Annotated in this window: 58 protein-coding genes (2 of these 58 only partly in view); 40 read left to right on the forward strand and 18 right to left on the reverse strand. The window is 61.3% G+C overall.

What is annotated here, in order from left to right; all coding sequences use genetic code 11:
• Positions 1-88: the beginning of an L-threonylcarbamoyladenylate synthase gene (locus tag PH603_RS08765; RefSeq protein WP_289501922.1), read on the reverse strand. It extends 875 nt beyond the left edge of the window; only the first 88 of its 963 coding nucleotides appear in the window; it begins with the start codon at positions 86-88; its stop codon lies beyond the left edge, outside the window.
• Positions 89-207: 119 nt separating this feature from the next.
• Here PH603_RS08765 and PH603_RS08770 point away from each other — a divergent pair, with 119 nt between their 5' ends.
• The 7 genes from PH603_RS08770 (at position 208) to rlmD (ending at position 8471) form a co-directional block, all read left to right on the forward strand.
• Complete coding sequence (locus tag PH603_RS08770) at positions 208-2001, forward strand: acyl-CoA dehydrogenase (protein ID WP_289501924.1); 1794 nt, start codon at positions 208-210, stop codon at positions 1999-2001.
• A 3-nt stretch (positions 2002-2004) separates the two neighbouring features.
• Complete coding sequence (locus PH603_RS08775; protein ID WP_289501926.1) at positions 2005-3186, forward strand: MBL fold metallo-hydrolase; 1182 nt, start codon at positions 2005-2007, stop codon at positions 3184-3186.
• A 96-nt stretch (positions 3187-3282) separates the two neighbouring features.
• Positions 3283-3537 (forward strand): exodeoxyribonuclease VII small subunit, encoded by a 255-nt coding sequence (locus tag PH603_RS08780; RefSeq protein WP_289501928.1) that lies wholly within the window; start codon positions 3283-3285, stop codon positions 3535-3537.
• Positions 3538-3546: 9 nt separating this feature from the next.
• A complete protein-coding gene (locus tag PH603_RS08785) occupies positions 3547-4440 on the forward strand; it encodes a polyprenyl synthetase family protein (RefSeq protein ID WP_289501930.1) in 894 nt (297 codons plus the stop codon).
• Positions 4441-4531: 91 nt separating this feature from the next.
• A complete protein-coding gene (gene dxs / locus PH603_RS08790) occupies positions 4532-6463 on the forward strand; it encodes a 1-deoxy-D-xylulose-5-phosphate synthase (RefSeq protein ID WP_353507346.1) in 1932 nt (643 codons plus the stop codon).
• A gap of 3 nt (positions 6464-6466) precedes the next feature.
• Complete coding sequence (locus tag PH603_RS08795; RefSeq protein WP_289501932.1) at positions 6467-7210, forward strand: TlyA family RNA methyltransferase; 744 nt, start codon at positions 6467-6469, stop codon at positions 7208-7210.
• Positions 7203-8471, forward strand: a complete 1269-nt coding sequence (rlmD, locus tag PH603_RS08800) for a 23S rRNA (uracil(1939)-C(5))-methyltransferase RlmD (RefSeq protein WP_289501934.1) — start codon at positions 7203-7205, stop codon at positions 8469-8471. Before PH603_RS08795 ends, rlmD begins: the two co-directional genes overlap by 8 nt.
• Here the strand turns inward: rlmD and PH603_RS08805 are convergent.
• Entirely contained in the window at positions 8424-9440 is a 1017-nt protein-coding gene (locus PH603_RS08805; protein WP_289501936.1) for an alpha/beta fold hydrolase, read from the reverse strand. The genes rlmD and PH603_RS08805 overlap by 48 nt on opposite strands.
• A gap of 130 nt (positions 9441-9570) precedes the next feature.
• Here PH603_RS08805 and PH603_RS08810 point away from each other — a divergent pair, with 130 nt between their 5' ends.
• Together PH603_RS08810 and PH603_RS08815 are read left to right on the forward strand one after the other, a co-directional pair.
• Entirely contained in the window at positions 9571-10500 is a 930-nt protein-coding gene (locus PH603_RS08810) for an aldo/keto reductase (RefSeq protein WP_289501937.1), read from the forward strand.
• Positions 10500-11132, forward strand: a complete 633-nt coding sequence (locus tag PH603_RS08815) for a DUF6064 family protein (protein ID WP_289501939.1) — start codon at positions 10500-10502, stop codon at positions 11130-11132. Before PH603_RS08810 ends, PH603_RS08815 begins: the two co-directional genes overlap by 1 nt.
• Here the strand turns inward: PH603_RS08815 and aroC are convergent, their stop codons facing one another.
• The 4 genes from aroC to PH603_RS08835 form a co-directional block, all read right to left on the reverse strand.
• Entirely contained in the window at positions 11133-12206 is a 1074-nt protein-coding gene (aroC, locus tag PH603_RS08820; protein WP_289501941.1) for a chorismate synthase, read from the reverse strand.
• 21 nt (positions 12207-12227) lie between these two features.
• Complete coding sequence (locus PH603_RS08825) at positions 12228-13034, reverse strand: enoyl-ACP reductase FabI (protein WP_289501943.1); 807 nt, start codon at positions 13032-13034, stop codon at positions 12228-12230.
• A 79-nt stretch (positions 13035-13113) separates the two neighbouring features.
• Complete coding sequence (locus tag PH603_RS08830) at positions 13114-13971, reverse strand: YihY/virulence factor BrkB family protein (RefSeq protein WP_289501944.1); 858 nt, start codon at positions 13969-13971, stop codon at positions 13114-13116.
• 4 nt (positions 13972-13975) lie between these two features.
• Positions 13976-14944 (reverse strand): DnaJ C-terminal domain-containing protein, encoded by a 969-nt coding sequence (locus tag PH603_RS08835; RefSeq protein ID WP_289501946.1) that lies wholly within the window; start codon positions 14942-14944, stop codon positions 13976-13978.
• A 110-nt stretch (positions 14945-15054) separates the two neighbouring features.
• On the opposite strand from PH603_RS08835, the gene pdxH reads away from it, so the two are divergent.
• The 8 genes from pdxH to PH603_RS08875 all read left to right on the forward strand — a co-directional run bounded on the left by pdxH (position 15055) and on the right by PH603_RS08875 (position 23758).
• Positions 15055-15657 carry a pyridoxamine 5'-phosphate oxidase gene (gene pdxH / locus PH603_RS08840; protein WP_289501947.1) on the forward strand — a complete coding sequence of 201 codons (603 nt, stop codon included), beginning with the start codon at positions 15055-15057 and terminating at the stop codon, positions 15655-15657.
• A gap of 155 nt (positions 15658-15812) precedes the next feature.
• Complete coding sequence (locus PH603_RS08845; protein ID WP_289501949.1) at positions 15813-17903, forward strand: methyl-accepting chemotaxis protein; 2091 nt, start codon at positions 15813-15815, stop codon at positions 17901-17903.
• 83 nt (positions 17904-17986) lie between these two features.
• Positions 17987-19438: a coniferyl aldehyde dehydrogenase gene (locus PH603_RS08850; protein ID WP_289501951.1), complete on the forward strand. Its 1452-nt coding sequence runs from the start codon at positions 17987-17989 to the stop codon at positions 19436-19438.
• A 10-nt stretch (positions 19439-19448) separates the two neighbouring features.
• Positions 19449-20606 carry an iron-containing alcohol dehydrogenase gene (locus PH603_RS08855; RefSeq protein WP_289501953.1) on the forward strand — a complete coding sequence of 386 codons (1158 nt, stop codon included), beginning with the start codon at positions 19449-19451 and terminating at the stop codon, positions 20604-20606.
• On the forward strand, positions 20603-21043 hold the full coding sequence (locus tag PH603_RS08860) for an acyl-CoA thioesterase (RefSeq protein WP_289501954.1): 441 nt from the start codon (positions 20603-20605) through the stop codon (positions 21041-21043). Before PH603_RS08855 ends, PH603_RS08860 begins: the two co-directional genes overlap by 4 nt.
• Positions 21044-21064: 21 nt before the next feature.
• Entirely contained in the window at positions 21065-21868 is an 804-nt protein-coding gene (locus PH603_RS08865) for an SDR family oxidoreductase (RefSeq protein WP_289501956.1), read from the forward strand.
• A 37-nt stretch (positions 21869-21905) separates the two neighbouring features.
• Positions 21906-22685 carry a glucose 1-dehydrogenase gene (locus PH603_RS08870; RefSeq protein ID WP_289501958.1) on the forward strand — a complete coding sequence of 260 codons (780 nt, stop codon included), beginning with the start codon at positions 21906-21908 and terminating at the stop codon, positions 22683-22685.
• Positions 22682-23758: a phosphotransferase family protein gene (locus tag PH603_RS08875; protein WP_289501959.1), complete on the forward strand. Its 1077-nt coding sequence runs from the start codon at positions 22682-22684 to the stop codon at positions 23756-23758. Before PH603_RS08870 ends, PH603_RS08875 begins: the two co-directional genes overlap by 4 nt.
• A 6-nt stretch (positions 23759-23764) precedes the next feature.
• On the opposite strand, the gene PH603_RS08880 is transcribed toward PH603_RS08875, so the two are convergent.
• Together PH603_RS08880 and PH603_RS08885 are read right to left on the reverse strand one after the other, a co-directional pair.
• Entirely contained in the window at positions 23765-24640 is an 876-nt protein-coding gene (locus PH603_RS08880) for an acyl-CoA thioesterase (RefSeq protein WP_289501960.1), read from the reverse strand.
• A 6-nt stretch (positions 24641-24646) separates the two neighbouring features.
• On the reverse strand, positions 24647-25426 hold the full coding sequence (locus PH603_RS08885; RefSeq protein WP_289501961.1) for a class II aldolase/adducin family protein: 780 nt from the start codon (positions 25424-25426) through the stop codon (positions 24647-24649).
• A gap of 185 nt (positions 25427-25611) precedes the next feature.
• On the opposite strand from PH603_RS08885, the gene PH603_RS08890 reads away from it, so the two are divergent.
• From PH603_RS08890 to bla, 12 genes are all read left to right on the forward strand, one after another.
• Positions 25612-27363, forward strand: coding sequence for a class I adenylate-forming enzyme family protein (locus tag PH603_RS08890; protein WP_289501962.1), 1752 nt, complete (start codon positions 25612-25614; stop codon positions 27361-27363).
• A gap of 6 nt (positions 27364-27369) precedes the next feature.
• A complete protein-coding gene (locus PH603_RS08895; protein ID WP_353507394.1) occupies positions 27370-28599 on the forward strand; it encodes an acyl-CoA dehydrogenase family protein in 1230 nt (409 codons plus the stop codon).
• Between the two features lie 19 nt (positions 28600-28618).
• A complete protein-coding gene (locus tag PH603_RS08900; RefSeq protein ID WP_289501964.1) occupies positions 28619-29083 on the forward strand; it encodes a MaoC family dehydratase in 465 nt (154 codons plus the stop codon).
• 35 nt (positions 29084-29118) lie between these two features.
• Entirely contained in the window at positions 29119-30027 is a 909-nt protein-coding gene (locus tag PH603_RS08905; RefSeq protein WP_289501966.1) for an SDR family oxidoreductase, read from the forward strand.
• 80 nt (positions 30028-30107) lie between these two features.
• Positions 30108-31289 (forward strand): acetyl-CoA C-acyltransferase, encoded by a 1182-nt coding sequence (locus PH603_RS08910; protein WP_289501967.1) that lies wholly within the window; start codon positions 30108-30110, stop codon positions 31287-31289.
• Between the two features lie 21 nt (positions 31290-31310).
• On the forward strand, positions 31311-32285 hold the full coding sequence (locus tag PH603_RS08915) for an NADPH:quinone oxidoreductase family protein (RefSeq protein WP_289501968.1): 975 nt from the start codon (positions 31311-31313) through the stop codon (positions 32283-32285).
• A complete protein-coding gene (locus PH603_RS08920; protein ID WP_289501969.1) occupies positions 32282-33394 on the forward strand; it encodes a glycosyltransferase family 2 protein in 1113 nt (370 codons plus the stop codon). The genes PH603_RS08915 and PH603_RS08920 overlap by 4 nt, the downstream gene beginning before the upstream one ends.
• Positions 33395-33416: 22 nt before the next feature.
• Positions 33417-34703, forward strand: a complete 1287-nt coding sequence (locus PH603_RS08925; RefSeq protein ID WP_289505647.1) for an NDP-hexose 2,3-dehydratase family protein — start codon at positions 33417-33419, stop codon at positions 34701-34703.
• Positions 34703-35773, forward strand: coding sequence for a patatin-like phospholipase family protein (locus PH603_RS08930; protein ID WP_289501970.1), 1071 nt, complete (start codon positions 34703-34705; stop codon positions 35771-35773). Before PH603_RS08925 ends, PH603_RS08930 begins: the two co-directional genes overlap by 1 nt.
• A 36-nt stretch (positions 35774-35809) precedes the next feature.
• Positions 35810-37507 carry an AMP-binding protein gene (locus PH603_RS08935; protein WP_289501972.1) on the forward strand — a complete coding sequence of 566 codons (1698 nt, stop codon included), beginning with the start codon at positions 35810-35812 and terminating at the stop codon, positions 37505-37507.
• 3 nt (positions 37508-37510) lie between these two features.
• Entirely contained in the window at positions 37511-38269 is a 759-nt protein-coding gene (locus PH603_RS08940) for an SDR family NAD(P)-dependent oxidoreductase (protein ID WP_289501974.1), read from the forward strand.
• Between the two features lie 70 nt (positions 38270-38339).
• On the forward strand, positions 38340-39209 hold the full coding sequence (gene bla, locus PH603_RS08945) for a class A beta-lactamase (RefSeq protein WP_289501977.1): 870 nt from the start codon (positions 38340-38342) through the stop codon (positions 39207-39209).
• A 2-nt stretch (positions 39210-39211) separates the two neighbouring features.
• Here bla and PH603_RS08950 read toward each other — a convergent pair whose 3' ends face one another.
• Positions 39212-40168, reverse strand: a complete 957-nt coding sequence (locus PH603_RS08950; protein WP_289501979.1) for an isoaspartyl peptidase/L-asparaginase family protein — start codon at positions 40166-40168, stop codon at positions 39212-39214.
• Between the two features lie 133 nt (positions 40169-40301).
• Between PH603_RS08950 and PH603_RS08955 the strand changes: the two genes are divergently transcribed.
• Entirely contained in the window at positions 40302-42056 is a 1755-nt protein-coding gene (locus tag PH603_RS08955) for a DUF885 domain-containing protein (protein WP_289501981.1), read from the forward strand.
• 89 nt (positions 42057-42145) lie between these two features.
• On the forward strand, positions 42146-43153 hold the full coding sequence (locus PH603_RS08960; protein WP_289501983.1) for a cysteine synthase A: 1008 nt from the start codon (positions 42146-42148) through the stop codon (positions 43151-43153).
• Here the strand turns inward: PH603_RS08960 and PH603_RS08965 are convergent.
• Complete coding sequence (locus PH603_RS08965; protein ID WP_289501985.1) at positions 43150-43638, reverse strand: Lrp/AsnC family transcriptional regulator; 489 nt, start codon at positions 43636-43638, stop codon at positions 43150-43152. The two genes, PH603_RS08960 and PH603_RS08965, sit on opposite strands and share 4 nt — an antisense overlap.
• Positions 43639-43798: 160 nt before the next feature.
• On the opposite strand from PH603_RS08965, the gene ald reads away from it, so the two are divergent.
• The 3 genes from ald to PH603_RS08980 are packed head-to-tail and all read left to right on the forward strand — an operon-like array spanning position 43799 to position 46365.
• Complete coding sequence (ald, locus tag PH603_RS08970) at positions 43799-44917, forward strand: alanine dehydrogenase (protein WP_289501987.1); 1119 nt, start codon at positions 43799-43801, stop codon at positions 44915-44917.
• A 25-nt stretch (positions 44918-44942) separates the two neighbouring features.
• The gene (locus tag PH603_RS08975; RefSeq protein ID WP_289501988.1) at positions 44943-45929 is read left to right on the forward strand and encodes an asparaginase; all 987 of its coding nucleotides are present in this window, start codon (positions 44943-44945) and stop codon (positions 45927-45929) included.
• A gap of 4 nt (positions 45930-45933) precedes the next feature.
• Positions 45934-46365, forward strand: a complete 432-nt coding sequence (locus PH603_RS08980) for a GNAT family N-acetyltransferase (protein ID WP_289501990.1) — start codon at positions 45934-45936, stop codon at positions 46363-46365.
• Here PH603_RS08980 and PH603_RS08985 read toward each other — a convergent pair.
• Positions 46362-46820, reverse strand: a complete 459-nt coding sequence (locus tag PH603_RS08985) for a MarR family winged helix-turn-helix transcriptional regulator (protein ID WP_353507395.1) — start codon at positions 46818-46820, stop codon at positions 46362-46364. The two genes, PH603_RS08980 and PH603_RS08985, sit on opposite strands and share 4 nt — an antisense overlap.
• A gap of 163 nt (positions 46821-46983) precedes the next feature.
• Between PH603_RS08985 and hppD the strand changes: the two genes are divergently transcribed.
• The 6 genes from hppD to PH603_RS09015 all read left to right on the forward strand — a co-directional run bounded on the left by hppD (position 46984) and on the right by PH603_RS09015 (position 52223).
• On the forward strand, positions 46984-48048 hold the full coding sequence (hppD, locus tag PH603_RS08990; protein ID WP_289501994.1) for a 4-hydroxyphenylpyruvate dioxygenase: 1065 nt from the start codon (positions 46984-46986) through the stop codon (positions 48046-48048).
• Positions 48049-48059: 11 nt separating this feature from the next.
• Positions 48060-48608: a VOC family protein gene (locus tag PH603_RS08995; protein WP_289501996.1), complete on the forward strand. Its 549-nt coding sequence runs from the start codon at positions 48060-48062 to the stop codon at positions 48606-48608.
• Positions 48609-48642: 34 nt separating this feature from the next.
• Complete coding sequence (locus tag PH603_RS09000) at positions 48643-49650, forward strand: fumarylacetoacetate hydrolase family protein (RefSeq protein ID WP_289501998.1); 1008 nt, start codon at positions 48643-48645, stop codon at positions 49648-49650.
• A gap of 22 nt (positions 49651-49672) precedes the next feature.
• Positions 49673-50323 carry a maleylacetoacetate isomerase gene (gene maiA, locus PH603_RS09005; RefSeq protein ID WP_289502000.1) on the forward strand — a complete coding sequence of 217 codons (651 nt, stop codon included), beginning with the start codon at positions 49673-49675 and terminating at the stop codon, positions 50321-50323.
• A gap of 33 nt (positions 50324-50356) precedes the next feature.
• Entirely contained in the window at positions 50357-51235 is an 879-nt protein-coding gene (gene phhA / locus PH603_RS09010) for a phenylalanine 4-monooxygenase (protein ID WP_289502002.1), read from the forward strand.
• A 172-nt stretch (positions 51236-51407) separates the two neighbouring features.
• Positions 51408-52223: a substrate-binding periplasmic protein gene (locus tag PH603_RS09015; RefSeq protein WP_289502003.1), complete on the forward strand. Its 816-nt coding sequence runs from the start codon at positions 51408-51410 to the stop codon at positions 52221-52223.
• 6 nt (positions 52224-52229) lie between these two features.
• Here the strand turns inward: PH603_RS09015 and PH603_RS09020 are convergent, their stop codons facing one another.
• The 7 genes from PH603_RS09020 to PH603_RS09050 all read right to left on the reverse strand — a co-directional run.
• The gene (locus PH603_RS09020) at positions 52230-52679 is read right to left on the reverse strand and encodes a YybH family protein (protein ID WP_289502004.1); all 450 of its coding nucleotides are present in this window, start codon (positions 52677-52679) and stop codon (positions 52230-52232) included.
• Positions 52680-52769: 90 nt separating this feature from the next.
• Complete coding sequence (locus PH603_RS09025; protein ID WP_353507396.1) at positions 52770-53420, reverse strand: glutathione S-transferase family protein; 651 nt, start codon at positions 53418-53420, stop codon at positions 52770-52772.
• Positions 53421-53427: 7 nt separating this feature from the next.
• Positions 53428-53907 carry a VOC family protein gene (locus tag PH603_RS09030; protein WP_289502008.1) on the reverse strand — a complete coding sequence of 160 codons (480 nt, stop codon included), beginning with the start codon at positions 53905-53907 and terminating at the stop codon, positions 53428-53430.
• 28 nt (positions 53908-53935) lie between these two features.
• Entirely contained in the window at positions 53936-54382 is a 447-nt protein-coding gene (locus PH603_RS09035; RefSeq protein WP_289502010.1) for an SRPBCC family protein, read from the reverse strand.
• Between the two features lie 35 nt (positions 54383-54417).
• Positions 54418-55032 (reverse strand): TetR/AcrR family transcriptional regulator, encoded by a 615-nt coding sequence (locus PH603_RS09040; protein WP_289502012.1) that lies wholly within the window; start codon positions 55030-55032, stop codon positions 54418-54420.
• A 132-nt stretch (positions 55033-55164) separates the two neighbouring features.
• Complete coding sequence (locus PH603_RS09045) at positions 55165-56283, reverse strand: Glu/Leu/Phe/Val family dehydrogenase (protein WP_289502014.1); 1119 nt, start codon at positions 56281-56283, stop codon at positions 55165-55167.
• Positions 56284-56315: 32 nt separating this feature from the next.
• On the reverse strand, positions 56316-56533 hold the final stretch of the coding sequence (locus tag PH603_RS09050; RefSeq protein ID WP_289502017.1) for an indolepyruvate ferredoxin oxidoreductase family protein. Its footprint extends 3271 nt past the window's final position; 218 of the gene's 3489 nt are visible here — the last part of the coding sequence; its start codon lies beyond the right edge, outside the window; its stop codon occupies positions 56316-56318.

A 56533-nucleotide genomic window follows, 5' to 3' on the forward strand; every position in this document is an offset into this window, starting at 1 on the left:
CAAGACCACCGGCACGCAGGATTTTCACCGCGCGCGCCCGGGCGCCAGCGTCATCAATCGTTTCGATATCGGCTATTGTGTTGCCCATGCCCAATACCTATCCTGTCCACCGCAAATAACAAAGAACTTCCAAGGGACATACCAGAAACCGGCGGCTTAGCGGCCAGTCGGCTGATTGTACAGATCAATTTTGAGGAACGGACTATCATGAGCGACTATCGCGCCCCTTTGGAAGAAATCACCTTTGCCCTTGAAACCGTCGGCGGCCTCCGCGACTGGGATAGCCTGCCGGGCTTCGAGGAGGCGGGTGAGGATATCGCCCTCGCCGTGCTTGAGGAATGCGGCAAGATGGCGGGCGAAGTGATCGCCCCCACCAACCGCACCGGCGATATCGAAGGCGCGAAACTGACGGACGACGGCGTCGTCACGCCTGCTGCATTCAAAGCGGTGTTTGATGCCTACCGCGAAGGCGGCTGGAACACGCTGGCAAGCGATCCGGCTTTCGGCGGACAGGGCCTGCCGGCCACACTGGCGATTGCTGTTACCGAAATGATCACGTCGGCCAACATGGCCTTTTCTCTGTGTCCTCTGCTCACCGCCGGTGCCATTGAGGCCATCGCTGCGCACGGCAGCGAAGAGATCAAGGCGAAATATCTGCCGAAGATGGTCTCTTTCGAATGGACCGGCGCCATGAACCTGACCGAGCCCTCGGCGGGGTCGGACGTGGGCGCGCTGAAGGCCAAGGCCGAGAAACAGGCGGATGGCACCTACCTCATCAAGGGCCAGAAGATTTTCATCACCTGGGGTGACCATGACCAGGCCGAGAATGTGGTGCATCTGGTGCTCGCCCGCCTGCCGGGTGCGCCTGAAGGCACGCGCGGCATCAGCATGTTCCTCGTGCCCAAATATATGGTGGGTGAGGATGGCTCGCTGGGGGCGCGCAACGATGTGCGGGTGGTCAGCCTTGAGCATAAGCTCGGTATTCATTCCAGCCCTACCTGCGTGATGTCCTTCGGTGATAACGATGCCTGCATCGGCTATATCGTTGGCGAGGAAAACAAGGGGATGCGCAACATGTTCACGATGATGAACCATGCGCGCATCGGGGTTGGGCTTGAAGGTGTTTCGGTGGCCGAACGTGCCTACCAGCATGCCGTGGCCTACGCGCGGGACCGTGTCCAGTCGGCGGCAATCGGCGCCAAGTCGCGCGACAGTGTGACGATCATCCATCATCCGGACGTGCGCCGGCTGCTGCTTACCTCCCGTGCGCTCACGGAAGCCGCTCGTGCGATCATCTACCGGAACGTCTGGGCGCTGGACCGTGCCCATCATTCCGGGGATGTGGAGGTACGGCGGCTGGCGCAGGGCGAAGCTGACCTCCTGACGCCCATTTCCAAGGCATGGTCCACCGATATCGGCGTCGAGGTTTCGTCGCTTGCCTTGCAGGTGTTCGGTGGCATGGGCTTCATCGAGGAAACGGGGGCCGCGCAATTCTACCGCGACAGCCGGATCGCCCCGATTTACGAAGGCACCAACGGCATTCAGGCGCTTGACCTTGTCGGTCGCAAGCTCAATGCCGATGGCGGCGAGCACTGGCATGCGTTGATCGCCGAAATGCGTACGTTCGTCGGCGGACTGGACCGCGCCATGGCGGGTTCCAAAACCACGCTTGGCGAAGGCGTTGATGCGCTGGCGAACGCGGCCGAAACCCTGTTCGCGAACGGCTTTGAAGGCATTGTCGATACCGCCGGTGCGGCGACCCCGTACCTGAAACTTTTCGGGACCGTGCTTGGCGGGTATCTCCTTGCCCGGCAGGCCGTGGCGGCGGAACGCCGGCTGGCGTCGGGTGACGGCAATCCTGGCTTCCTGCAAGCCAAGATCACCACGGCCACTTTCTTCATCGAGCAGCTTCTGCCGCCCGCCATCGCGCTCCTCGGCCCCATCAAGGCCGGTGCAACGCAACTGATGGCGATGGACGAAGCCGATTTCGCGCGGGGCTGACCAGTGAGCACACAGAAGAACGATGTGGAATCGGCGGACGTCGCCGACCACCAGAAAGAACGGCTCGAGACCCACGCCGGGCTCGTTTATCCGCATGGCGACGCGGTGCCGGAAGGCGCCAGTGTGATCGAAGTGGCGAAAGGTGTCCTCTGGGCGCGTATCCCGCTGCCGTGGTCGCTTGATCATATCAATGTCTATCTTTTCGACGAGGGCGACCATTGGGCGCTTGTCGATACCGGATCGAACGGCAAGCGCGGCATTGCGGCGTGGGAAGCGATCGAGGCCGAGGTGCTGGGTGACAAGCCCCTGAAGCGCATTATCGCGACCCATATGCACCCGGATCATCTGGGCCTTGCCGGCTGGCTGGTGGAGCGTCACGGCGCCAGCTTCGAAATGACGATGAGCGAATATCTGATGGCTTCTGCCCTGTGGCTTGGCGGATATGAGCCGATCAGTGATTGGGACGTTGAATATCTGTTCCGCATGGGGGTCAGTCGCCAGTTCGAGCCGATGATCCGCGGCGCGGGTAACGACAATTTCAAAAAGGGCGTGGCAGCCCTGCCGCGCGCCTACAAACGCCTGCAGGAAGGCATGCTGATCACCCTCGGCGGCCGGCGCTGGCAGGTGGTGATCGGCCGTGGCCATTCGCCCGAGCATGCCTGCCTGTACTGCCTTGACGAGCCGCTTTTCATCTCGGGCGATCAGGTGCTCGCCAACATCACCTCGAACGTTTCGGTCTATCCGCGCGAGCCCGAAGGCAACCCGCTTGCCCTGTGGTTGACAAGCCTGGACCGGATGAAGGGCCTGCCGGGCAATCCGCTGGTGCTGCCGTCGCATGGCCGTGTTTTCTATGGCCTCACTGCCCGGCTCGGGGAATTGATCGACAGCCATATGGGCAAGCTCGACCGGCTGATGGCCGGTATGGATGGCAGTGTGAAGGCGGTCGAGATCTTGCCGCTCTTGTTCCGCCGCCAGCTCACGGGTGTGGATTTCTTCATGGCGCTTGGCGAGGCGGTCGCGCACCTCAATCTGATGGTGGAAGCGGGCTTCATCAAACGCTCGTTCGACGGGCGGCATAACCGCTATGAAGTGGTAAAACCCTTCGATCCTGCCGCACTCAATGACTGGATGGTCGCCGAGCCGGGTGTGGCCCTGCCGCCACTCCTTGTCGAAACCGGGGCTTGATTAACGCTTTAGCCTTTGCATGCCCCCGCCGCGATTGCCTATATAGGGCAAAAGGCGGGCAAGCATGACCCGCAAGCCGATCTGGAGGGAGGGTTCATGAGCGACACCGACAAGACAGCCGAGATTGCAGCCCTTTCGTTCGAGGAGGCGATGGCCGCACTTGAACAGGTGGTGGCGCGGCTGGAATCGGGCCAGGTGTCGCTTGAAGACTCGATCGACCTTTACACCCGCGGAACCGCCCTGAAGGCGCACTGCGAAGCCAAGCTGAAGGGCGCGCAGGCCCGGATCGAAAAGATCACGCTCGATGAAAACGGCCGTGCGGCGGGGACAGCCCCGTTCGACGCCGACTGAGGCAAAGCGATGCAAGCTGCCTTGCAGGAAGCCCTGACCGCCACCTCGCATGCGGTGGAACGCGTGCTGGAGCCCATTCTCGCTGTTCCGCCGGGGAGCGAGGCGCGGGTCGTGGAAGCCATGCGCTATGCGGTCTTCTCGGGCGGCAAGCGGCTGAGGCCTTTCCTCGTGCTTGCCAGTGCCAATCTCTTTGATGTCGACCGCAAGCAGGCCCTGCGCGTGGCCGCGGCTATCGAATGTGTGCATTGCTACAGCCTTGTGCATGATGACCTGCCGGCGATGGATGATGACGACCTGCGCCGTGGCAAGCCGACGCTTCACAAGGCCTTTGATGAAGCAACAGCAATCCTTGCCGGCGATGCGCTTCTGACGCTTGCCTTTGAAATTCTGGCGTCCGAAGAAACCCACGGCGACCCGATGATCCGGCTGGAGCTTATCAAGTCGCTCGCCCATGCGTCTGGCCATCAGGGCATGGTTGGCGGCCAGATGATCGATATTCGTGCGGGCGAGGGCGGCAGCATGGATGAAGCCGCCGTTTGCCGCCTGCAACAGATGAAAACCGGGGCGCTGATCAGCTTCTCGGCTGAGGCCGGCGCCATCATGGGGCATGCCGGCAAGAAGGCCCGTCACAGCCTGCAGGGCTATGCCCGCGATCTGGGGCTCGCCTTCCAGATTGCCGACGACCTTCTGGACGTGGAAGGCACACCCGAAGAAACCGGCAAGGCAACCGGCAAGGATGCAGATGCGGGCAAGGCCACGCTCGTCAGCCTGATGGGGGTGGAACGTGCGCGGCGGCAGGCCGGGCTGCTGGCCGACCAAGCAATTGCCCACCTTGCGGAATTTGACGAACGCGCCTCGCTTTTGCGTGCCGTTGCACATTTTGCTATAAACCGGCGTACATAGGGCTTGCCCTGTCCGGTACCATTTTGGCCGTGACATTGCCGCAAAGCTCAGGCAAACCGTTGCCGCCTGACCAATATTGTAGGAACCCGACTTGACCGTGCGACCTGAAACACCGCTCCTCGACCGGATCAACACGCCCAAGGATCTTCGCGATGTGAAACGCGATGACCTGCAGCGCGTGGCCGATGAACTCCGGGCCGAGATGATCAGCGCTGTATCGGTTACGGGCGGCCATTTTGGCGCGGGGCTTGGCGTTGTCGAGCTGACCGTGGCCTTGCATTATGTGTTCAACACGCCCGAAGACCGACTGATCTGGGATGTGGGCCATCAGGCCTATCCGCACAAGATCCTGACCGGGCGGCGGGACCGTATCCGGTCAATCCGCCAGGGCGGCGGCCTGTCGCCGTTCACCAAGCGGTCTGAAAGCGAATATGACCCGTTCGGCGCGGGGCACAGCTCCACCTCGATCAGTGCGGCCCTCGGCATGGCGGTCGCCAACAAGCTGGCGGACAAGCCGGGCAAAGCCATTGCGGTGATCGGCGACGGTGCCATGAGCGCGGGCATGGCATACGAAGCCATGAACAATGCCTATGAAGCCGGCAACCGGCTGATCGTGATCCTGAACGACAATGACATGTCGATTGCGCCGGCGGTGGGCTCCATGAGCGCCTATCTCGCCCGTATCCTGTCGTCCCGTTCGTTCCTGTCGTTCCGCGAGTTTGGCAAGAAGCTGATTGCGAAGCTGCCGAAGCCGCTTGCGGTGACAGCACGCCGGGCCGAGGAATATGCGCGTGGCATCGCCACCGGCGGCACGCTTTTCGATGAGCTGGGCTTCTATTATGTCGGCCCTATCGACGGTCATAATATGGAGCATCTGCTGCCGGTTCTGGAAAACGTGCGCGACGCGGATGAAGGCCCGATCCTTGTTCATGTGGTCACCGAAAAGGGCCGGGGTCACCCGTTTGAAGCCGCGCATGTCGAGAAATATCACGCTGTGCCGCAGTTCGATGTGGTGACGGGCGAACAGAAGAAATCCGCGCCCAAGGCGCCGAGTTATACGAATGTGTTTGCCAAGGCGCTGATCGCGGCTGCCGAAAAGGACGACAAGATCGTTGCCATCACGGCAGCGATGCCTTCGGGCACTGGCCTCGACAAATTTGCGGCGCAGTTCCCGGACCGCTCCTTCGATGTCGGGATTGCCGAACAGCATGCCGTGACGTTCGCGGCAGGCCTTGCAACGGAAGGCTACAAGCCTTTCTGCGCCATCTATTCGACCTTCCTGCAGCGCGCCTATGATCAGGTCGTGCATGATGCGGCTGTCCAGAAGCTGCCGGTACGTTTCATGATCGACCGTGCCGGGCTTGTGGGCGCTGACGGCCCCACCCACGCAGGCAGCTTCGACGTTGGCTTCCTGACGAACCTGCCGGGCATGGTGGTGATGGCGGCAGCCGACGAAGCCGAGCTTGTGAATATGGTGGCAACCGCCGCAACTATCGACGACCGCCCCTCGGCCGTGCGCTATCCGCGCGGCGAAGGTGTTGGTGTGGCGCTGCCCGAAGTACCGGAAATCCTCGAGATCGGCAAAGGCCGCATTGTGCGGGAGGGGTCGAAGATTGCGATCCTGTCGCTTGGCACCCGCCTTGCCGAAGCGCTGAAGGCCGCTGACGAGCTTGAAGCGCGCGGCCTTTCCACAACGGTCGCCGACGCCCGCTTTGCCAAGCCGCTTGACCATGCGCTGATCCGCGATCTGGCGGCGAGCCATGACCTCCTGATCACCATCGAGGAAGGCTCCATCGGCGGCTTCGGTGCGCATGTGATGGATTTCCTCGCGGAAGAAGGCATTCTCGACGGCAACCTGAAGGTCCGCGCCATGAAGCTGCCGGACACCTTCCAGGATCATGACAAGCCCGAGACCATGTATGCCGACGCCGGCCTTGATGCCGCCGGTATCGTCTCGACCGTCCTGAAGGCCATGGGGCGCAACGATCTCGGCCAGTCTGCCGCCGAGGCGGCTTCGGCCTGAGCCATGGCGAAAGAACGGGCTGACGTTGCGCTCGTCAACCGCGGCCTCGTCGAAAGCAGGGCGCGGGCGCAGGCGCTGATCATGGCGGGCGTCGTTTTTTCCGGCGAAGTGAAAATCCAGAAAGCCGGCCAGCCGATTGCCGAAGACCAGCCCTTGGAGGTTCGCGGGCGCGACCATGAATGGGTCAGCCGCGGCGGGCTGAAGCTTGAAAAAGGCCTGTCGCATTTCGGTGTCGACCCGACCGGCTGGACCGTGATCGATGTGGGTTCGTCAACCGGCGGCTTTACCGATGTGGCGCTATCGAAGGGCGCTGCCAAGGTTTACGCGGTGGATGTAGGCCGCGGGCAGCTGGCGTGGAAGCTGCGCACCGACGACCGTGTCGTCGTGATGGAACAGACCAACGCCCGTTACCTGACGGACGAGCATATCCCTGAACCTGTTGACATGGTGGTGTGTGACGCCAGCTTCATCAGCCTGAAAACCGTGCTGCCGGCAGCCCTCGGTTTTGTGCGCGAGGGCGGCGCCCTGATAGCACTCATCAAGCCGCAATTCGAGGTCGGCAAGGATAACGTCGGCAAGGGCGGCGTGGTGCGCGACCCGGCCCTGCATCAGGCCGTGTGCGAGGATATCGCCGCGTGGCTTGGCGACCTGCCGGGCTGGCGCGTTGTCGGCATCACCGAGAGCCCGATCAAGGGGCCGGAAGGCAATGTGGAATTCCTGATCCACGGGATCAAAGACAATGGCTGACGATCTTCTCACCTTGACGATTCGGGAGGTTGGCGCACAGGGCGACGGGATCGCCGACGGGCCGGACGGCCTTGTCTATATCCCCTATGCCGCTGCCGGTGACGTGCTGAAGGCGCGGATTACCGAACGGCAAAAGTCCGGCGCTTTCGCCGAGATCGCCGAGATGATCACGCCGTCGCCCGCCCGCATGGCGCCGCCATGCCAGCATTTCACCAAATGCGGTGGCTGCCAGCTGCAATTCATGAGCGGCGAGGATTACCGCGCCTGGGTGAAAAACCGGGTGGCCTCCGCCATGGGGCATCACGGCTTCGATCCCGGTGTCGTGCGCGATCCGGTCATCACACCGCCTGCCAGCCGCCGCCGGGTGGCGCTGAAGGCCCGCCGTACCGTGCAGGGTGTGGTGCTGGGCTTCAACGAGCGGCAGAGCCATACGATTGTCGATCTGAAAGCCTGCCCGGTAACGCGGGCCGAGCTGACCATTCTTTTCGAGCCGCTCCGGCATCTGCTCGGCAACCTGCTGCCGCAAGGCATGCACGCCGTGCTGCACCTGACCCTGACGGCAAGCGGGGTCGATCTCGTGATCGAGGCGACGAAGGAACTGAGCCTTGCCGACCGCGAGGCGCTGGTCAGCTTTGCCGATACCTATGATCTTGCCGCCGTTCACTGGCAGGATGGCGGTTTCCTTGATCCCGTTGCGATCCGCCGCGAACCGGTGATGCAGCTGGGTGCGGCACGCGTTGCCTTGCCGCCGGCGGCGTTCATTCAGGCGTCGGACGAAGGCGAGGCAGCCCTTGTGGCGGCTGTGAAAGAAGGTGTGGCTGGTGCGAAGCGCGTGGCCGACCTTTTCTGCGGTATCGGCACCTTCAGCTTCCCGCTCGCTGAAAGCGCGCAGGTGCTGGCGGTGGAAGGGGCCAAGGGGGCGCTTGACGCGCTGTCTGCCGCCGCCACACAGGCAACCGGCCTGAAACAGATTGTCACCCGCCACCGCGACCTTTACCGGCGCCCGATCACAGGGGCGGAGCTCAAGGGCTTCGACGCCGTAGTGTTCGATCCGCCGCGCGCCGGTGCCAAGGAGCAGGCGGCAGCCCTCGTGGCATCCGACATTCCGGTGATTGTCGGGGTTTCGTGCAACCCCAACACCTTCGCGCGGGATGCGCGGCTTTTGGTGGATGGGGGCTACAGCCTGACAAGCGTCCTGCCGGTTGACCAGTTCCTATGGTCGTCCCATGTCGAGATCGTGGCGACTTTCCGCAAGGGCTGAGGTGACCTGATCCAGAAACACACCGGTGGCAGACGCGGTTTCATCGGCGCGTTCTTCCATCGGCAAATGGCCGGTTTCGGGGTAGATGATCACCCCGCTGCCGCTGATCTTCTCGTTCAGCAGCGTGGCGGTCTCAACCGGGATCAGATTGTCTTCTTCCCCCCACAGGATCAGCGTCGGCATCTCCAGCCGCTCCACAGGCAGGCTTTTGCCCATGTTGGCAGCATACCAGGCGAAGCGCAGGCCTGTGGCTTCCCGGTTGCCGGGATAGCGCGCGAGATCCCAGTAGCGCTCCACCATTTCGGTCGTCACAAACCCGGGGTCGTAGACCGATTTGAGAAGCCCTTCACGCACCAGCGATTTGGGCGTCAGATTCTGCATCACCACCTGCGCCCATGGCTTGGCGGCGAGTTCAAACGCAAGCGGCCGGTCGGTCTTCCGCGCGCCGGGCGGCGGGGCGACACCGGCGCTGTCGACCAGCACAAGGGCGCTGACCTTTTCCGGATGCTGCAGGGCATAGGTGATGGCGACGGCGCCGCCCATGCTGTTGCCGGCGATGGCGGCCTTGTTGACGCCAAGCCGCACGAGCAGCGCATCCACCGCGTCCGCCATGCCGCTGTAGGTATAATCCCGGGTGAGGGTAGCGCCAGTCAGGCCATGCCCCGGCAGGTCAAGTGTGATGATCCGGTAGCGGTCCTTCAGGCGCGCGACCCATGGCTCCCACGTGTGCAGGGAGCTGTTGGAGCCGTGCAGCAGCACGAGGGCCGGCGCCTCATACGATCCCTGATCGCGGTAATGCATGCGGATACCGCCATCCAGCGATACGAACTGCGAGGGCGGGGCGCCGTACCGGGTTGTCATTTCGGCGGGGTCGCTATTCGGTGCCCATGCCCATGCGAGGAACCAGACGATGGCACCGGCAAGTGCAATCAGGATCAGGCTGCCTGTGAATTTCAGAAACTTTCCCATACCGCTCCCCCTGCCTTTTCGCCACCAAGTCTAGCCGCAAAGCGGCTTTTTGGAAAGATCATGCATCACAGACTGTTACGGGCTGGGTAAACCAATTTGCGGCTGGCACGGGCGGCATCCGCGAGTCATCATGAACGCTCAATGGGAGGAAGCCATGCCGAAGCCGTGCCCGACCCTTGTTGACCGCCGCCGCCTGCTGATGGGGCTTGCGGCCCTGCCGGTCGCATTTTCAGCGGTTCCCTATGCGCTGGCCGCTACTGGCAATGCGATTGTGCCGCCCGTGGGGCTTGGCACCTGGATCACCTTCAATGTGGGTAACGATCCGGTGGGCATTGCGCAGTCTGAAGCCGTGGTCCGGGCCTTTTTCGAAGCCGGCGGGCGGCTGATCGACAGCTCGCCCATGTATGGCTCATCGCAGGCTACGGTCGGCCGCGTGCTGCGCAACATAGGCCCGACACCTGACCTCTTTGCCGCCGACAAGATATGGACCCCCGGCTTTGCCGCCGCGAAGGCACAGCTTGAGGAAACCCGCAAGGCGTGGGGCGTCGAGCGCTTTTCCCTGTTGCAGGTGCATAACCTGACCGACTGGGAAGAACACTTGCCGTGGCTGCGCGACATGAAGGCAGCGGGGGAGCTTGGCTATGTCGGCGTCACCACATCCCACGGGCGGCGGCATGGCGACCTTGAGCGCATCCTCAAAACCGAGGCAATCGACTTTGTGCAGATGACTTACAATGCTGCAACCCGCGATGTGGAAGCGCGGCTGTTGCCGCTGGCACGCGAACGCGGGGTGGCGGTGATCGTCAACCGGCCTTACGAGGGCGGTCGCCTGATCCGTCAGTTGAAACGCGATCCATTGCCCGGTTGGGCGGGGGAGGCCGGCCTCACCACCTGGGCGGATGTGGCACTTGGTTTCATCCTGTCGCACCCGGCTGTCACCTGCGCCATCCCGGCGACCACGCGCGTGGATCATGTGCAGGAAAATATGGCGGCTGGCCGGTGGACCGCGCTTGATGAAATGCTCCGCCGCCGCATCGCGGCCTATGTGGATGATCTTTGATGGGGGACTGGCTCAGTTACAGTATTCAGGATTTCCTGATGTATGGGCCCGATACCTATTACCGGCTTTACGGGCTTTATTCGGCGGAACTGTTTCCCTTCGGTATTGCGGCAATTCTCGCGACGCTCGGTGTCGTTTACCTGCTGTTCCGCCCAGTTCACTGGTATGCACGCGCCATAGCCGTCCTGATGGCGGCGGGCTGGGCGGCAACCGGTATCGGCTTTTTTCACCGGCACTATGCCACCATCAACTGGGCGGGTGACTGGTTTGCGGCGGCCTTCTTGGGGCAGGCCATCTTGTTCCTGTGGCTTGTGGTGCGGCCACTGCCGGAGGAACGGAGCCGGGCAGGGGCGCTGACGGTGCTCACAGCCCTCGTTGTCGGCATCTATCTGCCGATGGCGATGGGGCGCCCGCTTGATCAGGCGGAAGTGCCGTTGCTGGCGCCGGACCCGACCGTATTGATGACCTTCGGCGTTCTGATGGCGTATGGGCGGCGCACATGGCCGCTCGCGGTCATCCCCTTGCTGTGGGCGATCGTTGGTGGTGCTTTCCTCTGGGCGCTCGGGTCGCCTGTCTGGTGGCTGATGCCAGCAGGAGCAGTAGGGCTGTTTATCAGTTGGTGGCGGCGCTGATCAGCCGCACTGGGCGCGGTGCAGCATCATATGATCGGCCAGCACCACGGCCATCATGGCCTCGGCCACCGGAACGGCGCGGATGCCTACACACGGGTCATGACGGCCCTTGGTGACGACCTCCACGGCCTCACCGTGTTCGTTCACCGATTTGCGCGGCGTGAGGATGGAGCTTGTGGGCTTCACGGCGAAACGCACAACGACCGGTTGGCCGGTCGAGATGCCGCCCAGAATGCCACCGGCCTTGTTGGACTGGAATTCGGGCTTGCCGTCCTTGCCCGGCAGCATTTCATCGGCATTTTCCTCGCCCGTCAGGCAGGCGGCTTCCATGCCGGCGCCGATTTCAACGGCTTTCACGGCATTGATGCTCATCATCGCGGTGGCGAGATCGGCATCGAGCTTGCCATAAACCGGGGCGCCCCAGCCGGCGGGTACGCCTTCGGCCACCACTTCGATCACCGCACCGATGGAGGAGCCATTCTTGCGGATCGCATCCAGTTCATCCGCCCACATGCCGGCAGTGACCGCATCGGGGCAGAAGAAGGGATTATTGTTGACCTCATTCCAGTCGAACCGGGACCGATCGATGGCATGGCGGCCCATCTGCACCATGGCGGCGCGGATGGTGATGCCACCGCCCAGCACCTTGCGCGCCACGGCACCTGCCGCCACACGGGCTGCGGTTTCGCGGGCAGACGAACGCCCGCCGCCGCGATAGTCGCGGATGCCATACTTGGCGATATAGGTATAGTCGGCGTGGCCGGGCCGGAAGGACTGGGCGATATTGCCGTAATCCTTGGAGCGCTGGTCGGTGTTTTCGATCATCAGCTGGATGGGCGTGCCGGTCGTCTTGCCCTCGAACACGCCGGACATGATCTTTACGAGATCAGGCTCGCGGCGCTGGGTCGTATATTTCGACTGACCGGGTTTGCGCTTGTCCAGAAAGCCCTGAATGTCGCCTTCAGCAAGGTCCAGAAGCGGGGGCACGCCATCGATCGTGCAGCCGAGCGCCGGCCCGTGGCTTTCGCCCCAGGTGGTGAAACGGAACAGACGACCGAAGGTGTTGAACGACATAAAGCCCCCGCTTGGCTGGTTTTACTGGCAGATGATCCGCATGGATTCTTCATCAAGCGGCATGCCGGTGATGTTGAAGCCTGCGTCCACATAATGGATTTCGCCCGTCACGCCGCTTGAAAGGCCCGACAGGAGATAGAGCCCCGCACCGGCCACATCCTCAAGCGTGATGTTGCGCTTCAGCGGTGCGTTCTTCTCGTTATATTTCAGGAGCATGCGGAAATCGCCAACGCCCGAGGCGGCAAGCGTCTTCATGGGGCCGGCCGAGATGGCGTTGACGCGGATATCCTTCTCGCCCAGATCGCGCGCCATATAGCGCGTGCAGGCCTCGAGGGCGGCTTTCGCCACACCCATCACATTGTAATGGGGGACGACCTTTTCGGCGCCGTAATAAGTCAGCGTCAGCATGCTGCCGCCGTCTGTCATCATCTTTTCCAGCCGCTGCGCGACCGAAACGAAGCTGAAGGCGGAGATATTCATGGTCATCAGGAAGTTATCGAGGCTGGTGTCCACGAAACGGCCGCGAAGCTCGCTTTTGTCCGAATAGCCGACAGCGTGCAGGAAGAAATCGATCTTGCCCCAGCGCTTTTCAATCTCGGCCGCCAGATTGTCGATCGAGGCATTGTCGGATACGTCGCATTCGATGAGGAAATCGGAGCCGACTTCGGCAGCCAGCGGGCGCACGCGCTTTTCAAGGGCTTCGCCCTGGTAGCTGAAAGCGAGCTCGGCGCCTTGCTCGGCGCAGGCCTTGGCGATGCCCCAAGCCATCGAGCGGTCATTGGCGACCCCCATGATGAGGCCGCGTTTGCCTTCGAGGAGTTTGCTCATGATGTCTGCCCCTTATTCTATTCTATGGTGGGTTACTGGACGTTACGGTTGGCGCATCCTACACATTCGGACCCGCCGGTCAATTGGCGGTCTTTTCCTTGTATAAACGGTCAAGCGTATAGGCCGCGTTGAGCTCTGCCCCGGCAACAAAACCAAGGCTGACAAGAAAACAGAATAGCTGGGTAACAACGACCCCGGCAAGCGAACCGTATGTGACGTCGTAATTGCCCGCATACCGCAGATAAAGCGACAGGCCCTTCGCCGTGGCGATCAGGATGACAAGGGCGAGCAGGGTGCCGGGCAGCCGGTAAGGGCGTTTCAGCCGGCGCGGGGTAAGGGCGAGATAAACACCGAACAGCCCGAAGGCGAGAACGACAGGCCCGAGGAAGAGGTTCAGGAAGTTCCAGAGCTCGGTCAGGCTGCCGGTCAGCGCCTCGGGGAAAAAGCTTGTCACCGCCTTCACGACCGCCGGGCCGATCACAAGGATCGACATGGCGACAAGGATGCTGATGGCGGCGAATATAACGACCGCGAGGCTTTCGAGCCGGCGCAGCCAGGCCGCGCGCGCATGTTCACGCCCGAAGGCCTTCACCAGCACACCGCGCGCCGTTTCAACCCCGGTTGCAGCCGTCCAGATCGCGAAAACGATGGAGCCTGTGAGGATTTCGGGGCGTGTGGCATCGACCACCCCGTTGATCGGCCCGCTGAGCGCTGCGCCGACCTCGTGGGGCAGGGTATTCATCATGAAAGTAATCGCCGCCACGCCGCGCTCGGTTTGCCCCATGAAGCCCGAAACGGCGACAAGGAAGATGACGAACGGGAAAAGCGACAGCATGGCGATGAAGGCCATGTTGCCGGCGGAGGCAAAACCGTCATGTTCGAAAAAGCGGGCAGCCGCCCGGCGCCAGATTTCTCCGTGATGCCGCAGCTGCTCCATCACCTCAGCTGAGGCCCGCCTTGCGGCGCAGGTCAGCCCCGTTGCCGCCGCGCCACTGGCGGATCAGTTGCTCAAGGATCAGGTCGCGTTCAGTGGGCAGCATCACCTTGAGGACGACATACATATTGCCGACCTCATCCCGCCGCTTCACGCCCTTGCCTTTCAGGCGCAGCCGCTTGCCGGAGGACGAACCTTTCGGGATACGGATGGTGAGGCGCCCCTTCGGGGTCGGTACCTCGATATCGCCGCCGAGGATCGCCTCATCGAGCGAGATCGGCAGTTCGAGAAGGATATCAAGCCCGTCGCGGGTATAGTAGGGGTGCGGGGCCACACGGATTTCAATCAGCGCATCGCCCTTGAGCGCCGTCGCCGTGCCGGGGCCACCCTGGCCAACAAGCCGGATCACCTGACCGTCCTGAATGCCCTCGGGGATCTTGATATCGACCGAGCGGCCGTCATTCAGCCGCAGGCGGCGCGTACCGCCCGAGATCGATTCCTCGAAGCCGATGGTCAGCTCGTAATTGACATCAAGGCCGCGGCGCGGGCCGCCCTTTGGCTTGGCGCTGCCGGCATCGCCCGCCGCACCCTTGCGGCCACGCCCGCCGGAGAAGCGGAAAAATTCGGAAAAGATGTCGGACGTGTCTTCGAAATCGAAGCCTTCGCCTGTGCGCCCCTTGCCGCCAAAGCCGAAGCCGCCAGCGCCCTTGCCGCCGGGCTTGGCATACCATTCATCATGATAGGCGTGGCGTTCGTTGCCCTGATCGTCGATCTCGCCGCGGTCATAACGGCCTCGCTGCGCCTCGTCGCCAAGGATATGATAGGCGGCCGAGACTTCCTTGAATTTCTCGGCAATCGCCGCATTGTCCTTGTTGCGGTCGGGGTGATATTTCTTGGCAAGCGACCGGTAAGCCTTCTTGATGTCATCCGGGCTCGCCTGGCGCTCAACGCCGAGAATTTGATAGAGGTCTCGCATCACAAGGTCTTGTCCGTCTGATAAACTCGAATACTCTGCTTGCGCCACCCCAATATAAGATGCCATGCGTCTGCTGCAACTGACAAAACCAACAAGGGAAGTTCCCTGCCATGACAGCCGAGACCGCCGAATATACCAAACCCTTCGATATCTTCACCGAATGGATGAAGGAAGCCGAGGCAAACGAGCCCAATGACCCGAACGGCATGGCGCTCGCCACGGTGGATGCTGAAGGGCGACCGAGCCTGCGTATGGTGCTGCTGAAGGGCTGGGCCGAGGATGGTTTCCGGTTCTTCACGAACCTCACCAGCCGCAAGGGGCATGACCTTGAGGCCAACCAGAATGTGGCACTTCTGTTTCACTGGAAGTCGCTGCGCCGCCAGATTCGCATCGAAGGCAGCGTTTCACCGGTGACGACCGAGGAAGCCGACGAATATTTCGCATCGCGCCCGCGCGGCAGCCGGATTGGCGCCTGGGCGTCCAAACAATCGGCGCCGATGGAAGGCCGGTTCGAGTTTGAAGGGCGGATCGCCAAATATACGACCGAGTATGCGGTGGGTGAAATTCCGCGCCCGGACTTCTGGTCGGGCTTTCTTGTCACCCCGAAGCGGTTCGAATTCTGGATGGACCGTCCCTTCCGCCTGCATGACCGGCATCAGTATGACCTGACCGAAGATGGGACAGGTTGGTCGGTCAGCACCTTGTATCCCTGAGACTGGCGGCTGGATCGAATCGGATTTCGAATCACAATGTGTGATTCGATCCAATATGTCATGGGTTTGAAACAAATCCTCCGCACTGAGGCGCAATGATAGCTGGGCATTGAACGCTGGTTCTGCCCCTTCAATTGGCCTTTGGAGTGTTTTCCATGCTTTCCCTGTCGATCCGTGCACGCCTCTTTGTCGGTTTCGCCCTTGTCATTCTGCTGCTGGCCGGGGTCAGCCTCCGCTCCACTTTGGAGATGAGCGGGCTTGATGATGTTGCCGCCCGCGTCAGCGAGCGCACGGAGACGGTGGCGGCGGTCAACCGCTTTATCTCGGCGATTGACCGGCAGGGGGCAGCGCTTCGCACCTTTGCTTTCTCGCGCCGCCCGGGCGATGGACTGCGCGCCGAGGAAGCTGCGGTGCGAACGGTGGAAAGCCGCGATCTGTTGTTCGCAGCGCTCACGAGCCCGGAGGATGCCGATGTCCGCACTGCCATCGAAGCCGAATCGGAAAGTTTCCGTCAGGTGTTTGAAAGCCTGAAAGGGCGGCTCGGCGCGGATACCGACGCTTTCATCGTGGCTATGGGCGGCAGTCGCGCGCTTGATGCCTCGACCGCTACTTTCGAGGGCTTTCTGAAAAAGCTGCCGGGCGAGGGCGCCTCGCTTGCGCCGCAGGCGAAGCCGCTTGTCACCCAGTTCACCCAGTCGTCGCTTGCCTATTTCAGTTCGGGGCTCACGGCGGACTATGAAAAGGCGATTGCCGACGGCGAGGCCATCGATGCACTGGTGCGCACCGCCACTGCAGGCGCCAAGGGGATGAGCCGCAAGGAGACGGCGGCGCTACGGTTCTTCCGCCGCGATAGCGATCTTGTCCGCCAGAATGTGCGCCAGCGCCGCGCCGTACAGGTGGCCGTTGATGATGCGCTTGCCGAGCTTGAGGCCGTGGCCGGGCGGCTTGGCGAGCTCTCAACCGATGTACAATCCCGGGCCGTAGCAGCACAGGGCACGGCGCTCACCCGCATGGTGACGGCGATTGGCGAGACAATGAGTTCAAGCCTCTGGGGGCTCCTCCTTGGTGCGGTGGCTGCCATGGCGACGGCCTTTGTGATCGGCCTCAGCATCCGCAACCCGCTTGCCCGTATCACCGAAGCGCTGGAGGCATTGGCACGCGGTGAAAAGTCGGTCGTTGTGCCCTATACCGAACGCAAGGATGAACTTGGCCGGGTAGCAAACGCCGCCGAGGTCTTCAAGGCGAGTGCCCTTGAAATGGAACGGATCGCGCTTGAAAAGGCCGCCGTGGAGCAGGCCGCCGTTGAAGCCCGTCGCACGGCGAAGGAAGAAGAAGACCGCAGGACCGATGAAGCCCGCCGCGAAGCCGAGGAACGCGAGGCCGAGGCCCGCCGCGTCCGTCAGGCTCAGCGTCTGCAAATGGCGGAGCAGTTTGAGGCCCGCGTCATGGGCGTCGTGGAAGCCGTGAACGGTGCCGCCAACCGGATCGTGAACGCGACCGAGGTGCTGGCTGAAAACATGGAGCGGACTTCTGGTGAAGTTGCCTCCTCACATCAGGTGTCCTCGGAAGGCGCGAGCAACGCTAATGCCGTGGCAGGGGCCGCCGAGCAATTGACTTCCTCGATCTCGGAAATCAGCAACAGCCTCGCTGAAAGCGCGGCAATCGCCGAAGCTGCCGTGAAGGACGTCGGCACCACGGCGGTTACGATGGACGGGCTTGCCGCGGCGGTCGAGCGGATCGGCTCTGTCCTGCACCTGATCCGTGACATTGCTGACCAGACCAACCTTCTGGCGCTTAACGCCACCATCGAAGCTGCGCGCGCCGGTGAGGCGGGCAGGGGCTTTGCTGTGGTGGCAAGCGAAGTGAAAAACCTGGCGTCCGAATCCCGCCGGGCAACCGAGGAAATCTCGGCCTATATCGCAGAAATCCAGACGGTTTCGGCGGACGCCGGCACGGCGATTTCAGGGATCGGCGGCACTATCGAGCGGATGAACGACGTCGCCCAGACTGTCGCCAATGCGGTGCGCGAGCAATCCGGGGCAACGGAAGAGATTTCCCACAATGTTGTCCGCGTGGCGGAAGGCGCTGAAACCGTGCGGTCGAGCATTCTTGTGGTGGGCGAGGCGGCAAGTGCGACGCAGGCCCGCGCCGAGGAACTGAAAGTCGACGCCCATGCGCTGACCGGCGAGGCGGCGGCTCTGAAGGCGGAGGTCGAGGCGTTTCTGGCAGAAATCAGAGCGGCCTGATCTCTTCATCTCCCTTTTTCATACTTGGCAGTACAGATTTTGACGCTTAATCTGAACTTTCAAATCCTGGGAGGGGAAGTGAGATGGATGGCATGCAGCCTGCCGGTACGCCGGCCGAAACGATCCGCGATATTCTGAATGCACAGCGCAAGGCCTATCTGGCTGAAGGCGAGGTCACGCTCGAGACGCGACTTGACCGGCTGAAGCGCGCCCGCGCGGTGCTGATGGACAACAAGGATACCTTCATCCGCCTGATTTCCGAAGATTTCGGCAACCGCTCGGGCGATACCACGCTGTTCGCCGATGTCGTTGGCAGCCACGGGGCGCTTTCGGATGCCATCAAGCATACCGCCAAATGGATGAAGCCCGAGCGTCGCGGCCTGCCGTTCCCGCTGGGCCTGCTTGGTGCCAAGGCGCAGGTCGTGCCGCAGCCCAAAGGCGTTGTCGGCCTCATCACCCCCTGGAACTTCCCGCTGACGATGGTGTTTGTGCCCTTGGCCCAAATGCTGGCGGCGGGCAACCGGGTTGTCATCAAGCCGTCCGAATGGACGCCGAAAACCTCTGAATTCCTGAAAGAAGCCTTCGCCAAGGCCTTTGACCGCACCGAAGTTGCGGTGGTGACGGGCGGCGTGGAAACGAGCCAGGCCTTCGCCTCGCAGCGCTGGGACCATCTGATGTTCACGGGCGCGCCTGTGGTGGGCAAGCTGATCATGCGGGCGGCCTCCGAAAATCTGGTGCCCGTGACGCTTGAACTCGGCGGTAAGAGCCCGGTTGTGGTTGGCCGTTCGGCCGATATCGCGGAGACCGCCGAGCGGGTGGCGGTGTTCAAGCATATGAATGCCGGTCAGATCTGCCTCGCGCCCGATTATCTGAATGTGGCCGAAGAGCAGCGCGATGCATTTGTTGAAAGCTACACCAAGACGGTTGAGGGCATGTATCCGACCATGCTGGCGAACGAGCAATATACCTCGATCATCACGCCGCGGCACCGCGAGCGGCTGGAAGGCTATATCGCCGATGCCCGCGCCAAGGGCGCCGATGTGCGGATCATCAATCCGGCGAACGAGAATTTCGAAGGCCAGAACCAGACGAACAAGCTGCCGTCTGCCCTGATCCTCAACCCGACCGACGATATGAAGGTGATGCAGGAAGAAATCTTCGGCCCCATCCTGCCGGTGCGCACCTACAAGCAGGTTGATGAAGTCATCGACTATGTGAATGACCGCGAACGTCCGCTGGCGCTCTATTACATGGGCAATGATGACGCCGAGCAGAAACAGGTTGTCACGCGCACCACGTCGGGCGGGGTGACGGTGAATGACTGCCTCTGGCACGGCGCCCACGAAACGCTGCCGTTTGGCGGCGTCGGCAACAGCGGCATCGGCTGCTATCACGGCCATGACGGCTTCAAGGAGTTCAGCCATATGAAGCCGGTCTTAAAGCACCCGAAACGCAGCATTGGCCGGCTGATGGGCATTGTGCCGCCCTATACCGACAAGCTGAAGAAAATGATGGCAATGCAACTGAAGAAGTAAGGGCAGGCTAGTGACTGACCTTGGCTTCCAGTTCCGCACCGTCGGCGCCGTACTCTGTGAAGACGGCGCCGCTTCCCGCCTTGGTGACATTCTGGCTGCACGGTTCGACCGTGCGCCGGTGCTTGTCGTCACCGATCCCGGCATCATCAAGCTCGGCCTTGCCGGGGCGGCCATCGCTTCGCTTGAGGCGGCCGGTTTTGCACCTGCAGTGTTCGATGCTGTAACCGCTGATCCTGCCGATCATGTGGTTTTGGCCGCGACCGAAGCCGCAACTCGGCACGGTGCCGGAATAATTGTGGGCTTTGGTGGTGGCAGCTCGATGGATGTGGCGAAGCTCGTTGCCGTCCTCGCCAAGGGGCGGGAACCGCTTTCGGATATCTACGGGCTCGACAAGATCAAATCCGGTCGCCTGCCGCTTGTGCAGGTGCCGACGACCGCTGGCACGGGCTCGGAAGTCACCTCTGTAGCGATTGTCACGACCGGCGAGACGACCAAGGCAGGGGTGGGTTCGCCCGTATTGCTGGCTGACCTCGCGCTTCTCGATGCTACGCTGACGACCGGCTTGCCGCGCCATGTGACGGCAGCAACCGGGATCGACGCGATGGTGCATGCGATTGAAGCTTTCACCAGCCGTATCAAGAAAAACCCGGTGTCGGATGCCTTTGCCCGGCAGGCGCTGAAGATGCTTGGCGGCAACCTGTTGAAAGCCTGCGGGAACGAGGTCTCGCTGGATGCCCGCCGCGCCATGCTGACGGGTGCGATGCTTGCCGGTACTGCTTTCGCGAATGCACCGGTCGCTGCCGTGCATGCGCTGGCATACCCCGTGGGTGGCATCTTTCATGTGCCGCACGGGCTTTCGAACGCGCTGGTGTTGCCGCATGTGATGCGCTTCAACCTGCCGGCGGCGTTCGAATTTTACGGCGAGCTTGCAGCTGACCTCGGTCTTGCGGGCGATACCACACCGGCCCGCGCGGAGGCGCTGATTGCATGGCTTGAGGGGCTCATTGAGGCGACCGGTATCGAACGGCGCTTGCGCGAGGTGGGCGTTGCGGAGAATGATGTGGAAAGGCTGGCGGAAGACGCGATGCTGCAGACCCGCCTTCTCGTCAATAATCCGCGCGAGGTGACCCTCTCTGACGCCCGTGCCATCTATGAGGCCACCTGGTGACAGCTGAACGTCCGATCTTTCGTCCGCTCGATGCCTTTCCGGTGCGGGCTCCGGTCCAGACACGCTGGGACGATAACGACATCTACGGCCATGTGAACAACGTGGTCTATTATAGCTATTTCGATACGGTGGTGAACCGCCACCTAATCGAGGCGGGGGCGCTGGATATCCACGACGGCGAAGTGATCGGCCTTGTGGTGGAAACCGGCTGCCGCTACTGCGCACCGCTTGCCTTCCCCGAGCCCGTGACGGCGGGGATGGGGGTCGCCCATGTGGGGCGTTCGAGCGTGCGATACGAAATCGGCCTTTACGGCGCCGACCACGCGGAGGCAGCGGCGGAAGGCTTCTTCATTCATGTTTATGTGGACCGCGCGACAAGGCGCCCGACTGAACTGCCCGCGCGGTTCCGCGAGGTGCTCGAGGCCGCAAGGTTCTGATCCATTTCCGGGGAGGGAAGTATGGACGTTAAAGACAAGGTCATCATCATCACGGGCGGCGCCAGCGGCATCGGCAAGGCGCTGGCCGAGCTGTTCGCCAAGGAAGGTGCCAGGGCGATTGCCGTGACTGACGTCAATCAGGAAGGCGTTGACGCTGTCGCCAAGGGCATTGGCGCGGTCGCCATCCCCTATGTGATGGATGTGACGAGTGAAGCTGCCGTGAAGGCGGTTGTTGACGAGATGACGGCAAAGTTCGGCGGTGTGGACCTTTATGTGTCGAACGCCGGTATCCTGTTCTCGGACGCGCCGGACTGGACGGCAATCAGCCAGTCTGAAGCCCAATGGGACAAGATATGGAAAGTGAATGTCTATGCCCACGTCATCGCCTGCCGCGCCGTGTTGCCGCAGATGCGGGAGCGCAAGTCGGGCGGCATCCTGATCACGGCGTCTGCCGCCGGGCTCCTGTCGCAGATTGGCGATACCAGCTATTCCACCACCAAGCATGCGGCGGTCGGCTTTGCCGAAAGCCTGGCGATCAGCCACGGCGACGATGGCATCTGGGTCGGTGCACTGTGCCCGCAGGCGGTGGATACCGCGATGGTGCGCGGCGCGCGGGACAGTTCGGCGACGCTTGACGGCGTGATGCCCGCCGAGGAACTGGCAAAACGCACGCTTGCCGCCATGCGCGAGGGCCGCTTCATGATCCGCCCGCATGAGGAAGTGGAAACCTATTTCAAGCACAAGGCGGAAAATTACGACCGCTGGGTCGGCGGGATGCGCAAGCTGCGCCGCATGCAGATGGAAAAAACCGGCCGCCCGATCTGAGGCAGCTTTTGAAGGATACGACACCGGGGAGGGTGACATGGACTATACGAAACTGATGGATTTCACCGGCAAGACGGTTCTAGTTTCCGGTGCCTCGCGCGGGATCGGCGAGCAGATCGTACGTGGCTTTGCCGCAAACGGCGCCAAGGTGATTGTTTCCTCGCGCGATCAGGACGCTTGCGAGGCAGTGGCGGCGAGCATCAGAAAAGCCGGCGGTGACGCGGTCGCCAAGGCGGCGCACGCTGGCCATATGGAAGCCGTGAATGCGCTTTTCGACTGGATCGATGCCGAGTTCGGCGGGCTTGATGTGCTTGTCAATTGCGGCGGCACCAACCCCTTCTTCGGGCTGATCGGGGACACGCCCGAGGCGGCGTTCGACAAGACAATCGACGTGAACCTCAAAGGCCCGTTCTATATGTCGTCCCGCGCCGTGAAGCAGATGCAGAAGCGCGGCGGCGGGGCCATCGTCAATGTGGCCTCGATCAACGGCATCCGCCCCGGCAACCTGCAGGGCATCTATTCGATGACCAAGGCGGCGATGATCAACATGACCCACGCCTTCGCCCGCGAATATGGCAAGGACGGCATCCGCGTGAACGCGATCTGCCCCGGTTTCATCGCCACCAAGATGACGTCCGTTTTCCAGCAAAATGACGAGTTGATGGACAAGATCACGTCCGCCTTCCCGATCCCGCGGGTCGGTCAGCCGGAAGACATGGTGGCGGGTGTGATGTATCTTGCCTCGGACGCTGCCGGCTTCACCACGGGCACCACGCTTGTGATGGACGGCGGCTACACCACGGGAGGCGGGATGTGAGCGACGCGACCAACAAGAAAATCGATGTTCGGCCCGGCGAGGAGCTGAACACCGCCGAGATCGACGCCTTCCTGAAGGCGCGGATCGGCGGTCTGAAGGGTGAACCGCTCATTCGCCAGTTCGCGAGCGGCCATTCGAACCTGACCTATTCGATTGTTTACGAGAACAAGCGGCTGGTCCTGCGCCGTCCGCCCTTCGGTACTCGGCCGAAATCGGGCCACAGCATGATCCGCGAATTCCGCGTTATGAATGCGCTGAAGCCGGTCTACCCGGCGGTACCCGTCACCCACTTCCATGTGCCGGACGAAGAAAGCCCGCTGGGCGTCGAGTTCTATGTGATGGACGAGGTCGAAGGCTACAAGATCGACCGCGACATGCCAGCGGGCCTCAATTTCGATGCTGCCAAGAACCGGGCGCTTTGCGAATCCTTCTTCGAGAAGCTGATCGAACTGCATGCCGTGGATTTCAAGGCCATCGGCCTTGGCGATTTCGGGCACCCCGAAGGCTATGTCGAGCGCCAGATCAAGGGTTGGAACGGCCGGTACGAGAAGGTCATCACCGATGACGTCGAAGACTTTGCCGATGTGCGCGGCTGGCTTGAGGCCAAGATGCCGGCGGGTGAGGTCGGCCACGCCATTGTGCACGGCGATTACCGGCTTGATAATGCGATCCTCAACCTCGCCGATCCCCTGAAGATCGAAGCCATTCTGGATTGGGAGATCAGCGCGCTTGGTGATCCGCTGATGGACCTTGGCAACACGCTGGCCTACTGGTCGCAGGCGGGAGATCCGGACAATATCCTCGCCATGCGGATGCAGCCCTCGAATGCGCCGGGTATGATGACGCGGCGCGAGATCGTTGATTTCTATCAGGCGAAAACCGGCATCGATTGCAGTCACTTCGATTTCTACCTGATCGCCGGCGTGTTCCGCCTCGCTGTGATCCTGCAGCAAATCTATTACCGCTATTACCACGGCCAGACGCAGAACAAGGCGTTCGCAACCTTCGGCCAGCGCACGAATGCGCTTGGCCACTATGCAAGATCGTTGATCGAAGGATCGAATATCCGCTAGTGCGGCTCAGGCTTTGGGCTCGTCCGGGCTTTTCAGCCTGAATAGCCCTTCCTGCGCTGTCGAGGCGACAAGCGTACCGTCGCGGCGATAGATATTGCCGCGGCAGAAGCCTCGCCCCGATTTCATCCACAGGCCCTCGGTTTCATAATAAAGCCATTCGTCAACCCGGAAGTCGGTGGTGCGGAACCACATGGCATGGTCAAGGCTCGCCAACCGCCCCAGCGTCGGGTGTGTGGGCAGGATGCCATGCGGGCGCAGTAATGAAGACATGAAGCCGAAATCGGAACTGTAAGCCAAAAGTCGTTCATGTTGTGCCGGGTCGTCGCCGATTGTGCCACGAAGGCGCAGCCAGTGGCCGCCTTTTGCGGGCATTGGCTTGGGGTCGTCCACGTCAACCGGTGCTACCGCGCGCGCCTCAAAAGGCAGGTGTTGGAAAGGGTCCTCGTGGCGTTTGAACATGCGAATGAAGCGCCCGTAATAGCCGGCGCCATAGGGCAGGGTATCGGGGTCGGGCACATCAGGCATTTCGGGCTGGTGTTCGTAACCAGGCTCACTGGCGTGGAATGAAAGGCCGATCGAGTAAATTGCCTTGTGGTCCTGATAGGCGACCACGCGACGGGAGGAAAAGCTACGTCCGTCGCGCAAGACATCCACTGAATAGGTGATTGGCAGTTCCGCATTGCCGGCGCGCAGGAAATAGCTGTGCAAGCTGTGAAGGCTGAGGCTTTTGTCCACAGTACGGGTCGCGGCATCCACTGCCTGCGCCAGCACATGGCCGCCGAAAACGTGACGGTTCGGCCAGTTATTCGGCCGGCCGAGATAGTTCAAAGGCTCAACCTCGCTGATGGCAAGATTGTCCAGAATAGCGGCAAGATCGGTCATAAAGCCTCAGTCGCGGTAACTTGTATCGGTACGGTCCAGCTTGCGCATCAGGGCAGGCAGAACCAGCATGTCGGCGCCCGAAGCCCCGGCCACGGTACGCAGGTCGCGGACCGTATTGTCGATGGCTTCCTGGCTCGGGTGATGGATCGGCACACCCGCGCACTGGGTAAGGATCTGGATGCGGCAGGCTTTTTCAAGGAAGAACATCAGCTCGAACGCCTGACCGACGGTTTGGGCAACGGTCAGCGTGCCGTGATTGCGCAGGATCATGGCCTGCTTGGTGCCAAGATCCTTCACCAGCCGGTCTTTCTCGTCGTCGCGCACGGCAAGGCCTTCGAAATCGTGATAGGCGACAGTCATCCATGCCGGGATCGAGCTTTGGGCGAACGGCTGCAGGCCGTCCTTCTGGTTCGAAACCGCAATGCCATAGTCGGTGTGAAGGTGCAGCACGCAGCCGGCGTTTTCGCTCGCCTGATGGATCGCCGAATGGATCACGAAGCCGGCCTTGTTCACCATGAAGGGGGTGTCGAGGATCTTGTCGCCGTTGAGGTCGACCTTCACGAGGCTCGAGGCCGTGATTTCATCGAACATCAGGCCAAGCGGATTGAGGAGGAAGTGATGGTCGCCCCCCGGCACCTTTGCCGAGATATGGGTGTAAATGAGGTCATCCCAGCCATGCATCGCGCACAGGCGGTAGGCGGCAGCAAGCTCGACCCGTACTTTCCATTCCTCTTCGGAAACCTTGTCGCGAACCGACGGGATTTCCAGCATTCCGGTCTTTTTCATCGTGTCTCTCCCATTCCCCGATTGGCTCAGGCTGCCTGAGCAATTCGCCCTGTTCAAGCGTCTTTGATGGCCCCTCCACCGAAAGCGCTTGAATATCCGTCAGGTCACTTTAAACATATTTTGGACTTTGTGGTCTGAAAATGTTTTCGAGGCCATCAACAGCCACTGGATTTGGGGAGGTCCGCTTGCTGTCAGAACTCGTATTGCCGCCCGCTATTGCGGGTGAACCTGTCGATGCCACCATGCTGCGTATCATGGACGCCGTGCCGATGTTTGCCCGGGGCAAACGCGAGCGAGACGGTGTCTCCTATGACGTTTTCGAACATTGCCCGCCGAGTCTGAGGGAAATGTTCATGATCATGATGACGCACGCGGAGAAGGAATATCTGATCTGCGGCGATGACCGGCTGACATTCCGGGATACGCTCGACCGCGCGGCGCGTTTCGCGCAGGCGCTGGTTGGCGAATATGGCCTGAAGAAAGGCCAACCCGTCGGCCTTGCCATGCGCAACAATGCGGAATGGGTGATCGCCTATATGGGCATCATCGCCGCTGGCGGTGTGGTGGTTGCCATGAACGCCTGGTGGGGCACCGAGGAGCTTGAATGGGCGCTCGACGATAGCGGCGCCCGGCTTCTGGTTGTCGATCAGGACCGCGCCAACCGCCTGCAGGCCCGCCATGCCAAGGACAAGGATGTCCAGTTCATCATGGTGCGCGGCAAAAGTGACGGCGAGCGGATCCGCAATTTCGGGGGTTTCATGGACTATGGCTCCCCGATGGCTTTCCCGCCGGTGGATCTGGGTCCGACCGACGATGCCATGATCGTTTTCACTTCGGGCTCAAGCGGCTTCCCCAAAGGGGCTGTATCGACGCATGAAGCCATCGCCCATGTGCTGCTCACCTGGATGGTGATCGCCATGGCGTTGAAATCGCAGGCCGCCGCAAACGGCCAGCCGGTGCCGGACGACTACCAGCCCGTGATGCTGGTGGCGGTGCCTTTCTTCCATGTGACCGGCCTTGTGCCTGTGATGCTTGTCTCCGCCATGATCGGCCGCAAGCTCGTGCTGATGCACAAATGGGACGTGAAAACGGCGTTCGAACTGATCGAGCGCGAAGGCGTGACCGGCATGACCGGGGTGCCGACCATGTCTTACGAGCTTGCCGCTTCGCCGCTGCGCAAGGATTATAACCTGTCGACGCTCGTGGACCTTGGTGGCGGCGGGGCCGCCCGCCCGCCCGAGCATGTGAAGCTGATCAAGGACGCTTTCAAGGAAGTCCGTGTCGGTATCGGCTACGGCCTCACCGAAACCAACTCGCTGACGGCCATGTTGTCGGGTGATGAATATGTCGCGCGGCCGAATTCCACCGGCAAGCCGACCCCGCCGACCGTTCAGGTGAAAATCATGGGCGCGGACGGCACGGAAATGCCAACCGGCGAGAACGGCGAAATCTGGATCAAGACCATCGCCAATGTGCGGGGTTACTGGCAGCGGCCGGAAGAAACGGCCCGCGCCTTCACGGGCGGATGGTTTCATTCGGGCGATATCGGACATCTGGACAAGGACGGATATCTCTATATCGTCGACCGCCTGAAAGACATCATCATCCGGGGTGGTGAGAATATCAGCACCCTTGAAGTGGAAGGCGTGCTGCACGCCCACCCGGCGGTTGACGATGTGATGGTGTTCAGCCTGCCGGATGAACGCCTTGGGGAGATTGTAGGCGCGGTACTGGTGATGCCGGACGAGACTGTGTCGGTCGAAGATATCAAGGCGGAAGCAGCGAAGCATCTTGCCTATTACAAATTGCCCGAACGGGTCTGGCGCACGGCTGAGCCGTTGCCGCAGATTGCATCGGGCAAGATCGACCGCAGCGGTATCCGGAATTTCTACCGCGCCGCTTATGCTGACGAGATGAAGAAAGTGGGAGGAAAGTGAATGTCGATGGATCTGGGGATCACGAAGCGGGCCGACGAGCTCAGGGCAAAGGTGCGTACCTTCATTGATGAGAAGGTACTGCCGCTCGAAGACGAATATCATTCCGAAGTTGGCAAGCTTGGTGACCGGTTCCAGTTCACCGACCGCATGACCGAAATCCTTGAAAGCCTGAAGGCGGAGTCCAAGAAAGCGGGCCTCTGGAATTTCTGGCTGACCGACAGCGAGCGCGGCTACGGCCTCTCCACCGTGGAATACGCCTATCTCGCCGAGGAAATGGGCAGGTCGCATCTGGCGGCCGAATGCTTCAACTGCTCGGCCCCCGATACCGGCAACATGGAAGTGCTGGAACGTTACGGCACCGACGAGCACAAGAAGAAATGGCTGGCGCCGCTTCTCGAGGGCAAAATCCGTTCGGCCTATGTGATGACCGAGCCGGGCGTGGCGTCGTCGGATGCCACCAATATCGCGCTGACGGCAGAGCTGGACGGCGACGAATGGGTGCTGAACGGCGAGAAATACTGGGCTTCGGGTGCCGGCGATCCGCGCTGCAAGATTTTCATCGTGATGACCTGCACCGACAAGGATGCGCCGCGCCATGCGCGCCATTCGATGATTCTCGTGGAGCGTGGCACACCGGGCGTTGAAATCCTCCGGCCCATGATGGTGTTCGGCCATGACGATGCGCCGCACGGCCACATGCATATCCGCTTCACCAATGTCCGCGTGCCCAAGGATAACCTGATCCTCGGCGTGGGCCGTGGTTTTGAAGTGGCACAAGGCCGCCTCGGGCCGGGCCGTATCCACCATTGCATGCGTTCGATCGGTGCCGCTGAACGCGCGCTTGACCTCCTGTGCAAGCGGGCGATGACGCGCGAAGCCTTCGGCAAGCCGCTCGCCAAGCTTGGTGCCAACTATGACATCATCGCCGAATGCCGGATCGAGATCGAGATGGCGCGGCTCCTGTGCCTGCGCGCTGCCCATATGATGGACACACTCGGCACCGAAGCGGCCCAGCCCTATATCTCGCAGATCAAGGTTGTGGCGCCCCGCATGGCCTGCAAGGTGATCGACGAAGCGATGCAGATGCATGGCGGCGCCGGCATCAGCCAGGACTTCCCGCTTGCCAATATGTGGCACGGCCAGCGGACGCTCCGGTTCGCGGATGGCCCGGATGCCGTGCACCGGATGGTGATCGCGCGTACCGAACTCAAAAAATATCGCTCGAACAGCGTTTGATCCGAGAGAGGACCGAGACATGGCAATTGTCGTCAAGCCCGAAGCCCTGAACGATTATATCGGCAAGGAAACCGGCGTTTCCGACTGGTTCCTGGTGGATCAGGACCGGATCAACAAATTCGCCGATGTGACGCTGGATCACCAGTTCATCCATATCGACCCCGAACGCGCGAAGGCCACGCCTTTCGGCACCACCATCGCGCATGGCTTCCTTACTCTGTCGCTGCTGGCCTATCTTGCCGGCCCGCAGAACCTGCAGGTCGAAGGCACCGTGATGGGTATCAATTACGGGATGGAGAAACTGCGGTTCCTCAGCCCTGTGAAAGTGAACTCGCGCATCCGGGCGCGGGTGAAGCTGATGGAAGTGTCGCCCAAGCCGGGCGGTCGCTATCTTCTGAAAAATGAAATCACCGTGGACATCGAAGGCGAGGACAAACCCGCCCTGATCACGGAATGGCTGACCCTCATCCAGGTCGCCGGCTAATCATCCCCCGATAAGACTTCAAGGAGCTTCCAGAAATGACGATCAGGTTTGACGGCCAGGTGGCCATCGTGACGGGCGCCGGCAACGGTCTTGGCCGCAGCCACGCCCTGCAGCTGGCCGCGCGCGGCGCCAAGGTGGTGGTGAACGACCTTGGTGGCAGCGTGCACGGCGAGGGCGGCTCGGTTTCGGCGGCCCAGACCGTGGTCGACGAGATCGTTGCCGCGGGCGGCGAGGCGATGGCGCACGGCGCCAACGTCTGCAAGGCCGATGAAGTTGCCGATATGGTCAAGGCGACCATGGCGAAATGGGGCCGTATCGACATTCTGGTCAATAACGCCGGTATCCTGCGCGATAAAAGCTTCGCCAAGATGGAAGAAAACGACTGGGATGCGGTGATTGCCGTGCACCTGAAGGGATCGGAAGTCTGCACCAAGGCGGTGTGGGACATAATGCGCGAGCAGAATTACGGCCGCATCATCATGACGACCTCGTCATCGGGCCTTTATGGCAACTTCGGCCAGTCCAACTATGGTGCCGCCAAAATGGCGCTTGTGGGCTTCATGAACACGCTGTGCCTTGAGGGCGCCAAATACAATATCAACGTCAACTGCCTGTCGCCGGTGGCGGCGACGCGGATGACCGAAAACCTGATGCCGGAAGAGATGCTCGCGCTTCTGAAGCCCGAGCTTGTCACACCGGCGGTGCTGTTCATGGCCTCGAAAGAAGGCCCGAACCGCGCAGTGATCGCAGCCGGTGCCGGCGGCTTTGCCCGTGCGGTGGTGCTGGAAACAGAAGGGATGGCATTCTCGGAAGAGGATGCTACACCAGAGAATATCGCGGCCAATTGGGGGACAATTGCAGATGCCGCGACGGGCAAGGAATACAAGGGTGGCAACGAACAGACCATCAAGTTCCTGACCAACGCCCAGAAGGTGCGCGGCTGAGGCCGTCTGTCTTCGAAGCTATCGTGAAAGAGCGCGGCTGAGGCCGCGCACGTTCAACCGAATTCAGGGGAGTTAAATCCATGCGTGACGCAGTCATCGTATCCACCGCTCGTACGCCCATCGGCCGCGCCTACAAGGGCGCTTTCAATGCCACCCATTCGCCCACCATGGGCGGCCATGCCATCGAACATGCCGTCAAGCGCGCCGGTATCGAAGGCGCTGAAGTTGAAGACGTGATCATGGGCTGCGCCCTGCCGCAAGGCACCTCGGGCGTGAACATCGGCCGCAACGCCGCGCTCCGCGCCGGTCTGCCTGTCACCGTTTCGGGCATGACGATGGACCGTCAGTGCTCGTCCGGCATGATGGCAATCGCCACCGCCGCCAAGCAGATCATCCATGACGGCATGGATGTCACGGTGGGTGCGGGCCTTGAGCAGATTTCGCTTGTCCAGAACGACAAGATGAACCGCTACGAACTGATCGATAAAAGCCTGATCGCCATGCACAAGGACATCTACATGCCCATGCTGCAGACGGCCGAGGTTGTCGCCAAGCGCTACGGCATCAGCCGCGAAGCCATGGACGAATATGGCTACCAGTCGCAGATGCGCACGGCTGCCGCACAGGCCGCCGGCAAGTTCGATGACGAAATCGTGCCGCTGCCGTCCAAAATGGGCGTGATGAACAAGGAAACCGGCGCCATCGAATTCAAGGATGTGACGCTCGCGAAAGACGAGGGCAACCGCCCGGAAACCACGCTTGAAGGCCTGACCGGCCTGAAAACCGTGATCGAAGGCGGCACCATCACTGCCGGTAACGCCAGCCAGCTTTCAGACGGCGCGTCGGCCAGCGTGCTGATGGAAGCCAAACTCGCCGAGAAGCGCGGCTTGGCGCCGCTTGGCCGCTATGTCGGCATCGCGGTTGCCGGTTGTGAGCCTGACGAAATGGGCATTGGCCCCGTGTTCGCCGTGCCGAAACTCCTGAAAGCCAACGGCCTGAAGATGGACGACATCGGCCTCTGGGAGCTCAATGAAGCCTTTGCTGTGCAGGTGCTTTATTGCCGCGACAAGCTGGGCATTCCGGACGAGCTTCTGAACGTCAACGGCGGTGCCATTTCGATTGGCCACCCCTATGGCATGTCGGGTGCGCGGATGGTTGGCCATGCGCTTATCGAAGGCAAACGCCGCGGTGCCAAATACGTTGTCTGCACCATGTGTGTGGGCGGCGGCATGGGGGCTGCCGGCCTCTTTGAAGTTCTGTAATCGAAGGGGAGGGGAAATCCGATGAAAGCTGTTCTCTGCCGCGAGCTCGGGCTCGCCGACAAACTTGAACTCGCCGATATCGCTGATCCGGTTGCCGGCCCCGGCCAGGCAGTCGTGGCAGTGAATGCTGCCGGGATCAATTTCCCCGACCTCCTGATCATTCAGGGCAAATACCAGTTCAAGCCTGAACTGCCCTTCGTGCCCGGCGGTGAAGCCGCCGGGATCGTCGAAAGCGTGGGCGAGGGCGTGACGAACGTGAAGCCGGGCGACCGGGTGATCGTCACCACCATGACCGGTGCTTTCGCCGAAAAAGTGGTTGCTCCCGCCGCCATGCTGATGCCGATGCCCGATGCCATGAGCTTCGAGGTCGGTGCCGGTTTCACCATCACCTATGCCACGAGCTATCATGCGCTGAAGGACCGTGCGGACCTGAAGGTCGGCGAGACCGTACTGGTGCTTGGTGCCGCAGGCGGTGTTGGCCTCGCGACCGTGCAGCTTGCCAAGGCCATGGGCGCCAAGGTGATCGCGGCGGCTTCGTCCGACGCCAAGCTCGAGGTCTGTCGTGCGGCAGGCGCCGATGAGGTGCTGAATTACGCCACAGAAGACATGAAAACCCGCCTCAAGGAACTGACCGGGGGCAGGGGCGTCGATGTGGTTTATGACCCGGTTGGCGGTGACTATACCGAGGTTGCCGTCCGCGCGCTGGCGCCCAACGGCCGCCTGCTGGTCATCGGCTTTGCCGCCGGCGACATTCCGAAAATTCCGCTCAATCTGCTGCTGCTGAAGCAGTCCGCGCTTGTGGGGGTTTTCTGGGGTGCATGGGCAGGTGCCAACCCCAAGGGGCAGATCGCCAACATGAAGGAAATGTTCGCGATGATCGCGGACGGACGCTTGGAGCCCAAAGTGACCGAGATTTATCCGCTCGCGGATTTTGCCTCGGCGTTCGAGGCCCTTTCGGCGCGCCGTGCAACGGGCAAGGTTGTCCTTGTGCCATGATCAATGAGGCTGCCCCGCCGCGGGTAACGATTGTCGTTGCGACTTACAACCGTCCCGAGGTGCTGACCCAGGCTATCCTGTCGGTGATCCGGCAGACGGTTCAGGATTGGGTGATGCTCATTGTCGGTGACAGCTGCGACGAGCGCACCGGGGCAGCCATCGATGCGATTGGCGATCCGCGCATTCATTATCTCAATCTGCAGGACCGCTGCGGCGAACAGTCGGGCCCCAATGCGGTCGGCCTTTCGGCCGTCTTTACCGACTATGTGGCGCTTCTGAATCACGATGACATCTGGTTGCCGACCCATCTTGAAACAGCGCTTGCAGCGCTTGAAGGCGGCAAGGCGGATCTTTATTGCGGTGCCATAGGGGTGACCACCTTCGCGACCGACCGGGCTACGGGGGTGCGGTCACCGGCCTTCATCGCGACGACGCCCACGGGTCGCACGTTCGATATGGCCTTTCACCGGAACTGCACTTATTTCGAACCGGCTTCCACTTGGGTCATGCGGCGGTCTGTTGTCGAGGTGGTCGGGCTGTGGCAGCCAGCGGCCGCACTGCACCGGACCCCGCTCACCGATTGGCTCCTTCGGGCCTGGCGACAGGACGTGAAGGCGGTTTTCGCTGATGCACCCACCGCGATCTATTGCGACGCCGAAAAAAGCAACGTTGCCAATCGGAAAGGCGAAGAAGCGCCCGTCATGTATGACTGGAACGACGGCGAACAGGCCTACTGGAACGACTTTATCGAAAAGCAGGGCGCGGATGCCGTTTTGCAGTTGATGAAACTTCAGCCGCAGGAGATGAGCCGTACGTCCGAGATTTTTCAGGATCAAACCTTCCCCGAACAAGTGCAATGGGTGTTCGAAACCTATTTGAACCCGGCGAATGCCCGATTATACAAGGTTTACGGGTGGGATGCCTTCGTACAGGCGTGTGTCCTGACAAAACGACCTCCCGGGATCTCCTTGCAGGCGATGTTAAAGCGCCGCACTGGAGAAGCCCTGAAACCAAGAGAAACATGGAAACAAGTCATTGACCGCGCCCTTGAACAATTGGAGCAGCATCCTTCCTGGCAGCAGCTGCGTAGACAGTCGGGCGTGGCTTGAGGAACGTCGTGCCGTGTCCGGCATGACGGTCGAGCCGATCCCGTTTGCCGAAAGCGCTGAATGGAGCCTGCATGAGGGCAGCATCCGCCACAGGACCGGTGGCTTTTTCTCGCTGGAAGGCTTGCAGGCAAACGCGCAGGCGCAGATTCCGAATGGCTGGGAACAGCCTATCATCAATCAACCTGAAGTCGGCATTCTGGGCCTTGTCGCGACGCCAGGGGACGGCGGCCACCTGTGGCTCTTTCAGGCGAAGGGGGAACCCGGCAATGTGGGTGGTGTCCAGCTTGGGCCGACCGTGCAGGCGACCTACAGCAATTACATGCGCCGCCATGGCGGTGCCGCGACCCATTATCTCGAGCTGTTCCTTGGCAACGAAGACAACCTTGCAAGCAACGGCCTGCATTCCGAACAGGGCACCCGGTTCCTGCAAAAATTCAACCGCAACGCAATTTGCGTGGCGCGCTCAGCCCCGGTGCCGGCCAACGAGCAATTCGCTTGGATACAATCGGCTTCCGTGCGTGAGGCATTGCTCACCGACTTTGCTGTCAACACGGATGCGCGCTCAGTGTTGGTGACGGGACCTTGGGCATTACTCGCTGATGACGGCCAGCCGTTCAGCACCACAAGTGTGCAGCTGGGTGTGGAAACCGGTGCGGCATTCGCCGAATCGTATCTGGCACCCGTCGACAGGGGGCTGATGGATCGGGCGGCGGTGGCCATTCACGACCTTGCTGGCGAAATCGGTCTTGCCTGTGACAAGGTATCCCTTGAAGGCCTCAGCGGTTGGGGATTGACCGCCGATAGTCTCGCCAGTGCCGACGATGGCGGTGCTTTCACCATTCAGCATTACCGCGTTTCGGCACCGGACCGTGAAAAGACACATTGGGATCAGCCGCTTGTACGGTCCACCGGCACAGATGAGGTTATCCTGTTCTGCCAGCAACGCGATGGCATGCTGCGTTTCCTGTTGCGGCCCTCCATCGAGGTTGGCCTCAAGGGCGGGGTCGAGATCGGGCCGAGCTTCAAGCGGGAAAGCCTTGTTGACGCGCCAGTGTGGCTGCAACGCCTTGCTGACGAAAAGCCCGGTGCCACGCTTTGGCAAAACCAGCAGTCGGACGAGGGTGGCCGTTTCATGGATTCGCGTTGCAGCTATGTGCTGCATCAGTTGCCAGAGGGCGCACTGATTGACGAAAATGATCCGTGGAATTTCTGGTTCACACTTGCAGAGCTGGAACAGGTCTGCCGGACCGAATCTTCGGTCACGAACGAATGCCGCTCTGCGGTGTCCCTGTTGCTCGGGTTCGCCTGATGCAGGCTCTGCGGCTCATCGCTGGCAAAGCGGCACGGCGCCGGATCGAGGAAAAAGGCCTGACGCCTGACCTTGTCCGCCTTGTGCTTGGGGCATCCGGTGGGCCGAAATGGCTGGTTCTCAAGGGGCTTGATCAATATCTTCTTGGTGACTGGCTGCCGAAAGCCCCGCAGCCGATAGACCTGATCGGTTCGTCAATCGGCGCTTTCCGCATGTCGGTCGCCGCGCATCCGGAACCTGCCAAAATGGTGCAGCGGCTGGAAGATACCTATCTTTCCTACCGCGCCGACAAGGGGGTGACGGCTGAGGCAGTGACGAAACAGTCCTACGACATTGTCAATGCCCTGTTCCCGCCCGAGGACGCTGCCAAGGTGGTGGCGAACGCCGACCGTCGGCCGCTCAATATCGTGGCGGTGCGCGGCAAGGGGCCGGCGGCCAGCAACCATGCGCTGATTGAAGGGCTCGGTGTGCTGCTTGCAGCCGGCGCCAACCTGATGAGCCGCAAGGCGCTGGGCCTGTTTTACGAGCGCGTGGTGTTCCATACCGGTCACGCGGTGCCGTCGTCCCATCGCTGGCAGGGCTTCGGGCGGGTCGATATCCCGCTGAAGCCCGAGGCGCTTGTCGATGCCATCATGGCGTCGGGATCGATCCCTTATGTGATTGACCCGGTCACCGATATCGCCGGGGCACCGCGTGGCAATTACCGCGATGGCGGCGTGACCGACTATCATTTCGATGTCATGTGGGACGCGGGCGACGGGATCGTCCTTTACCCGCATTTCTATCCCTATCTGGTGCCGGGCTGGTTCGACAAAAGCCTGAAAGGCCGCCGGGTGCGCGGCGAGGCGCTCGATAATGTGCTGATCCTGGCGCCAAGCGACGAGTTTGTCGCGAGCCTGCCTTTTGGACGCATTCCGGAGCGTAAGGATTTCGGCGCAAGGCCAGACGCTGACCGCCTGAAGGACTGGCGCAAGGTGGTGGCCGAGAGCGGCCGTCTGGGGGAAGAGTTTGCAACGTTTGCGGCCTCGCCGGGCAAGCTGATGGACCGGCTTGAAATGGCGCCGCAATGATGGCCAAATGAGCGAATGGGAACGGGGAGTAGCCAATTGTACACTGACGGAACTGTATTCGGGGAAGCGGACCTGCTGGCCGGTCATCTCGGCGACTTCATCGATCTCTGTGTGGATATGCACGGCGACAATGACGCCTTCACCTGCGTGCTGCCGACCGGCCATCACGCCACGCTGACGCACCGGCAGCTTGGCAAATATTCCGATGCGGTTGCTGCCTACCTGCGGGACGGGCTTGGCCTCAATCAGGGCGACGTTGTGGCGATCCAGGCGCCGAACGTGCTTGGATACCCGGTTCTGGCCTTCGGGATCATGAAGGCGGGGCTTACGGTCACCAACGTCAATCCGCTCTATACGGTTGAAGAAGCCCAGCACCAGCTGAAGGACAGCCACGCCAAGGTGCTCTTTGTGATCGATCTTTTCGGCGACCGGGTGAAGGGCTCAATCGACGGCACCGAAGTGCGCCATGTTTACAAGCTCTCGCTTCTCGATTTCTTCCCGCAGCCGACCCGCGCCATCCTTGGCTTTGCCTTGAAGCATATCAAGAAGCTGGTTCCGCCTTTCAGTGTGAAATCCGAAGGCACGCTGATGGATGTGGTGAAGGAAGGCCGGCGCCTGCTGGACGCGGGTGCCGAGCCGAAGTTTTACCGCGAGGGTCGCGGGCTCAACGATATTGCTTTCTACCAATATACGGGCGGCACGACGGGGCGTTCGAAGGGTGCGGCGCTGACCCACCGCAACGTGATCGCCAACATGTCGCAAAGCTCCAAACGCAGCGCCGGGCTGATCGCCGAGAATGACAGCATGCTTCTTGTGCTGCCGCTTTATCACGTTTACGCGCTGGCGGTTGGCGCCATGGCAAGCATGCATAACGGCGTGCACGTGGTGCTGGTGCCGGTGCCGCGCCCGATTGTTAACCTGAAGCACGCGTTCGAGAAGTTCGATATCACCGTGATGCCGGGCGTGAACACGCTGTTCCTCGGCCTGATGCAGGAAGGCTGGTTCCGGGAGAATCCGCCGAAGACGCTGCGCATGTGCTTTGCTGGCGCTGCCCCCTTGCAGCCGGCCACCGCACAGGCATGGACCGACCTGACGGGTGCCCCGATCTATGAAGGATACGGCCTCACCGAGGGCACCTGCATCGTCACCTCCACCCCCTTCACCGAACAGCCGCGCCCCGGCAGTTGCGGCAAGCCGATGCCGGGCACGGTTCTGCGGATCGTTGGCGAAGACGGGCGTGACCTGCCGCCGGGTGAGCCCGGTGAGCTGTGGATCAAGGGGCCGCAGGTGATGCTGGGTTACCTCAATGCGCCCGAAGCCACGGCTGCGATCCTTGCCGATGGCTGGCTGCGCACCGGCGACATCGCCAAGGTGGACGATGAAGGCTATCTCTATATCGTCGACCGCCTGAAAGACATGGTGATCGTTTCGGGCTTCAACGTATTCCCGACCGATATCGAATCCGTGCTGACCCGCCATTCGCGCATCAATGATGCTGCCGTGGTGGGCGTGCCGGACCACGAAACGGGCGAGCGCGTGGTGGCTTATGTGGTGCCGGGCGACAATGAACTGACGCCTGAGGAAGTCCGTGACTATTGCCGCGAGCATCTTACCGGCTACAAGGTGCCGAAATCGGTAGTGCTGATCGACGAACTGCCAAAATCGCCGGTGGGCAAGGTGCTGCGCCGCGAGCTGCGCGACCGTGCCCGCATCGACTTCGCATCGGTGGCCTGACCGATGGATCTGGGGCTCAAAGGCAAACGCGTCCTCGTCAGCGGCGGCACCCGGGGAATCGGGGCTGCGATTGTTGACACGTTCCTCGCGGAAGGCGCCGACGTTGCCTTTTGTGCGCGAAACGCCAAGGCTGTTGCCGAGCGGGTTGCAGTGCTTGAGGCCCAAGGCCACAGGGTGGATGGTCGCGTGTGTGACGTATCTGATGCCCGCGCCTATCTTTCCTGGATCGACGAAGCGTCGGCGGCGTTTGGCGGCATCGATATCTTTGTGCCGAATGTGAGTGGCATGGGGCTCGGGAGCGGTGAGGAAGCTTGGCGCCGTCAGTTCGAGGTAGACCTGATGGGCACCGTGCGCGGCGCCGAGCGTGCCATGACGCACATGCCGGGTGGTGGCAGCATCGTTGTTATTTCTTCCATTTCGGGGATCGAACCCTTTGGTGACATAGGCCCTTATGCCACCTTCAAAGCGGCGCTGACGACCTACGCCAGCGGCCTTGGCGACAGTGCCGGGCGGCAGGGCGTGCGGGTGAATGTGGTCTCTCCCGGTGCGATCCATGTGGAAGATGGCTTCTGGGGCGAAATCCAGCGCACCCAGCCCGATGTTTACAAGATGGTGGCGAGCCGCCATCCGCTCGGTGCCCGTCTCGGCACCCCGGAAGAGGTCGCTCGTGCGGTCGTCTTTCTGGCGAGCCCCGCGGCTGGCTGGATCACGCGCACCAATCTCCTTGTTGATGGCGGCGCTACGCGGCGCTTCCAGTTCTGACCGGAATCTCGCCTTAATCCTGCCATGCTGATCGCCCTGAATGCAGGCATTGCATTCGGGAGGTTGATCCATGCTCAAGTCTTTGCTGCCCGCCGGGCTCTGTTTCGTGCTGATGGGGATACTGTCAGGCGGTGTGGCGGCAGGTCCGTCATTCGAGGCCGGCATCAAGGCGATCGAAGCGAAGTTTGGCGGACGCGTTGGAGTCACGGTCATTGATCCGGCCACCGGCAAGCAGCTCTCGCACCGGGGTGACGAGCGCTTTGCCATGTGCTCCACCTTCAAATGGGCACTGGCGGCAGCCATCCTGAAAGAAGTGGACGAAGGCCGGATGACGCTTGATGAGCGTATTGCCTTTGGCGACCGCGATCTTCTTTCCTACGCACCCGTCACCAAAGCGCGGGTTGGCGAAGGCGCGATGAGCGTGCGCGATCTGGCGGCTGCTGCCGTCTCCCTCAGCGATAATACCGCCGCCAATCTGCTGCTCGCCAAGATCGGCGGCCCGGAGGGGCTGACGGCATTTCTGTGGAATACGGGTGACGCCGTAACGCGGCTTGATCGCACCGAACCGACGCTCAATGAAAACCGCGAAGGTGACCAGCGCGATACGACGACGCCTGACGCCATGGCAAAGTCGCTGCAGAAACTGCTGACGGGCGATACGCTTTCGCCTGCGTCGCGCGACCTGCTTGTCCAGTGGCTCGAAGAAACGTCAACGGGCAAGGACCGCCTGCGCGGTGGTTTCCCGGCTGACTGGCGGGCAGGGGACAAGACCGGCACTTGCGGCTCGCGCGGGGCGGTCAATGATGTGGCGGTTGCCTGGCCACCGGGCCGTGGCCCGGTGTTTGTGGCGTCATACCTGAGCGATTCAGACGCGTCCTACGCCGATCTTTATGCGGCCCACGCCGAGATCGGCAAGCTGGTGGCGGAAACGGTTCGCTAGGCTTACCGGTCGTCGCCGTATATCGCGACGTTCAGCGGCGTTTTGGCGCCGACCTTGCCCCGATACATGCCAGGGGTGTTGAAGACCTGCGCCATGTTGCCCTTGGCGTCCACAGCGATGATGCCGCCGTCGCCGCCCATTGGCTTCAGTTCGTCCATAATCACCTTGTTGGCTGCGGCTTCGACATCCATGCCGCCATATTCCATCAGCGCGCAGATCGAACGGGCGACCGTCTTGCGGATGAAATATTCGCCGTGGCCGGTGGCGGATACGGCGCAGGATTTGTCGTCGGCATAGGTGCCGGCGCCGATCACCGGGCTGTCGCCGACGCGGCCCCAGAGCTTGTTGGTCATGCCGCCGGTTGAGGTGCCGGCTGCAATGTGGCCCGATTTGTCCCGCGCAACCGCCCCCACGGTGCCGAACTTGTATTCGATATCATGGTCGAGCGCCGTCTTGCCCTCGGCGAGGGCCTTTTGCAGCTGCTGCCAGCGGAAATCGGTGTGGAAATAGGCGGGATCGACAATCGTGACGCCGTTCTCGGCCCCGAAGGTTTCCGCACCCTTGCCGGAAAGCATCACATGTGGGCTTTTTTCCATCACCGCGCGGGCGAGGGCGATGGGGTTGCGGATATTGGTGACACCCGCCACGGCGCCCGCTTCGAGCGTTTCGCCGTTCATGATGGCGGCGTCCATCTCGTTCTTGCCTTCATGGGTGAAGACCGCACCCTTGCCGGCGTTGAAGTTGGGGCTGTCCTCCAGCACCTGGATGGCCGCAGTGACGGCGTCAAGCGCCTTGCCGCCGGACTTCAGCACCGCTTCGCCAGCTTCCAGTGCCTTCGTGAGGTCCGCCCGGATCGAGGCTTCCAGTTCGGGCGTCAGCTTGTCCGGCGTGATGGTGCCGGCACCGCCGTGGATCACCAGTGCATAATCCTGCATCGCATCGTCTGCATGTGCTGCCATCGCCGTTCCTGCCATCAGAAAAGCCGCGCCAATCAAGTGTTTTAGAACCATGGTTTAGTGTCCCTCCCTTTGACTTTGGCGCCATTCTAGGCATTGATGGCAAGCATACAAGATATCCATTGGGGGAAATCGGATGAAGCTTCTTCTCGCACTCGCCTTGGGCCTGTCGGCGACGGCTGTTCAGGCGGCTGACAAAGGGCATGACGCCCTGTCGCGCCTCTTTGCCGAAGAACGGCAGGTTTACTATGCGGAAAATCCGGGTTCGGGCCCGATGGACCAGCCGCAGCCGATGGCAGACGAGATGCCGCACGAAAGCCTTGCCGACTTTGCCCGCCGCGAGTTGCAGGACAAGGCGTTCCTTGATGCCCTTCACAAGATCGACCGCGCGAAGCTGACGGAAGAAGACCAGCTCAATTACGACATGTTCGCCTACATGATCGAGACGCGGCTCCTGTTCGCGAAATACCGGACATGGCGTATCCCGCTCATGGGCGACACGGCCTTTCACGCCTATTCGCTGGGGATGGGAAACCGCCTGCGCTTCCGCACGGCGGATGACTATGAAACCTATATCCGCCGGATGCAGGATATCCCCCGCTGGCTGGAAGAGAATGTGGCGGCTGCCCGTATCGGCATCAAGGAGGGCTTCGTTGTCCCCGCCATCGTTATCAAGGGCGTGATGCCGAGCTTTGACGCTGCCGTGGTGGGGACAGCCGAGGAAAGTACGCTTTATGCGCCCTTCCGCACCATGAGCGATGAGGTAAGCGAAGCCGATCAGGCGGCGCTGAGGGCCAAGGCGAAAAAGCTGCTCGAAGGCAAGGTGCTGCCGGCCTACAAGGCGCTTGCCGATTTCATGCATACTGAATATCTGCCCGCCGCGCGGCAGGACCTCGCTGCCGTCAACCTGCCGGACGGCAAGGAATTCTACGATGCCATGGTGCGCTACTATACCACGCTCGATATCACGGCGGACGAGGTGCATGCGCTTGGCGTCAAGGAAGTGGCCCGCATCCGCGCGGAGATGGACGCGGTGATGAAGGATGCCAAGTTCGACGGCACCTTCAAGGAGTTCCAGAATTTCCTGCGCACCGATCCGCAATTCTATGCCAAGTCGCCGCAGGAACTTTTGATGTATGCCTCGTGGCTCGCCAAACGGATTGACCACAAGCTGCCGTCGCTGTTCGGCAAGCTGCCGCGCCAGCCTTATGGCGTGGTGCCGGTGCCGGACGCGATTGCCAAAAACTATACGACCGGCCGCTATTCCGGTGCGACGCTCGATAGCCCCACGGGCGGCGAATACTGGGTGAATACCTATGCGCTCGACCAGCGGCCGCTTTACGAGCTGCCGTCGCTGACGCTGCACGAAGCCGTGCCCGGCCACCATCTGCAGAATGCGTTGGGGCTGGAGCTTGAGAATGTGCCCGAATTCCGGCTGGAGCTTTACCCGCATGCCTTCGGCGAAGGCTGGGGGCTTTATAGCGAGAAGCTCGGGCTCGAGATCGGGCTTTACACCACGCCGTATGAACAGATGGGCCGGCTTTCCTATGAAATGTGGCGGGCCTGCCGGCTGGTGATCGATACCGGCATCCATTCGAAAGGTTGGAGCCGCGAACAGGCCATCCAGTTCATGACCGAAAACACCGCCCTCAGTCCCCTCAATATCAGCGCCGAGATCGACCGCTATATCGCGTGGCCGGGGCAGGCGCTGGCTTACAAGATGGGTGAGCTGAAGATCCTTGAATTGCGCGCCCGTGCCGAAAAGGAACTGGGGCAGAAGTTCGATATCCGCGCCTTCCACGACCGTGTACTATCGGCAGGCGGTGTTCCGCTGACCATTCTGGACGCCAGAATAGACAGCTGGATCAAGGTACAGAAGGCAATGAACTAGAAAATTATTCCCAGATAACGAAATTGTGGGATTGATATTCTAATCACGCCGGTGTAGCGCTTGCGACAATAGAATGACGCGAGGAATCCATGTCGCACCAGAATCGCACAGGCGGTGCCATAGCCGCCATCGGGAACACGCCGCTGATCAAGCTCGAACATGCGTCCGAGCTGACCGGCTGCACGATCCTTGGCAAAGCCGAGTTCATGAACCCGGGCGGGTCGCTGAAGGACCGCCCGGCGCTGAATATCATTGAAGACGCCGAAAAGCGCGGCCTGCTGCAACCCGGCGGCCTGATTGTTGAGGGCACCGCCGGTAACACCGGTATCGGCCTTGCTGTGGTTGCGAATGCCAAGGGCTACCGCACGCTCATCGTGATGCCGGAAACCCAGAGCCAGGAGAAGAAGGATACGCTGCGTATCCTTGGTGCCGAGCTGAAGCTGGTGCCGGCGGCGCCTTATTCGAACCCCGGCAATTTCAACCATGTCGCCAAGCGGCTGGCGGAAGAACTGTCGGCGACCGAAAAGCATGGCGTCATCTGGGCCAACCAGTTTGACAACACCGCGAACCGGGAAGCGCATATCAAGACGACTGCGCGTGAAATCTGGCAACAGACAGACGGCAAGGTGGATGCCTTCATCACGGCTGTCGGCTCGGGCGGGTCGCTTGCGGGCACCGGTATCGGGCTCAAGGAATTCAACAAGGATATCGTCATCGGCCTTGCTGACCCCTTGGGGGCTGCCATCTATTCCTATGTGAAGACGGGCGAGCTGAAATCCGAAGGCAGCTCGATCACGGAAGGGATCGGGCAGGGGCGCATCACCGCGAACCTCAAGGATGCGCCCATTGATGAGGCCTTCCAGATTCCGGACACCGAAGCCCTGCCGGTTGTTTACGACCTGCTGCGGAAAGAGGGCCTGTGTGTGGGCGCTTCCACCGGCGTGAACGTGGCGGGTGCCATCCGGCTCGCCAAGCAGATGGGGCCGGGCCACACGATTGTGACGCTCCTCTGCGATAGCGGCCTGCGCTACCAGTCGAAGCTCTTCAATCCTGAATTCCTGAAATCGAAGGACCTGCCGGTTCCCGACTGGCTTTAAGCCTTTCGGCGGGTTTTCGGTGCCTGCGCCTCAAGTGGCAGGCGTGCGCGCTTCAGCACGGTCCTGAGCGCGAAGCTTGAATGCACCCGTGCCACGCCGGGCAGGCGGGTGAGGGTATGGTGGACGCGTTCATAATCCGGCGCGTCTTTCACCACCACGCGCATCAGATAATCCACATCCCCGCTCATCAGATAGCATTCCATCACTTCGGGCACGCCTTTGACGGCGAGCTCGAATTGGTCCAGCTGGTCTTCCTGCTGGCGGTCGAGGCTGACCCGCACGAACACCGATCCCGGCAGGCCAACATTGGCGCCGTTCACCACCGCCGAATAGGACTGGATGACGCCCGCTTCTTCCATTGCTTTCACGCGGCGCAGGCAGGCAGATTCCGACAGGCCGACGCGCGCGGCGAGTTCTACGTTCGATAGCCGACCGTTTTCCTGCAGGGCGGCAAGTACCGCATAATCAATCTTATCGAGCTTCATATCTGGTGGATCATTCGATAGTTTACCTTATTTACGCAAGAATCTGCGAAAACCATGCATCCAAAATCATCGCTTCGCAAGGACATTCGAGGTCTCGCCTGCTAGATTGCGGGGCATCCGGGGCGGGAAGTGCCCCATTGTCATTCTAGTGGAGGGAAGCATGCTTGTAGGCGTTCCGAAGGAAATCAAAGTCCGCGAATATCGCGTTGGTCTCACCCCGTCGTCCGTGCGCGAAATGATCGCCCATGGCCATAAAGTGATCGTGCAGAAGAATGCCGGTTACGAAATCGGCTTCGTGGACGAGATGTATGTGGCCGCCGGTGCCGAGATCGTTGAAACCGCGAAAGAGGTTTTCGACCGCGCCGACATGATCGTGAAGGTGAAAGAGCCGCAGGCGGTTGAGTGCGAAATGCTGCGCGAAGGCCAGATCCTTTACACCTACCTGCACCTGGCGCCCGATCCGGAACAGACCCAGGGCCTGATCAAATCCGGTTGCGTGGCTGTGGCCTATGAAACCGTGACCGACAAATTCGGTGGCCTGCCGCTGCTGGCACCGATGTCTGAAGTCGCTGGTCGTATGTCGATCCAGGCGGGTGCCCATGCGCTGGAGATGAAAAACGGCGGCCGCGGCCTCCTTCTCGGCGGTGTGCCGGGCGTGGCACCTGCCAAGGTTACCATCATCGGTGGCGGTGTGGTTGGCACCAACGCAGCCCGTATGGCCGTTGGCATGGGCGCGGACGTTGTGATCCTCGACCGTTCGATCCGCCGCCTGCAGCAGCTGGACGATATCTTCAAGGGCGCGGCCAAGACCATCGTGTCGAACACCGGCACGCTTGAGGAGCATGTGCTCGGCGCTGATCTCGTCATCGGCGGCGTGCTGATCCCGGGTGCGGCCGCACCTAAGCTCGTGACCCGTGAAATGGTATCGGCCATGCCGCGCGGTTCGGTCCTCGTGGACGTGGCCATCGACCAGGGCGGTTGCTTCGCGACCTCCAAAGCCACCACCCACGAAAACCCGACCTATATCGTCGACGAAGTTGTGCATTACTGCGTGGCCAACATGCCGGGCGGTGTGGCGCGCACCTCGACCCTCGCGCTCAACAACGCGACGCTGCCGTTCGCACTCGCGCTCGCTGACAAGGGCTGGAAAAAGGCACTGGCAGATGACGAACATCTGCTCAATGGCCTTAACATCGCTAACGGCAAGGTTACCTATGAAGCGGTTGCCCGCGACCAGAACCTTGCCTACACCCCGGCGCGTGAAGCTATTGGCGCCTAAGCCGATTTGGGTGTAGAAGGCAGGCATGACCAGCTTGCCGCATATTCAGGTGTTCGCCCTTGGCGGCACGATCGCCATGACCCCCGGTGCGGCCTCCGCCTCGCCGGGGGTCGTGCCGTCTTTGACCGCTACCGATCTGGTGGCGGGCGTTCCTGAAATCGCCAAGGTCGCCCATGTGACGGCGGAAACGCTGATGCAGGTGGGCAGCGCCAACCTGACGCTCGCGCATGTGGCCGAAGTCTGCCGCCGCGCCGAGGCTGGCAGTGCTGCGGGCTATGTGGTCACCCAAGGCACCGATTCGATGGAAGAAACCGCCTTTGCGGCCTTCCTTCTGTATGAAGGCGATGCCCCCATTGTTTTCACCGGCGCCATGCGCTCGGCCAATATTCCGGGCGCGGATGGTGCCGCGAACCTGCTGGCCGCGATCCGTGTGGCGGCGAGCGGCGGGGCGCCGCATGTGTCTGTCGTCATGAATGACGAAATCCACGATCCCGCCCGCGTGCGCAAAAGCCATACAAGCTCGGTCGCTGCTTTCACCTCGTCCGGCGGGCCGGAAGGCCAGATCGTTGAGGGCCGCGTTTTCCTGCGCGGGCCGCTCCCTGTCCGTCATGCACCGATGAAGCTGGACGCCGCCAAGGCACAGCCCGTGGCGCTGCTGACCGCGACGCTGGACGATACAACAGCGCTTGTCGAAGCGCTGCCATCGCTTGGCTACAAGGGGGCGGTGATCGCGGCCTATGGTGGAGGGCACCTTTCCGAGCCGTGGGCGGACGCAGCTGCAAAGCTTGCCGCCGAAATGCCCGTAGTGCTGGCGACCCGCACCGGGGCAGGCCGGGTGCTGGAGAAAAGCTACGGCTACCGGGGCGCCGAGATCGACCTGATCGAGCGCGGCCTGATCCCCTCAGGCGGGCTCGATACCCGCAAGGCCCGCATTCTGCTCTCGCTGCTTCTCGGCAGCTACGGCACCGAAGACGCCAAGGCGCGCTTCTACGGCTTCGCAAGCGGGATTTGATGGCATGATTATCCGCCTCTATCGCAGCGCTGATATCGAGGGCGTTCTTGCCGCGTGGGAGCGTGCGTCAAGGCTTGCCCATCCCTTCCTGACGGAAGCCTTTCTGGACGCAGAACGCGAGCGCATCCCGAACCTTTATATCCCGAACACCGATGTCTGGGTTGCCGAGGTTGATGGTGCCGTCGTCGGCTTCATTGCGCTTGCGGGAAACGAGGTCGGGGCGATCTTTCTTGATCCGGCCTGCCACGGGCAGGGGATCGGCAAGGCGCTGATGGATCAGGCCGCGTCGCTGCATGCAACGCTGGAGGTCGAGGTATTCGAGGCCAATTCAGTGGGCCGGGCTTTCTATGACCGGTACGGCTTCAAGTTTCTCGAGCGCAAGAAACACGGCGAGACGGGCAATATGCTGCTGCGGCTCGCGTATCAGCCCGCCTAAACCTCACCGGCATGCAGCTGAACGTCATCAAGCTTGTCGAGGAGCGCCGTCAGTTGGGCCTGTTCGTCCGCGGTCAGGCCTGAAATCAGCCGGTCTTCATAATCAAGTGCCAGCGGCACGATCTGTTCGTATACGGCGCGGCCCTTGGCCGATAGCGCGAGGACGGAGCGGCGGCGGTCATCTTCCGCGAAATGGCGCTCGATCCGGCCGCTTTCCAGAAGCCGGTTGACGGCGCGGGAAACTGCCACCTTGTCCATCGCGGTGCGGTCGGCGACGTCTGCGGCTGAAAGATCGGGGGTTTCACCGAGGACCGCCATGATTCGCCATTCGGGCAGGGTCAGCTGGAAAACTTCACTGTAGCGGTCCGCAATCGCGCGGCTGATGCGGTTCGACAGCACCGAAAACCGATAGGGCAGGAAAGCCTTTAGCCTGAGTTCCCGTTGGTTCCGTTGCATTTCGTCCATCACATTTCCTACAGCTTGTCGCAATCCTCTTGCAGACAGTTTCGTATGAAACTAATATGGTTTCAAGCGAAACGGTCGGGCAGGGGAACAGCCTGCCCGCTTTCCGTTCATCTGTAAATTCCGCATGTGCGGCGCAAGACTGAAGGAGTGTGACATGGCTGAACTCTGGGACAACCCGCTTGGCACCGATGGTTTCGAATTCGTTGAATATGCGGCCCCCGATCCGCAACTGCTGCGCACGCTGTTTGAGCGTCTGGGCTTCCCGGCAGTTGCCCGTCACCGCTCGAAGGATGTGACCCTGCACCGGCAGGGCGATATCAACTTCATCATCAATGCCGAGAAGGACAGCTTCGCCCAGAAGTTCGCCGCCGAGCACGGCCCCTGCGCCTGCGCCATGGCCTTCCGTGTGAAGGACGCTGCCTTCGCCTTCAAGAAAGCCGTTGCAGCCGGCGCCACCCCGGTGCAAACCGAAGCCGGCCCGATGGAGCTGAACATTCCGGCCATCGAAGGCATCGGCGGCAGCCGCCTTTATCTCGTTGACCGTTATGGCAAGAACACCATTTATGACGTGGATTTCGTGCCGATCGAAGGTGCCAACGCCGCCTCGCTTGACGCTGGTCTCACCTATGTCGATCACCTCACGCACAATGTGATGCGCGGCAATATGGACAAGTGGGCGGGCTTCTACGAGAAGCTCTTCAACTTCCGCGAAATCCGTTATTTCGACATCGAAGGCAAGCTAACCGGCCTCGTTTCCCGTGCGATGACGAGCCCGTGCGGCAAGATCCGTATCCCGATCAACGAATCGTCGGACGACAAGTCCCAGATCGCTGAATATCTGCGCGATTATAACGGCGAAGGCATCCAGCATATCGCGCTCGGCACCGACGATATCTTCAAGACGGTCGATGCGCTGCGCGGTCGTGGTGTGGCCTTCCAGGATACGCCGGACAGCTACTACGAGCTTCTGGACGCCCGCGTGAAGGATCACGGCGAAAACACCGCCGAGCTTGCCGCCCGCCGCATCCTTCTGGACGGCGCGCCGACCGAAGGGCAGGGCCTGCTGTTGCAGATTTTCACCCAGAATGTGATCGGCCCGATCTTCTTCGAGATCATCCAGCGCAAAGGCAATGAAGGCTTCGGCGAAGGCAACTTCCAGGCGCTGTTTGAAAGCATCGAGCTGGATCAGATCCGCCGCGGCGTTCTGAAGGCCGACTGAGGAGAGCAGGCATGAAGATCCAGCGCATTCACCACGTCGCCTATCGCTGCAAGGACGCCAAGGAAACGGTCGATTTCTACAGCAAGGTCCTGAATATGGACTTCCAGCTTGCGATTGCCGAAAACGAGGTGCCGTCCACCAAGGCGCCGGACCCCTATATGCATGTCTTCATGGATGCGGGGAACGGGAATGTGCTTGCCTTCTTCGAGCTGCCGAATGCGCCCGAGATGGGCCGGGATGAAAATACCCCGGCCTGGGTGCAGCATATCGCATTTGAAGTGGCGGATATGGACGCGCTTCTTGATGCCAAGAAACATATCGAAAGCTTCGGTATCGATGTGCTGGGCCCGGTTAGCCACACGATCTTCCATTCGATCTATTTCTTCGATCCGAACGGCCACCGTATCGAGCTTGCCGCCAACACGGCGTCGCCCGGCATGCTCGAAGAACTGCACCGCGTTGCACCGGCGATGATCGAAGAATGGTCAAAAACCAAAAAGGCCCCGCGCCACGCCGCATGGATGCATGGCGAAGGCGAATTCACGGGGACCAAGGGCTGACAGGCCCGCCAGGATTGTTTGAGGGAATATCCTTATGAAACTTGCTTCTTTGAAGGCTGGCCGCGACGGTCGCCTTGTGCTGGTGAAATCGGACCTCACCCGTTATGTGGACGCCAGCGCCATCGCACCGACCCTGCAGGCTGCGCTTGATGACTGGCCGGCCGTGCTGCCGCGCCTGCGTGCCCTTTCGGAATCGCTGGAATCGGGTGCCAAGGCCGGTGAGTCGTTCGACGAGGCCCTGTGCGCCTCGCCGCTGCCGCGCGCTTACCAGTGGGCGGACGGGTCGGCCTATGTGAACCATGTGGAACTGGTGCGCAAGGCACGGGGCGCCGAGATGCCGGAAAGCTTCTGGACCGATCCGCTGATGTATCAGGGCGGGTCCGACAGCTTCATCGCGCCGCGCGATGCCATCCGCTTCCCTGTGACCGAAGGCTGGGGCGTCGATTTCGAGGCCGAGATTGCCGTTGTCACCGGTGACGTGCCGATGGGTGTTTCGGTGGCGGATGCCGCCAAGGCCATCCGCCTTGTCATGATCGTCAATGACGTATCGCTGCGCGGCCTTATTCCCGGCGAGCTTGCCAAGGGCTTCGGCTTCTTCCAGTCCAAACCGTCGAGCGCCTTTGGCCCCGTAGCGGTGACCCCGGACGAGCTGGGTGATGTCTGGGACGGCGGCAAGCTGCATCTGCCGCTCGTCAGCCATCTGAATGGTCAGTTGTTCGGCAAGCCCAACGCGGGCATCGACATGACCTTCGATTTCCCGACGCTGATCGCGCATGCCGCCAAAACGCGGCCGCTCGCCGCCGGCACGATCATCGGCTCGGGCACGGTATCGAACAAGCTGGATGGCGGCCCCGGCAAGCCTGTCAGCGAAGGCGGGGCCGGGTACAGCTGTATCGCCGAAATCCGCATGATCGAAACGATCGAGACCGGCAAGCCATCGACGCCGTTCATGAGCTTTGGCGACACGGTACGGATCGAGATGCTGGACGCACAAGGCTGCAGCATTTTTGGCGCCATCGACCAGACGGTCGAAAAGGCCTGAGGCGACAAGGGGAGGGGAGACCATGAGCCGCACACTTTATAGCTACTATCGCTCCAGCGCGGCCTTCCGCGTGCGGATCGCGCTCGCCCTCAAGGGGCTCGACTATGATTATGCTGCGGTCAATATCTTCCCCGGTGTCGACGAGCAGAAGTCGGACAAATATCGCAGCATGAACCCGCAGGGGCGGGTGCCGTTTCTGGTGGACAGCGAGCTTTCGCTCGGCCAGTCTCCGGCGATCCTTGAATATCTCGAGGAAGCGTATCCGAGCCCAGCGCTGCTGCCCGAAAGCCTGGAGGCGCGCGCCCGCGTTCGGCAGCTGATGAATATCATCGCCTGCGATATCCATCCGCTGAATAACCTTGCGGTTCTGGGCGAGCTCAAATCCCGCTTCGGGGCAGACGACGCAGCGACGCAGGACTGGTACAGGCACTGGATCAGGGTCGGCTTCACCGCGCTTGAGGCGATCATGGCGGAAAGTCCCGGCACCTACACCCACGGCCACACCGTCACGCTGGCCGATGTGTGCCTTGTGCCGCAGGTGTGGAACGCCCGGCGCTTCAGCCTGCCGCTTGACGATTTCCCGCATATCGTGGCCGCCGATGCCGCCTGCCGCGAACTGCCGGCGTTTCAGGCTGCGATGCCCGAACGCCAGCCCGACGCCCCGAAGGCCTGACATGTGCTATAATGCCCAAATGAGGTTGTTCTAATGCTTATCACCACTCGTCTCGGACGTCAGGTTGAGGTCAATGCGGACTATACCGTTGACCAGCACTGGGAGCATTTCACAGCGGAAGAGCATGATCGCTGGGACCGGCTCTATGCCCGGCAGGAACAGCTGCTGGAAGGCCGTGCCTGCGACGAGTTCATGCAGGGCCTCAAGCTCCTGAAGCTTTCTGACGGCGGCATCCCGCGCTTTGATGACCTGTCGGCGCGGCTGGGCAAGCTGACCGGCTGGTCGGTCGTGGCGGTGCCTGATCTGGTGCCGGATGACGTTTTCTTCGATCATCTCGCCAATCGCCGCTTCCCGGCAGGCAATTTCATCCGCAGCGAGCGCGAGCTTGATTATCTGCAGGAACCTGATGTTTTCCATGATGTTTTCGGCCATGTGCCGATGCTCGCGAACCCGGTGTTTGCCGACTATATGGAAGCCTACGGAAAGGGCGGGCAGCGCGCGCAGGGCAAAGGCGTGCTTGCCAATCTGGCGCGGCTTTACTGGTACACGGTCGAGTTCGGCCTTATCAGCACGAAGGACGGCATGCGCATTTACGGCGCCGGCATCGTCAGCTCGAAGGCGGAAAGCATCTACAGCCTTGAAAGCGATAGCCCGCACCGCATTCATTTCGACCTGAAGCGCCTGATGCAGACGGATTACAAGATCGACGATTTCCAGCAGACCTATTGGGTGATCGATAGCTTCAAGGAGCTTCTCGAAGCCACCTATCAGGACTTTGGCCCGCTTTATGATGCCCTCGTCAGCGAGAACATGAAGCACGCACCTGATGCCATTCTGACGGATGATCGGGTGCATCATGAGGGCACGCAGGCCTATGCGCGTGCCGGTGGGCGGCTCGCCAAGGCCGGCTAGGCGAAATCCCGCCATTCTTTCCACTACTTGCAGCGAAAGCCGATACACGGCATGATGGCGCTGAAGGGGGGATATGATGCGCGATATCATATCCAGGTGGAGGCGACGGATCTGGGCTCGCTGCGCAGTGGCGGCGGGCAGGCCAGCAATTCATGCCTTCTTCCGGCCTTTCATGCTGCAATTATGCTGCGTCCTTGCGCTGGCCGGTTTGCCGGCTTACGCCGATGATGAAGACCTGCCTGTCTTCAAGCTTTATCATCCTGAAAATCCGCCCTGGGGCTCCCGCGAGGGCGAGAACGGCTTCATAGTCGAGATCGTCGAAACTGCCTTCAAGCGGGCAGGGATACCGTTTGATGCAGTTTATGCGCCGTGGAAGCGCGAGCAGACGATGGTGCAGAAGCATCCGAACGGTTTCATGGCGCCGCTGACGCGCGTTGAGCACCGCGAGAAGCTTTATACATGGGTGGCGCCCGTCAATATCTCCTTCCTGCAACTGGTGACCCGCTCGAACGCGCTTTCCAGGGCACCGTTTGAGGAGCTGAAAGGCATGCAGGTGGCAGCGCGGATGGAATCGCCCGCCGAATTCATGCTGAAGGACCTCGGTTTCCAGTCGATCACCATCGTGGAGGACGAAGAGGCCGCGGCCCGCATGATATTGGCGGATCGGGTGCTTCTGTGGATGCAGCGTGGCCTGCCAGGCCACTGGGCCTACGACAGGGCTGGCGGCAAGATTTCAGACCTGAAAGTCATCCGTTTCTGGCGCACGCCGATGCAATATCTGGCTGCCTCGCCGGGTACTGACCCCAAGGTGATCGATAAACTGAGGGTAGAGCTTGATGCCATGCGCACATCGGGCGAGATGGACCGCATCAAGCAATCCTATTTTTCCTTCCCGCTTCACTGCGACATCCTGTTTGCTTGCACCGCGACTTCGGCGGAAGGCGACGCCAAACCATTCGGGCAAAATCCGGACGAGGGCACGGAATAGCGCCGGTTATTGCGGTGCCGGGCCGGGGCTTGCATTGCCCATGTCGAGCACGGCCTTCCACTCGCCGTCGCGTTTCGCCCAGATGGTCGTATATTTGCCGTAGGCGGTTTTGCGCTCGCCGTCTTTCATGAAGCGAAGCTCATAGGTGCCCCATGTGTAGGCAAGATCGCCGGACCCGGCGACGGAGCCGTCCTGCGGCCACCATTCAAGCTGCATGTCGGCAGGCAGGCCTTCGAAGCCCTTCATGATGGCGTCATGGCCGAGCGTTGCGTGAGCGCCGCCATCCAGCTTCACCGCGTCACTTGCCAGATAGTGGCTGAATGCCGCTGCCATGCCGCGTTCCATCGACATGCGGCTGAAGGCGCTGTCCACGCCCATGATGTCGCCGCGGTCGTCCGCCATCGCAGCAGGCGTGAATGCAGCGACGAGCAGCAGGGTTGCAAGGGTTTTGCGCATGATTTCCTCCCGTTTGTTGGGCGGGAGGATAGCACGCAGGCAGTGGCTGGCGCCCTGATAGTAGCGGTTTAAACCAAGTGTCTAGAAAGTTCAGTCTTTGGAAGCTGCCTTGAAAACCTCAAGCTGGGCTTCGAAGGCGCGCTGGTAGGCGGGGCGGGCCTCGCCGCGAGCCACATAGGCGGCAAGATTGCTGTGTTCCTTGAGAAGGCTTGACCTTCCGAGGCGTCGCAGAGCCGAAATCATCAGAAGGTCTCCCGCGCTGAAATCACCGTCCAGCCAGTCGGCATTCCCGAGCTGGTTTGAAAGGGCTTCAAGTCGCCGGCGGATACGCGCTTCAACAATCGGCATGCGTGCCTCGTACCAGGGCTCGTCCTTTTCGGTGAGGACAGCCGCCTCGCGGGCAGTGATCGGCGGCTCGATCGTATTGAGGGCGGCAAACATCCAGCTGATGGCGCGTGCCCGGGCGTTTGGTTCCTTGGGCAGCAGGCCGGGGTGGCGTTCGGCGATATGCAGGATGATCGCGCCGGATTCGAACAATACGAGCCCGTCTTCCTCACACGTCGGAATCTGCCCGAAGGGATGAAGTGCGACGTGGGCTGGTTCCTTCAGTGCTGTGAAGGATAGCAGCCGCACGTCATAGGGCTGGCCGACTTCCTCGAACGCCCAGCGAACCTGCATGTCACGCGCCAGACCGCGACCGCGGTCCGGCGAGTTTTCAAAAGCTGTGATGGTGGCTGTCACTTCGGGTTCATCCGGCAACAGCAGCATCAAGGGCTGCGATATCGATTTTCCCCATTGTCATCATCGCGTTGAAGGCGCGCTGAGCTTCATCCGGGTCGCTGCTGGTCGTCAGGTCCAGCAGGCGCTGCGGGGTGATCTGCCACGAAAAGCCCCAGCGATCCTTGCACCAGCCGCAGGCGCTCTCGGTGCCGCCATTGCCCACAATCGCATCCCAGTAACGGTCGGTCTCTTCCTGTGTTTTCGTCACGACCATGAAGCTGACGGATTCGTTCGGGGTGAAAATCGGGCCGCCATTGAGGCCAACATACCGCTGGCCCAGAAGGGTGAATTCAACGGTCAGCTCCGTGCCCGCACTCCCGCCCGGGAAGTCGGCTGGGGCCATATTCACCCGGCTGACGCTGCTGTTCGGGAAGGTGCGTGCATAAAATTCGGCGGCTTTGCCGGCTTCGCCGTGATCAAACCACAAGCAGGTAACAAGATCGGTCATCTCTGTTCTCCTAGAGGTGGGCAATGTCTCACTGATTGATTTCGGGCAGCACAAGGTGCGTGAGCTTGTCGAGCGAATCCTGCCAGCCAAGATAGCAGGCCTCGGCCGGGATCACATCCGGCACACCTTCCTGCACAATGTTGATTTCGGTGCCACAAGAGACCGCCTTCAGGGTGATGCTTGCGCGCATCTTACCTGCTGGCATGTGCGGCCCTTCGAAGCTCGTGGTGTACACAAGGCGTTCGCCGGGGACGAGTTCATGGTAGATGCCGCCAAAGGAATGGCTGTGGCCGGTTGTGAAATTGCGGAAGGACATACGGTGTTTGCCGCCTTCCTTCGCGTCCAGTTCATGGACCGTGCAGACATAACCATAGGGCGGCAGCCAGCTGGCGATGGCGTCTGCTTCCAGAAAGGCGCGATAGACCTTTTCGGGGCTGGTGGCGATAACGCGGTGCAGTTTGATCGTGTTTGGCATTTTTGGTTCCTCTCGCTGTTATGTGACTCAGGCTTTCAAGCCATTTTTGGGGTGAAGAGCAGTTTCAGGTAACGGGTCAGGTGATCGACACTTTCAGCCGCCACCTCGGCCCCGCCTTTTGCCTTGGCAAGGATGAAGGCGCCTTGCAGCACGGCCTGTGTGTGCAGGGCGAGGGACTTCGCCGTCCAGTCAGGCGTCAAACCCCGGTCGCGAAAGGCGGCCTCGATATCGGCTTCAAGTGTTGCGGCGTGGCTGCTGATGCTGCGATCACAGGCATCGCGAATGGCAGGTGTCGTCTCGTAGGTTTCCTGCACCATCGTGCCGACAAGGCAGGTGAAATCCGGTACGCCGCCCTGCAGCAGTTCCTTGCGGAAGGCGACATAGGCAAGGATGCGGTCAAGCGGGTCGGCATGGTCGTGATAGGGCGCGCCGGCGAAGAGGCCGCTGGTCATTTCAGACCAATAGTCCGCCGCCGCCACACCCAGCGCTTCCTTGGATTTGAAATGGTGGAAAAAAGCCCCCTTGGTGACGCCCGCCGCAGCGCAAAGCTCATCCACCGACGTGGCGGCATAGCCCTTGGTGCGGATGACCGTCAGGGCGGCATCCAGAAGCTTTGAACGTGCATCCTGTTTGGTAGGCTGGCTGGGCATTTCCCTCTCCTTGACATGTAACATACCGACCAGTTGGTATGTTGTCAATGTACTTGAATTCGGGCGGCATCAAAGCAAAAGGCCCCGGCATTTCTGCCAGGGCCTTCAGATGGTTAGCTGCTGTCTGCGCGCTTATTCAGCGGCAGCAAGCTTCGCTTCGTTGGCGTGGCGGATGATGTTCTCGGCCATTTCGTTCGCGATGATACCGGTCGGGCGGCCTTCCTTGTCGGACGCCGTGAAGATTTTCGAGAGCGTCTCGCCGATGCGCAGGACCTTGGCGGTACGCGCAGCTTCGTTGACGGGCTCTTTATAGACTTCGGATTCGACCGAGATGATGCCGCCAGCGTTGATCACATAGTCCGGTGCGTAAAGCACGCCGCGCTTGCGGAGGACTTCGTCTTCAACACCTTCGCTTTCAAGCTGGTTGTTGGCGGCACCTGCGATGATCGAGGCCTTGATGTCCGGGATCGTCTTGGCATTGAGGCCGCCACCAAGGGCGCAGGGGGCGAAGACGTCGCAGTCCACGGCATGGATCGCAGCAGGTGCCACAACCTCAACCGGGCCCATGGCTTTCACAGCCTGGATGTTGGCATCGACGATATCGGTGACAACAACCTTGGCGCCGGCCTTCAGGAGGTGCTCGACGAGATACTGGCCAACGTGACCAACGCCCTGAACGGCAACGGTGACGCCCTTCATGTCGGTTTTGCCAAGCTTGTGCGTCACTGCGGCCTGAATGCCGGTGAACACGCCAAGTGCGGTGTGTGGCGACGGGTCGCCGGTGCCGAAGTCGCCGCCTTCAAGGCCGCAGACGAACTGGGTGGTCTCGGACGCTGCCTGCAGCATGGCGGGCGTGGTGCCCACATCTTCCGCCGCCCAGTAAACGCCACCAAGGCGCTGGACGAAACGGCCGAAGGCATGCATCAGCTCGGGCGTGCCAAGCTTTTTCGGGTTCCCGATAATCACCGACTTGCCGCCGCCAAGGCGCAGGCCCGCCATGGCGTTCTTGAAGCTCATGCCGCGCGACAGGCGAAGCACGTCATAGACGGCATCCTGCTCGCCGCGGGTTTCCGCCACATCGACGGGCGCGCCCGAATGAAGGGCAGCATAATCCCAGAAGCGGGTGCCGCCCGTAGCCGGGCCAAGCGCCGAAGAGTGAACGGCGATGATGGCTTTGAGGCCGGTTGCCGGATCGCTGCAGAAGACCACTTGCTCGTGGTTCTTGAAGCTGCGGGAGTCAAACACAGGCATGTCTTTTTCCTTCGAAAGGGTTTGGGGACCCGTTATTCCGCCGCACTGGCCATCTGAGGGGCGGGTTCACCGCGCCATTTGGCAAGCAGGGCCGTCTTGGCCTGGGCAGCCGCCCGGGCATTTTCCTCTTTCACCGGGCCGAAGCCGCGGATCATGTCGGGCACATTGGCGATTTCGGTTGCCAGTGCCAGCTTGTCGGCGGTCAGCGCGCCGAGAAGTTCTGTCAGTGTCGCCTCGTACTCTGCGATCA

Origin of the sequence: Gimibacter soli (genome assembly GCF_028463845.1) — a bacterium.
Lineage (GTDB): Bacteria > Pseudomonadota > Alphaproteobacteria > Sphingomonadales > Kordiimonadaceae > Gimibacter > Gimibacter soli.

Excerpts from the sequence above, each read along its gene's own strand:
- PH603_RS08770 (WP_289501924.1), top strand. The coding sequence starts at position 208 with ATGAGCGACTATCGCGCCCCTTTGGAAGAAATCACCTTTGCCCTTGAA.
- PH603_RS08780 (WP_289501928.1), top strand. The coding sequence starts at position 3,283 with ATGAGCGACACCGACAAGACAGCCGAGATTGCAGCCCTTTCGTTCGAG.
- PH603_RS08785 (WP_289501930.1), top strand. The coding sequence starts at position 3,547 with ATGCAAGCTGCCTTGCAGGAAGCCCTGACCGCCACCTCGCATGCGGTG.
- PH603_RS08795 (WP_289501932.1), top strand. The coding sequence starts at position 6,467 with ATGGCGAAAGAACGGGCTGACGTTGCGCTCGTCAACCGCGGCCTCGTC.
- rlmD (WP_289501934.1), top strand. The coding sequence starts at position 7,203 with ATGGCTGACGATCTTCTCACCTTGACGATTCGGGAGGTTGGCGCACAG.
- PH603_RS08805 (WP_289501936.1), bottom strand. The coding sequence starts at position 9,440 with ATGGGAAAGTTTCTGAAATTCACAGGCAGCCTGATCCTGATTGCACTT.
- PH603_RS08810 (WP_289501937.1), top strand. The coding sequence starts at position 9,571 with ATGAACGCTCAATGGGAGGAAGCCATGCCGAAGCCGTGCCCGACCCTT.
- PH603_RS08815 (WP_289501939.1), top strand. The coding sequence starts at position 10,500 with ATGGGGGACTGGCTCAGTTACAGTATTCAGGATTTCCTGATGTATGGG.
- aroC (WP_289501941.1), bottom strand. The coding sequence starts at position 12,206 with ATGTCGTTCAACACCTTCGGTCGTCTGTTCCGTTTCACCACCTGGGGC.
- PH603_RS08825 (WP_289501943.1), bottom strand. The coding sequence starts at position 13,034 with ATGAGCAAACTCCTCGAAGGCAAACGCGGCCTCATCATGGGGGTCGCC.
- PH603_RS08830 (WP_289501944.1), bottom strand. The coding sequence starts at position 13,971 with ATGGAGCAGCTGCGGCATCACGGAGAAATCTGGCGCCGGGCGGCTGCC.
- PH603_RS08835 (WP_289501946.1), bottom strand. The coding sequence starts at position 14,944 with ATGCGAGACCTCTATCAAATTCTCGGCGTTGAGCGCCAGGCGAGCCCG.
- pdxH (WP_289501947.1), top strand. The coding sequence starts at position 15,055 with ATGACAGCCGAGACCGCCGAATATACCAAACCCTTCGATATCTTCACC.
- PH603_RS08845 (WP_289501949.1), top strand. The coding sequence starts at position 15,813 with ATGCTTTCCCTGTCGATCCGTGCACGCCTCTTTGTCGGTTTCGCCCTT.
- PH603_RS08850 (WP_289501951.1), top strand. The coding sequence starts at position 17,987 with ATGGATGGCATGCAGCCTGCCGGTACGCCGGCCGAAACGATCCGCGAT.
- PH603_RS08865 (WP_289501956.1), top strand. The coding sequence starts at position 21,065 with ATGGACGTTAAAGACAAGGTCATCATCATCACGGGCGGCGCCAGCGGC.
- PH603_RS08870 (WP_289501958.1), top strand. The coding sequence starts at position 21,906 with ATGGACTATACGAAACTGATGGATTTCACCGGCAAGACGGTTCTAGTT.
- PH603_RS08880 (WP_289501960.1), bottom strand. The coding sequence starts at position 24,640 with ATGACCGATCTTGCCGCTATTCTGGACAATCTTGCCATCAGCGAGGTT.
- PH603_RS08885 (WP_289501961.1), bottom strand. The coding sequence starts at position 25,426 with ATGAAAAAGACCGGAATGCTGGAAATCCCGTCGGTTCGCGACAAGGTT.
- PH603_RS08895 (WP_353507394.1), top strand. The coding sequence starts at position 27,370 with ATGGATCTGGGGATCACGAAGCGGGCCGACGAGCTCAGGGCAAAGGTG.
- PH603_RS08900 (WP_289501964.1), top strand. The coding sequence starts at position 28,619 with ATGGCAATTGTCGTCAAGCCCGAAGCCCTGAACGATTATATCGGCAAG.
- PH603_RS08905 (WP_289501966.1), top strand. The coding sequence starts at position 29,119 with ATGACGATCAGGTTTGACGGCCAGGTGGCCATCGTGACGGGCGCCGGC.
- PH603_RS08910 (WP_289501967.1), top strand. The coding sequence starts at position 30,108 with ATGCGTGACGCAGTCATCGTATCCACCGCTCGTACGCCCATCGGCCGC.
- PH603_RS08915 (WP_289501968.1), top strand. The coding sequence starts at position 31,311 with ATGAAAGCTGTTCTCTGCCGCGAGCTCGGGCTCGCCGACAAACTTGAA.
- PH603_RS08920 (WP_289501969.1), top strand. The coding sequence starts at position 32,282 with ATGATCAATGAGGCTGCCCCGCCGCGGGTAACGATTGTCGTTGCGACT.
- PH603_RS08925 (WP_289505647.1), top strand. The coding sequence starts at position 33,417 with ATGACGGTCGAGCCGATCCCGTTTGCCGAAAGCGCTGAATGGAGCCTG.
- PH603_RS08930 (WP_289501970.1), top strand. The coding sequence starts at position 34,703 with ATGCAGGCTCTGCGGCTCATCGCTGGCAAAGCGGCACGGCGCCGGATC.
- PH603_RS08940 (WP_289501974.1), top strand. The coding sequence starts at position 37,511 with ATGGATCTGGGGCTCAAAGGCAAACGCGTCCTCGTCAGCGGCGGCACC.
- bla (WP_289501977.1), top strand. The coding sequence starts at position 38,340 with ATGCTCAAGTCTTTGCTGCCCGCCGGGCTCTGTTTCGTGCTGATGGGG.
- PH603_RS08950 (WP_289501979.1), bottom strand. The coding sequence starts at position 40,168 with ATGGCAGCACATGCAGACGATGCGATGCAGGATTATGCACTGGTGATC.
- PH603_RS08955 (WP_289501981.1), top strand. The coding sequence starts at position 40,302 with ATGAAGCTTCTTCTCGCACTCGCCTTGGGCCTGTCGGCGACGGCTGTT.
- PH603_RS08960 (WP_289501983.1), top strand. The coding sequence starts at position 42,146 with ATGTCGCACCAGAATCGCACAGGCGGTGCCATAGCCGCCATCGGGAAC.
- PH603_RS08965 (WP_289501985.1), bottom strand. The coding sequence starts at position 43,638 with ATGAAGCTCGATAAGATTGATTATGCGGTACTTGCCGCCCTGCAGGAA.
- ald (WP_289501987.1), top strand. The coding sequence starts at position 43,799 with ATGCTTGTAGGCGTTCCGAAGGAAATCAAAGTCCGCGAATATCGCGTT.
- PH603_RS08975 (WP_289501988.1), top strand. The coding sequence starts at position 44,943 with ATGACCAGCTTGCCGCATATTCAGGTGTTCGCCCTTGGCGGCACGATC.
- PH603_RS08980 (WP_289501990.1), top strand. The coding sequence starts at position 45,934 with ATGATTATCCGCCTCTATCGCAGCGCTGATATCGAGGGCGTTCTTGCC.
- PH603_RS08985 (WP_353507395.1), bottom strand. The coding sequence starts at position 46,820 with ATGCAACGGAACCAACGGGAACTCAGGCTAAAGGCTTTCCTGCCCTAT.
- hppD (WP_289501994.1), top strand. The coding sequence starts at position 46,984 with ATGGCTGAACTCTGGGACAACCCGCTTGGCACCGATGGTTTCGAATTC.
- PH603_RS08995 (WP_289501996.1), top strand. The coding sequence starts at position 48,060 with ATGAAGATCCAGCGCATTCACCACGTCGCCTATCGCTGCAAGGACGCC.
- PH603_RS09000 (WP_289501998.1), top strand. The coding sequence starts at position 48,643 with ATGAAACTTGCTTCTTTGAAGGCTGGCCGCGACGGTCGCCTTGTGCTG.
- maiA (WP_289502000.1), top strand. The coding sequence starts at position 49,673 with ATGAGCCGCACACTTTATAGCTACTATCGCTCCAGCGCGGCCTTCCGC.
- phhA (WP_289502002.1), top strand. The coding sequence starts at position 50,357 with ATGCTTATCACCACTCGTCTCGGACGTCAGGTTGAGGTCAATGCGGAC.
- PH603_RS09015 (WP_289502003.1), top strand. The coding sequence starts at position 51,408 with ATGCTGCAATTATGCTGCGTCCTTGCGCTGGCCGGTTTGCCGGCTTAC.
- PH603_RS09020 (WP_289502004.1), bottom strand. The coding sequence starts at position 52,679 with ATGCGCAAAACCCTTGCAACCCTGCTGCTCGTCGCTGCATTCACGCCT.
- PH603_RS09030 (WP_289502008.1), bottom strand. The coding sequence starts at position 53,907 with ATGACCGATCTTGTTACCTGCTTGTGGTTTGATCACGGCGAAGCCGGC.
- PH603_RS09035 (WP_289502010.1), bottom strand. The coding sequence starts at position 54,382 with ATGCCAAACACGATCAAACTGCACCGCGTTATCGCCACCAGCCCCGAA.
- PH603_RS09040 (WP_289502012.1), bottom strand. The coding sequence starts at position 55,032 with ATGCCCAGCCAGCCTACCAAACAGGATGCACGTTCAAAGCTTCTGGAT.
- PH603_RS09045 (WP_289502014.1), bottom strand. The coding sequence starts at position 56,283 with ATGCCTGTGTTTGACTCCCGCAGCTTCAAGAACCACGAGCAAGTGGTC.